At 52.6% G+C, this 57671-nt stretch carries 56 protein-coding genes and 1 pseudogene (1 of these 57 running past the window's edge); 40 read left to right on the forward strand and 17 right to left on the reverse strand.

Going from position 1 to position 57671, the window contains the following annotated elements; all coding sequences use genetic code 11:
* Positions 1-580: 580 nt before the first annotated feature.
* The 6 genes from EVJ20_RS00005 to ybaK all read right to left on the reverse strand — a co-directional run bounded on the left by EVJ20_RS00005 (position 581) and on the right by ybaK (position 5822).
* Entirely contained in the window at positions 581-2047 is a 1467-nt protein-coding gene (locus tag EVJ20_RS00005) for a phytoene desaturase family protein (protein WP_131459106.1), read from the reverse strand.
* 24 nt (positions 2048-2071) lie between these two features.
* Positions 2072-3139, reverse strand: a complete 1068-nt coding sequence (locus tag EVJ20_RS00010; RefSeq protein WP_131466133.1) for a glycosyltransferase — start codon at positions 3137-3139, stop codon at positions 2072-2074.
* Positions 3136-3834, reverse strand: coding sequence for a lysophospholipid acyltransferase family protein (locus EVJ20_RS00015; protein WP_131466131.1), 699 nt, complete (start codon positions 3832-3834; stop codon positions 3136-3138). Before EVJ20_RS00015 ends, EVJ20_RS00010 begins: the two co-directional genes overlap by 4 nt.
* Positions 3800-4549 carry a carotenoid biosynthesis protein gene (locus tag EVJ20_RS00020; RefSeq protein ID WP_131466129.1) on the reverse strand — a complete coding sequence of 250 codons (750 nt, stop codon included), beginning with the start codon at positions 4547-4549 and terminating at the stop codon, positions 3800-3802. The genes EVJ20_RS00015 and EVJ20_RS00020 overlap by 35 nt, the downstream gene beginning before the upstream one ends.
* A 90-nt stretch (positions 4550-4639) precedes the next feature.
* Complete coding sequence (pssA, locus tag EVJ20_RS00025) at positions 4640-5338, reverse strand: CDP-diacylglycerol--serine O-phosphatidyltransferase (RefSeq protein WP_016508135.1); 699 nt, start codon at positions 5336-5338, stop codon at positions 4640-4642.
* A gap of 19 nt (positions 5339-5357) precedes the next feature.
* Positions 5358-5822: a Cys-tRNA(Pro) deacylase gene (gene ybaK, locus EVJ20_RS00030; RefSeq protein WP_131459102.1), complete on the reverse strand. Its 465-nt coding sequence runs from the start codon at positions 5820-5822 to the stop codon at positions 5358-5360.
* Between the two features lie 155 nt (positions 5823-5977).
* On the opposite strand from ybaK, the gene EVJ20_RS00035 reads away from it, so the two are divergent.
* Positions 5978-6715 carry an enoyl-CoA hydratase/isomerase family protein gene (locus EVJ20_RS00035; RefSeq protein ID WP_131506752.1) on the forward strand — a complete coding sequence of 246 codons (738 nt, stop codon included), beginning with the start codon at positions 5978-5980 and terminating at the stop codon, positions 6713-6715.
* A gap of 35 nt (positions 6716-6750) precedes the next feature.
* Here the strand turns inward: EVJ20_RS00035 and EVJ20_RS00040 are convergent, their stop codons facing one another.
* Together EVJ20_RS00040 and EVJ20_RS00045 are read right to left on the reverse strand one after the other, a co-directional pair.
* Positions 6751-8109: an MATE family efflux transporter gene (locus EVJ20_RS00040; protein ID WP_131506754.1), complete on the reverse strand. Its 1359-nt coding sequence runs from the start codon at positions 8107-8109 to the stop codon at positions 6751-6753.
* Positions 8110-8267: 158 nt separating this feature from the next.
* Positions 8268-10052, reverse strand: a complete 1785-nt coding sequence (locus EVJ20_RS00045) for a glycoside hydrolase family 13 protein (RefSeq protein ID WP_070327832.1) — start codon at positions 10050-10052, stop codon at positions 8268-8270.
* A gap of 373 nt (positions 10053-10425) precedes the next feature.
* Here EVJ20_RS00045 and EVJ20_RS00050 point away from each other — a divergent pair, with 373 nt between their 5' ends.
* From EVJ20_RS00050 to EVJ20_RS00105, 12 genes and pseudogenes are all read left to right on the forward strand, one after another.
* Positions 10426-11691: an extracellular solute-binding protein gene (locus tag EVJ20_RS00050; RefSeq protein WP_084813065.1), complete on the forward strand. Its 1266-nt coding sequence runs from the start codon at positions 10426-10428 to the stop codon at positions 11689-11691.
* Between the two features lie 105 nt (positions 11692-11796).
* On the forward strand, positions 11797-13149 hold the full coding sequence (locus EVJ20_RS00055) for a carbohydrate ABC transporter permease (protein WP_131506756.1): 1353 nt from the start codon (positions 11797-11799) through the stop codon (positions 13147-13149).
* A 1-nt stretch (position 13150) separates the two neighbouring features.
* Positions 13151-13984: a sugar ABC transporter permease gene (locus EVJ20_RS00060; protein WP_071399256.1), complete on the forward strand. Its 834-nt coding sequence runs from the start codon at positions 13151-13153 to the stop codon at positions 13982-13984.
* 22 nt (positions 13985-14006) lie between these two features.
* On the forward strand, positions 14007-15518 hold the full coding sequence (locus tag EVJ20_RS00065; protein WP_131506759.1) for an alpha-amylase family glycosyl hydrolase: 1512 nt from the start codon (positions 14007-14009) through the stop codon (positions 15516-15518).
* Between the two features lie 49 nt (positions 15519-15567).
* The gene (locus EVJ20_RS00070; RefSeq protein ID WP_070327828.1) at positions 15568-16611 is read left to right on the forward strand and encodes a LacI family DNA-binding transcriptional regulator; all 1044 of its coding nucleotides are present in this window, start codon (positions 15568-15570) and stop codon (positions 16609-16611) included.
* Between the two features lie 234 nt (positions 16612-16845).
* Entirely contained in the window at positions 16846-17823 is a 978-nt protein-coding gene (locus EVJ20_RS00075) for a YsnF/AvaK domain-containing protein (RefSeq protein ID WP_131441571.1), read from the forward strand.
* 89 nt (positions 17824-17912) lie between these two features.
* The gene (locus tag EVJ20_RS00080) at positions 17913-18722 is read left to right on the forward strand and encodes a YsnF/AvaK domain-containing protein (RefSeq protein ID WP_161568078.1); all 810 of its coding nucleotides are present in this window, start codon (positions 17913-17915) and stop codon (positions 18720-18722) included.
* Positions 18722-19129 carry a general stress protein gene (locus EVJ20_RS00085; RefSeq protein ID WP_236636137.1) on the forward strand — a complete coding sequence of 136 codons (408 nt, stop codon included), beginning with the start codon at positions 18722-18724 and terminating at the stop codon, positions 19127-19129. The genes EVJ20_RS00080 and EVJ20_RS00085 overlap by 1 nt, the downstream gene beginning before the upstream one ends.
* Positions 19130-19354: 225 nt before the next feature.
* Positions 19355-21652, forward strand: coding sequence for a glycoside hydrolase family 65 protein (locus tag EVJ20_RS00090; RefSeq protein ID WP_131506761.1), 2298 nt, complete (start codon positions 19355-19357; stop codon positions 21650-21652).
* A gap of 145 nt (positions 21653-21797) precedes the next feature.
* Positions 21798-22646: a YitT family protein gene (locus EVJ20_RS00095; protein WP_070327823.1), complete on the forward strand. Its 849-nt coding sequence runs from the start codon at positions 21798-21800 to the stop codon at positions 22644-22646.
* Positions 22647-22720: 74 nt separating this feature from the next.
* Positions 22721-22990: pseudogene (locus tag EVJ20_RS00100) on the forward strand (permease); the annotation flags it as partial.
* 208 nt (positions 22991-23198) lie between these two features.
* Positions 23199-24281 carry an RNA-guided endonuclease TnpB family protein gene (locus EVJ20_RS00105; protein ID WP_131506763.1) on the forward strand — a complete coding sequence of 361 codons (1083 nt, stop codon included), beginning with the start codon at positions 23199-23201 and terminating at the stop codon, positions 24279-24281.
* A gap of 190 nt (positions 24282-24471) precedes the next feature.
* Here the strand turns inward: EVJ20_RS00105 and EVJ20_RS00110 are convergent, their stop codons facing one another.
* Entirely contained in the window at positions 24472-25284 is an 813-nt protein-coding gene (locus tag EVJ20_RS00110) for a Cof-type HAD-IIB family hydrolase (RefSeq protein ID WP_070327821.1), read from the reverse strand.
* Positions 25285-25448: 164 nt separating this feature from the next.
* Between EVJ20_RS00110 and EVJ20_RS00115 the strand changes: the two genes are divergently transcribed.
* From EVJ20_RS00115 to nfsA, 14 genes are all read left to right on the forward strand, one after another.
* Positions 25449-25643, forward strand: a complete 195-nt coding sequence (locus EVJ20_RS00115; RefSeq protein WP_131506765.1) for a YjzD family protein — start codon at positions 25449-25451, stop codon at positions 25641-25643.
* A gap of 68 nt (positions 25644-25711) precedes the next feature.
* Positions 25712-26131, forward strand: coding sequence for a thioredoxin family protein (locus EVJ20_RS00120; protein WP_071399264.1), 420 nt, complete (start codon positions 25712-25714; stop codon positions 26129-26131).
* Positions 26128-26913: a phosphatidylserine decarboxylase gene (locus EVJ20_RS00125; RefSeq protein WP_131506767.1), complete on the forward strand. Its 786-nt coding sequence runs from the start codon at positions 26128-26130 to the stop codon at positions 26911-26913. The genes EVJ20_RS00120 and EVJ20_RS00125 overlap by 4 nt, the downstream gene beginning before the upstream one ends.
* A 139-nt stretch (positions 26914-27052) precedes the next feature.
* Positions 27053-27679, forward strand: a complete 627-nt coding sequence (locus EVJ20_RS00130; RefSeq protein ID WP_070327818.1) for a YqeG family HAD IIIA-type phosphatase — start codon at positions 27053-27055, stop codon at positions 27677-27679.
* Positions 27680-27812: 133 nt separating this feature from the next.
* Entirely contained in the window at positions 27813-28925 is a 1113-nt protein-coding gene (yqeH, locus tag EVJ20_RS00135) for a ribosome biogenesis GTPase YqeH (protein WP_016508207.1), read from the forward strand.
* Entirely contained in the window at positions 28922-29707 is a 786-nt protein-coding gene (gene aroE / locus EVJ20_RS00140; protein WP_071399265.1) for a shikimate dehydrogenase, read from the forward strand. Before yqeH ends, aroE begins: the two co-directional genes overlap by 4 nt.
* Positions 29708-29712: 5 nt before the next feature.
* Positions 29713-30009 (forward strand): ribosome assembly RNA-binding protein YhbY, encoded by a 297-nt coding sequence (gene yhbY / locus EVJ20_RS00145; RefSeq protein ID WP_016508126.1) that lies wholly within the window; start codon positions 29713-29715, stop codon positions 30007-30009.
* Positions 30006-30575, forward strand: a complete 570-nt coding sequence (locus EVJ20_RS00150; RefSeq protein ID WP_070327816.1) for a nicotinate-nucleotide adenylyltransferase — start codon at positions 30006-30008, stop codon at positions 30573-30575. The genes yhbY and EVJ20_RS00150 overlap by 4 nt, the downstream gene beginning before the upstream one ends.
* Complete coding sequence (yqeK, locus tag EVJ20_RS00155) at positions 30565-31122, forward strand: bis(5'-nucleosyl)-tetraphosphatase (symmetrical) YqeK (RefSeq protein ID WP_070327815.1); 558 nt, start codon at positions 30565-30567, stop codon at positions 31120-31122. Before EVJ20_RS00150 ends, yqeK begins: the two co-directional genes overlap by 11 nt.
* Before the next feature lie 10 nt (positions 31123-31132).
* The gene (gene rsfS / locus EVJ20_RS00160; RefSeq protein WP_070327814.1) at positions 31133-31480 is read left to right on the forward strand and encodes a ribosome silencing factor; all 348 of its coding nucleotides are present in this window, start codon (positions 31133-31135) and stop codon (positions 31478-31480) included.
* Positions 31480-32205, forward strand: a complete 726-nt coding sequence (locus EVJ20_RS00165; RefSeq protein ID WP_131489947.1) for a class I SAM-dependent DNA methyltransferase — start codon at positions 31480-31482, stop codon at positions 32203-32205. Before rsfS ends, EVJ20_RS00165 begins: the two co-directional genes overlap by 1 nt.
* Before the next feature lie 124 nt (positions 32206-32329).
* Positions 32330-32917, forward strand: coding sequence for a hypothetical protein (locus tag EVJ20_RS00170; protein ID WP_131441066.1), 588 nt, complete (start codon positions 32330-32332; stop codon positions 32915-32917).
* Positions 32918-33030: 113 nt separating this feature from the next.
* Positions 33031-34500, forward strand: a complete 1470-nt coding sequence (locus EVJ20_RS00175; RefSeq protein WP_070327810.1) for a catalase — start codon at positions 33031-33033, stop codon at positions 34498-34500.
* Positions 34501-34643: 143 nt separating this feature from the next.
* Positions 34644-35393, forward strand: a complete 750-nt coding sequence (nfsA, locus tag EVJ20_RS00180; RefSeq protein ID WP_071399271.1) for an oxygen-insensitive NADPH nitroreductase — start codon at positions 34644-34646, stop codon at positions 35391-35393.
* Positions 35394-35473: 80 nt separating this feature from the next.
* On the opposite strand, the gene EVJ20_RS00185 is transcribed toward nfsA, so the two are convergent.
* The 3 genes from EVJ20_RS00185 to EVJ20_RS00195 form a co-directional block, all read right to left on the reverse strand.
* Positions 35474-36598 carry a TlpA family protein disulfide reductase gene (locus EVJ20_RS00185; RefSeq protein ID WP_131506769.1) on the reverse strand — a complete coding sequence of 375 codons (1125 nt, stop codon included), beginning with the start codon at positions 36596-36598 and terminating at the stop codon, positions 35474-35476.
* A 63-nt stretch (positions 36599-36661) separates the two neighbouring features.
* The gene (locus tag EVJ20_RS00190; RefSeq protein WP_131506771.1) at positions 36662-38062 is read right to left on the reverse strand and encodes an MBL fold metallo-hydrolase; all 1401 of its coding nucleotides are present in this window, start codon (positions 38060-38062) and stop codon (positions 36662-36664) included.
* A gap of 67 nt (positions 38063-38129) precedes the next feature.
* Positions 38130-38426, reverse strand: coding sequence for a rhodanese-like domain-containing protein (locus tag EVJ20_RS00195; RefSeq protein ID WP_131506773.1), 297 nt, complete (start codon positions 38424-38426; stop codon positions 38130-38132).
* Positions 38427-38540: 114 nt separating this feature from the next.
* Here EVJ20_RS00195 and EVJ20_RS00200 point away from each other — a divergent pair, with 114 nt between their 5' ends.
* From EVJ20_RS00200 to EVJ20_RS00230, 7 genes are all read left to right on the forward strand, one after another.
* On the forward strand, positions 38541-38912 hold the full coding sequence (locus tag EVJ20_RS00200) for a rhodanese-like domain-containing protein (RefSeq protein WP_131465595.1): 372 nt from the start codon (positions 38541-38543) through the stop codon (positions 38910-38912).
* Between the two features lie 41 nt (positions 38913-38953).
* The gene (locus EVJ20_RS00205; RefSeq protein WP_016508199.1) at positions 38954-39733 is read left to right on the forward strand and encodes a sulfite exporter TauE/SafE family protein; all 780 of its coding nucleotides are present in this window, start codon (positions 38954-38956) and stop codon (positions 39731-39733) included.
* Between the two features lie 206 nt (positions 39734-39939).
* Positions 39940-41847: an LTA synthase family protein gene (locus tag EVJ20_RS00210; RefSeq protein ID WP_131506775.1), complete on the forward strand. Its 1908-nt coding sequence runs from the start codon at positions 39940-39942 to the stop codon at positions 41845-41847.
* A gap of 400 nt (positions 41848-42247) precedes the next feature.
* On the forward strand, positions 42248-43729 hold the full coding sequence (locus EVJ20_RS00215; RefSeq protein WP_131506777.1) for a SulP family inorganic anion transporter: 1482 nt from the start codon (positions 42248-42250) through the stop codon (positions 43727-43729).
* 15 nt (positions 43730-43744) lie between these two features.
* Positions 43745-44158, forward strand: a complete 414-nt coding sequence (locus EVJ20_RS00220) for a universal stress protein (RefSeq protein ID WP_070327803.1) — start codon at positions 43745-43747, stop codon at positions 44156-44158.
* A gap of 57 nt (positions 44159-44215) precedes the next feature.
* Positions 44216-44830 carry a class I SAM-dependent methyltransferase gene (locus EVJ20_RS00225; RefSeq protein ID WP_070327802.1) on the forward strand — a complete coding sequence of 205 codons (615 nt, stop codon included), beginning with the start codon at positions 44216-44218 and terminating at the stop codon, positions 44828-44830.
* A 58-nt stretch (positions 44831-44888) separates the two neighbouring features.
* The gene (locus EVJ20_RS00230) at positions 44889-46139 is read left to right on the forward strand and encodes an MFS transporter (protein ID WP_131506779.1); all 1251 of its coding nucleotides are present in this window, start codon (positions 44889-44891) and stop codon (positions 46137-46139) included.
* Here the strand turns inward: EVJ20_RS00230 and EVJ20_RS00235 are convergent.
* From EVJ20_RS00235 to EVJ20_RS00250, 4 genes are all read right to left on the reverse strand, one after another.
* Positions 46136-47086: an arsenic resistance protein gene (locus EVJ20_RS00235; RefSeq protein ID WP_236636138.1), complete on the reverse strand. Its 951-nt coding sequence runs from the start codon at positions 47084-47086 to the stop codon at positions 46136-46138. The two genes, EVJ20_RS00230 and EVJ20_RS00235, sit on opposite strands and share 4 nt — an antisense overlap.
* Before the next feature lie 56 nt (positions 47087-47142).
* Positions 47143-47337 carry a hypothetical protein gene (locus EVJ20_RS00240; RefSeq protein ID WP_236633421.1) on the reverse strand — a complete coding sequence of 65 codons (195 nt, stop codon included), beginning with the start codon at positions 47335-47337 and terminating at the stop codon, positions 47143-47145.
* Between the two features lie 124 nt (positions 47338-47461).
* Entirely contained in the window at positions 47462-48199 is a 738-nt protein-coding gene (locus tag EVJ20_RS00245; protein ID WP_070327797.1) for an ABC transporter permease subunit, read from the reverse strand.
* Positions 48177-49109, reverse strand: coding sequence for an ABC transporter ATP-binding protein (locus EVJ20_RS00250; protein WP_131465585.1), 933 nt, complete (start codon positions 49107-49109; stop codon positions 48177-48179). The genes EVJ20_RS00245 and EVJ20_RS00250 overlap by 23 nt, the downstream gene beginning before the upstream one ends.
* Positions 49110-49443: 334 nt before the next feature.
* Here EVJ20_RS00250 and EVJ20_RS00255 point away from each other — a divergent pair, with 334 nt between their 5' ends.
* The gene (locus EVJ20_RS00255) at positions 49444-52290 is read left to right on the forward strand and encodes a 2-oxoglutarate dehydrogenase E1 component (protein ID WP_070327795.1); all 2847 of its coding nucleotides are present in this window, start codon (positions 49444-49446) and stop codon (positions 52288-52290) included.
* A gap of 18 nt (positions 52291-52308) precedes the next feature.
* Entirely contained in the window at positions 52309-53580 is a 1272-nt protein-coding gene (gene odhB, locus EVJ20_RS00260; protein ID WP_131465583.1) for a 2-oxoglutarate dehydrogenase complex dihydrolipoyllysine-residue succinyltransferase, read from the forward strand.
* Positions 53581-53616: 36 nt separating this feature from the next.
* Here the strand turns inward: odhB and EVJ20_RS00265 are convergent, their stop codons facing one another.
* Positions 53617-55212 (reverse strand): diguanylate cyclase domain-containing protein, encoded by a 1596-nt coding sequence (locus tag EVJ20_RS00265; protein WP_131504828.1) that lies wholly within the window; start codon positions 55210-55212, stop codon positions 53617-53619.
* Between the two features lie 153 nt (positions 55213-55365).
* On the opposite strand from EVJ20_RS00265, the gene EVJ20_RS00270 reads away from it, so the two are divergent.
* The 4 genes from EVJ20_RS00270 to EVJ20_RS00285 form a co-directional block, all read left to right on the forward strand.
* A complete protein-coding gene (locus tag EVJ20_RS00270; protein WP_131465579.1) occupies positions 55366-56037 on the forward strand; it encodes a DsbA family protein in 672 nt (223 codons plus the stop codon).
* Positions 56034-56453, forward strand: a complete 420-nt coding sequence (locus tag EVJ20_RS00275; RefSeq protein ID WP_131506781.1) for a disulfide oxidoreductase — start codon at positions 56034-56036, stop codon at positions 56451-56453. Before EVJ20_RS00270 ends, EVJ20_RS00275 begins: the two co-directional genes overlap by 4 nt.
* Positions 56454-56466: 13 nt before the next feature.
* On the forward strand, positions 56467-57045 hold the full coding sequence (locus EVJ20_RS00280) for an SCO family protein (RefSeq protein WP_442899269.1): 579 nt from the start codon (positions 56467-56469) through the stop codon (positions 57043-57045).
* Between the two features lie 90 nt (positions 57046-57135).
* Positions 57136-57671, forward strand: the beginning of a protein-coding gene (locus EVJ20_RS00285) for an MBL fold metallo-hydrolase (protein WP_236633728.1). Its footprint extends 559 nt past the window's final position; the window shows 536 of its 1095 coding nt (coding positions 1-536); the start codon lies at positions 57136-57138; the stop codon falls past the right edge of the window.

Consider the following 57671-nt stretch of genomic DNA (forward strand, 5'->3'; position numbering starts at 1 on the left):
TCTTCCAGCATACGTAGTGCACTCAGTTTTTGTTCAATCGAATGCCGACTTCTCGCCATAAAAAAACACTCCCCAATAGATAAACAGATTTGTTATTTCATCTGTCTACCTATTGGGGAGCATATCAGAGCAATCGGGTCTCTTGCTGAACATACTCGAGCCTGTAGACACCGTCTGCAGGCTTTTAGGATACAAAAAAACCACTTTTGGCGGGGGACCAAAAGTGGCGTAAGCGTTATGTGATCCGTTCATCGGGGAAACGAACGAATCGGACGTGATGAACCCTAAAGATGTGCCTCGTTTCATGGGGAATGAAACGATGGGGCATCTTCGCTGAAGTAGGATGCTTGATGGACTAAGGGGGAACATCAGATGCATGCTATTCCAGCAACGGGAAACGAGTGGGGAAACTCGCTCATCACTTTTTTCTCGGGTGTGACAAGTTCAAAACGCGATTGGCTCGGGGAAGCCATTCGATCGCTACAGGTGTAACAAACGTTACAATACTGCTTGAACTCGATATGATGTTATCACGTCTGTGACTTGTCGACAAGTGTCGAATCCTCTGTTCACAAAATGTTCAAATTGTCAGAGGTATGTCCTCCAACATCGAACGAGCAGCGAACTGTCCTGAAAGCGTCACCATTGGGCTGCCGCCTCCAGGGTGGGTCGATCCACCCGCAAACCAGATGTTCGAGACGTCTTCCGAGCGCGAGGCCGGACGGAAAAACGCACCTTTTTTCGAGTTTGCTGACGTTCCGTACAACGAGCCGTAATACGCATAAAAATCACGCGTCAAGTCAAGCGGGGTCACGCGGCGGTGGAACAAGACGTCAGCGTCGTCCCAATCGACGCCGAATGTGCGCAGCCGTCGGCGGATCAAATGTTCATACGTCTCGGCATCGATGTCGGTCAAGTGGGCCGGAGCGTTGACGAGGATGAACAGATTGTCACCGGCCTCACCCATGGACGGGTCGGTGTAGGCCGAGTTCGAGATGTAGATCGTCGGTTCGTCGGCGTAGCGCTCTTCGTCGAACAAGGCACGGAACTCAGCCTCGTAATCGTCCGAGAAGTAGACGTTATGATGGGCGAGATTTAGACGTTTGTTCAGTCCGACCATCATGACGAAAGCAGAGACGGATGGCTCGACCGTATCCCGGGTCGGTACAGGGAACGAGGGACGATGGACCGCATCGACGAGCCGAGGATATTGGGTCAACAGCTCCCCGTTCAAAAGGACGGCATCACAAGACATGACTTCTTCATGGTCGATGACGACAGCATGCGCCTTACCGTTCATGACTTCAATCTTTGTGACTTCATGGCCGAGTCGGAACTCGACACCGAGCTCGCTCGCGCGTTTGGCGAAACCTTTGGCAATCGTCCAGTTCCCACCTTTGGCAAAATAGACGCCATCGTTCAACTCGAGATGTGAGATCAAGGCGAACGTGCCGGGTGTGACGTAAGGGCTGCTGCCGATATACGTCGCGTAACGGTCGAGTGCTTGGATGATGCGCGGATCTTTAAAATATTTTTTATGGAGCGCGTGCAAACTCTTAAGCGGATGGACCTTCATCATATCAGCCCAAAGACCTGTGTCGATTTTTGTGTCCATTCGAGTGAAGAAACGATTGTTGGCAATCTCAAATAGCTTTTCAGCCTCGTCCAAATACGCCGCCAATTGATTTTTGTCGGCTTTGTCACCGGTCAAGCGCCGGACTTCAGCTTCCATCTGTTCCCGTTCGGAGTGGAACGTGAACGTCGACCCGTCGGAGAAGTGATTGACCGTATGCGAGTCGAGTTTGACGAGTTCAAAATAATCCTCTGGGTTGGCCCCGCTGTTCCGGATGACGGAACGGAACACGTCCGGCATCGTGATCGTGTTTGGCCCGAAGTCGAAGCGGTGACCGTCCGTGATGATTGGCATGAGCTTACCACCGACGTGTTCATTTTTTTCGATGACGGTCACATCGTACCCGCGAGCCGCTAGTGTGACGGCGGCGCTCAGGCCTCCGAGACCGGCCCCGATAATAGCGATTTGTTTCATTGCAATGCGCCTCCTAACAATTTTCTAATGATACATCCGGCCTTTCCAAGTGATCGGCTTTCGTCTCCATTTTCGGACGACCGCGTTCGTGAGTAGGACGAGGTAGGCAACCAGACTGAACGGATGGAGCCAAAAATGGCGTCCGCCCGACTTCAAGTCGATTGCTAGCCGTGCGAACAAAACGAACAGGCTCGCTCCGAGCGATATCCAGTCTGGTCGGATGAGCAGGAAGATGAACGCCGATAACTGGACGCCGTAGTAAAGGGAAAAATAAAGGGCGATGCCCACTGCTTCATTCATTCCCTTGAATACGTTTTTTGAAAACCCGTTCCAGACTTCCTCGTTCGTCGCATACATATCGCACGTGATATAAGGCGAGACATTGACGAGCGACGTCACTTTTTTACGGCGCTTAAATTCGCGGCATAAATCGATATCATCAATCAGGGAGTCGTGGATCGAGGCGTGACCGCCGACTTCCTCATAACTAGTCCGTTCGACCAAGACGTTCATCCCGTTCGCGGCGGCGAAGGCGGGATGTCTCACTTTTCGCCAAAACAGCGGCAAGTGCTGGGCGATCAAGACGTGTTGCATCGGAATGAGCAGTTTACCGAGCCACGTCGGCGTCGGAAAGCGGGGGAAGCCGGATAAAAAGACGGCGCCTTCCCGGACGAGCGTTCCGTGCATGCGGCCGACGAAGCTCGGATCGATGGTCACATCGGCATCGAGAAACAATAAGTAAGGCTCACGGGTCTGCGTCGCCAATTGATGACAGGCGTGTACTTTTCCGGACCAACCGTCGGTGAGCGGCACACCGCGCAAGATCGTGAACCGGTCGTCCGAGGCGATTTCCCGCACGAGCGCGTCATACGTCCCGTCCTCAGAGCGATCCTCATATAAGTAGACGTGGCAGCCGGCGGTGAGGGCCGGCTTTAAACTGTTGATCAATTTTGGGACGTTCCGCTCTTCGTTGCGGAGCGGAATGCAAATCGCGGTCGGCGGCACCGGGATCGGGGCCGTGAGCGGACGAAGAAATGCCAAGTTGACTAACGTGAAGAGAAACATGAGTCCAGTGAGCACGAATAGGATCATCGTTGTCTCCTCCCGATGTTGAGCAAGTGCTCCGTCCAGTCGGCGAGCCCGCGTCGTGGCGGAAACAACGACATGTACCGGTCCGACTGGGCGATCACATCGGCGCGCGTGTCGTCATAGAGCTGTTCGAGCGCTGTGGCGAGCTCTTGCTTTTGCTCCCGGCGTGTCGTCGAGACGACGGTATGGGTCCGGAACCGGACGTAGACGACCGGGGACGCATGCGACGCGAACGCGTAGTAGATGGCACAAAGCCGGACCTCGGGTTTTGCGAGTAGCATCGTCGCACCGGCCCCGATCTCAAGCGGCCGGTGCTCTTGCGGGTATTCGCGGCCTTGCGGGAACACCCACACCGATTTCCCGACGGACAAAAGCTGATTGGCATAGTTGAGAGAAGCGCGAATGTCGGATAACTTCCCTTTTTTGATGGAAAAGGCGCCTAAGTGACGGAAGAACGGAAAGCGTCGCAATCCGTCCTCATCCATCAGGACGTGAACGTCGTGCCGTAAATAATACTCGTTCAACATGAGCAAGATAAGTCCGTCCCACCAAGAGCTGTGTGTGCTTAAAAAGAGGCCCGGCGTCGGAACGTCATCAGCCCGAACGTTGATCGTGTGAAAGAACGGTCGGATCTGGCGTTCTTTGACGAACGTTGAAAAGATGTTACTGAACCATTTCTTTTTGTTCGCTTCGATCATGACGCAACCTCCGTTCCAAATAGATGACGCTTGCCGTTACAATACTTAGCACACCGATCCCATAAAGACCGGCGTTGACCGCGGTGACGCCGAACAAGGCGTGAAGCATGACGAACAAGTAGCGTCCGTGCATAAGTAAAGTCGGCTCTGCTTCGACTTCGAAGCGGTCGAGTAACCATGAGAAGATGAGCGACAGTCCGAACCATCCGACGAAGTTTTGCGTCGGGATGTCATAATAGAGACCATCATTGGCCCATTCCCAGTAGCCTTTCACGTTGGCTGCGACCGGATCGATCGCCATGTCTAACCAGACCGCCAAAAATGGGACGAGCCAGAGCGTCCGTCGCTTGAACGCGAACAGGCGGGCGACAGCGAAACTTGCGCCGATGACGGCGAGCCAGGCCGCGCCAATCGTGACGGGTACGCCGAACACGGTCGGACCGAACGCTTCGGCATAAATGTACTCGCTGAAAGGGAACCCGGTTTTGACACCGAGCGTCTCGACAGCGATCGAGCCGAAAAAGATGAACGGCACGATGAAACGTGCGTGACGGACCCCGTCGGCAATGACCCACCCTCCGATGAGGCCGGCGAGCCATAAGAAGACCGGGTTCGCCCATTCGAGCCAACTCGGCAGTAAATCAAAGCCGACGAGAACAACGCCGACGACGTACCAGACTAAAAATAATTTCCAAATCCATGGATACACTTTCATCAAATCACCTCACCTTCTATTCTAAAGAGGTTTTTGACATCCGTCTAATGAATGCATGCACAAAAAAAGAGCCCCTGCTAGAGGGACTCATCAATTCGCCATGCGCTTCCGTTTTTTCACAAATGAGAAAGCGATGAACAAGATGTAGAACGGGATGGCGATGAACCAAAATGTCGGCCATTCTTTCCACCGGGCGAACGTCATATACGTCAAATAGACGAGACTGAACGTGATGATGAACGAGTGACGCGGCAACGGCACGTCTTTAAAACTCGGAATACGAACCCGGCTCACCATGAGCAAGGCGAGACCGGTAAAGAAGATCGGGGTGAGCAGTTCGTTGACGCGGTCGCCAAACGTCGTCACGACGGCGAGCAATCCACCGGCTGCCGTGATCGGGACACCTGAGAAATAGCTGGCCGTGACGTTCGTCGCCGACAAGTTGAACCGGGCTAGGCGATAGGCGCCGAAGAGCGGGAATAGGGCGGCGAAGAAGAGCCCGTAGTTTCCGTAATCGATAAAGAACGTATAGTAAGCGAGCAGCGCCGGGGCGACGCCGAACGTGACGACGTCAGCGAGCGAATCAAGCTCTTTTCCGAAGTCACCGTCTACCCCGAGCATACGGGCGAGACGGCCGTCGAGGCTGTCGAGCATCATCGCGATGATGATCAGGAGTGTCGCATTCGAGAAATCGCCCCGCGCGGCGTAGACGATGGCGAGGACGCCACAAAATAAGTTACCGAATGTAAATGAGTTAGGAACCCACGATCGGATTCGTTCTTTCCACATAGTATTGCCTCCATCTTTGTCATTGAGTGAACCAGCGGCCGTCCGTGAAGCGGATCAAGTCGTCCGGTGTTAATTCGATTTGATAGCCACGTTTTCCAGCCGAGATGATGATCTTGTCTTTTTGTTTCGCGCTGTCATGCAAGAAGACAGGGAAGCGCTTTTTCGCTCCGATCGGCGAGACGCCGCCGCGGATATAGCCGGTCAGCGCTTCAAGCTCTTTCATCGGGACGGGCGACGCTTTCTTCGCCCCCCACGCTTTAGCGGCTGCCTTTAAATCAATATCTAAATCTCCTGAGATGAGGAAGAAGGCGTACTTCCGTTGCTCGTTCTCGAGGCAAATCGTCTTATACAGTTGGTCGAGCGGCTTATCGAGTGATGCGGCGACATGTTTTGCGGAGACATCGGACTCATCCACTACATAAGAATGATAAGTGAACGGGATGTTCCGTTGTTTTAATTGTCTTGCGGCATTCGTCAGTTGCACCAGTCCCACCCTTTCGTTGAACGACTCCTCTAAGAATAGCAAATAGTGGTAGCGTCGGGCAATCGAACTTGAAAAGTTTTGGTGTCAGGAAGGAAACAGAATGACCGATAGAGAAATGAACAGTGATTCATTTTTTTTAAAAGGGGGATTATTTCATGGAAACAATTCAAGTGGAACGGCACAACGGGGTAGGCTGGCTCAAATGGAACCGTCCGGAAAAATTGAACGCGCTGAACGAGACGTTGTTACGCGAAGCGAGACAGGCGCTCGGACAACTTGAAGCCGACGAATCGGTCCGGGTCATCGTGCTGATCGGGGAAGGGCGCGCCTTCTCGTCCGGTCAAGACTTGACGATCGAGAGTGACGCCGATTATGGCACGTATTTAGAGGACGTCTACCATCCGCTCGTCCGGGCACTCTCGGATTGCCAGAAGCCAATCATTGCCGGCATCCACGGTGTCGTCGCTGGGGCAGGACTCAGTCTGGCGCTTGCGGCCGACGTTCGCCTCGTCGCCCGTTCGACGAAGTTCAGCTCAGCGTTCATCAAGATCGGCCTCGTCGCCGACGCCGGTGGGCCATATCATTTGCGTCGTTTGATGCGCCAAGACGTCGCGCTCGATTGGATGTGGAGCGGCAGCACGATCGACGCCGAAAGGGCTGAGGCGTTCGGTCTCGTCACTGAACTCATCGAGGATGAGGCGTATCTTGCCCGTCTCACGGCCTACGCCGAGACGCTCGCGGCAAAATCACCGACGGCCGTACAAGGGATGAAGGCACTCCTTCGCGAGTCATCGTTTGAAGACGGGCTCGCGCAAGAGGTCCACTGGCAACGGGAATGCGGCAAGACCGAGGTTCATCAACGGGCGATGCAAGCATTTTTAAGTAAAAAATAAGGGAAGCGGTCGTGTTGACCGCTTCCCTTATTCGTTCAAGAGGATGGTTTGGCTTCGAACTGGAAGCCTTTTTGTTGCCACTTGCCGTACTTCCACCGTCGGAAAGCGAAGAAGCCGCGGAACCACTCGTCGAGCGAGAACGCAAGCCAAATCCCGAGCACACCGAGTCCGAAATGAATCCCGAACAAGTAACTGAAGACGACGGCGACGCCCCACATCGAGGCGATCCCAATCATGACCGGGAAGCGGACGTCTCCGACCGACTTGAGTGACCCCATCAGAACGATGTTCATGGCGCGACCCGGCTCAAGAATGAGCGTCGCCCATAGGATCGGGATACCGACGGCGATGATGTCCGGGTTCGACGTGAACAAGCCGAGCAAGGATTTCCCGAACACGGCGAGGCCGAGTGAGGCGACGAGCGAAGAGAACATGGCGATCTTCAACGTCCGGACTGCCCGAGTATACGCCTCCTTGAACCGCTTCCCGCCGACGTCGCGGGCAATCAATAGCTGTGTCCCTTGGGCGATGGCGACCGTGAACAAAAATGCGAGCATCGATAAGTTCATCACGTAAACGCGAGCGGCGAGCGAGGCGTCACCCATCGTCGCGATGAAGCCGGTGATGACAATTTGTGAAAACTGGTACGACAAGTTCTCTCCTGCCGAAGGAACACCGATTTGTAAGAGTGCTTGAATATCATCGCGTTTTGGACGGATCAACTCTTTGATCGGGAAACGCATCATGAGGCGGCGTTTGACAATCCAAAACAACAGCACCATGGCCGAAAAACGAGCGATGACGATGGCCCAGGCAACACCGGCGACGCCTGTCACCGGGAGGCCGAACCAGCCGGTCACGGCGAGCATGGCTCCTGCTGCCGTGATGATATCGATCAAAAGCGTCGCGAGCATGGCGTGTTTCGTCATGCCATGGCTACGCAACACCGCGCTGAGCGCCATGATGAGCGCTTCGGTGAAGAGCGATAAGCCGACGATTTGCAAGAACAACAAGCCGTAGTCGAACAGCTCATCCGACAGACCAAACAAGCGAAGGAACGTCTCGCCGAACAAGAAGACGACGACGACCATGATGACGCCGAGCCACATGTTCAAGCTGACGGCGGAGCGGGCGAAGTCCCGACTCTTCTTCATTCGACCGGCACCGATCGCTTGACCGATCAAGATCGTCGCACCGACCGAGGTGACGCTGAAGACGATCAAGAAGACGTTCAACAGTTGGTTGGCGACGCCGACCGCGGAAGCGGCGGCATCGGAATATTGGGCGAGCATGAGCGTGGCGATGATCCCGGTCCCCATGTGGAGCGCGAGCTCGATGAAGATCGGCCACGAGATTTTAAATAGGCTGAGCTGTTCGGTGTCTTTGGTTGGCATGAATGTTCCCCTTTTGTTCAAAAATTCTTTATATGAAATATTTATCTTTTAAAAATTACAATGGTCATGTTACTCCTTTTGAAATGAAAAAGAAAGGGGGTTTACTAAATTATTTCCAACAAAAATAACCACCCAAGCAAATGGGTGGTCAAACGCCGTCATTTTAGTTTCAGAATGGAAGTGCCATACGGTGCAAGTTCGATTTCAAGTGAGTCTACGTCCCGGTCGTTCAGTAAATCGTGGGCACCACCTGTATGCCAGAGCGGGTTGAGCGTAGACACCGTATCTGAGTTATTGAAGTAAATCAAATACGTCTCGTCTTTCGAACTCCGTTCGACGATGAGGGCGTTGTCTTCATCGTCGACGAGGTTGAACCGGTACGATCCGCCGTTCGCGAGCACCGGGTGATCTTTGCGGAGCTGAATCAATTTCTGGACGAAGCGGAACAAGTTACGGTCTTCCTCGGCCTCGTCCCACGGCATGCAGCGGCGGCAGCCCGGATCTTGCTCGCCTTCGAGCCCGATCTCATCACCATAGTAAATACATGGGCTACCCGTATACGTGAGCATCGAAGTCATGAGGAGTTTGAACTTCCCTTTATGCCCTTTTGCCCGAGTGAGGGCTCGTGGGGTGTCATGAGAGTCGATCAAGTTGAACGTCACTTCGTTCACGTTCATCGTGTTCATCATTTCGACGCGCGTCAACTCGTCCCGGAACTGTGACGCCGTCGTCCGATCGAGCGCGAAGTAGTTTAAGCTCGCGTTCGTGAACGGATAGTTCATGACCGCATCGAACTGGTCGCCTTGAAGCCACGGTTGGGCATCGTGCCAAATCTCACCGAGGATGTACGCTTCGGGGTTCGCTTCTTTTACAGTGCGACGGAAGTCACGCCAGAACGCGTGGTCGACCTCGTTCGCGACGTCTAAGCGCCAACCATCGATGCCGAACTCTTCGACCCAATAACGGGCCACATCTAATAGATAAGCTTTCAACGCCGGGTGTTCGGTGTTGATCTTCGGCATGTTCTTCTCGAAAGCGAACGTATCGTAGTTCGGCTTCGGTGCCGTCTCGATTGGGAAGTCGCGGAGATAGAACCAGTCCCGATACTCTGAATGAGGCCCGTTCTCGACGACGTCTAAGAACCAAGGATGGTTGTAGCCGACGTGATTGAATACCGCATCGAGCATGACTTTGATCCCGTTCTCATGAAGCAAGTCGACCAATTGTTTGAACTGCTCTTTCGTCCCGAACTGCGGGTCGATTTCCATATAATCGAGCGTGTCGTATTTATGGTTCGTCGTCGCTTTGAAGATCGGGCAGAAGTAAATGCCGGTGATCCCGAGTTCGACGATGTGGTCCATATGATCAATGATGCCTTGGAAGTCGCCACCGAAGAAGTTTGTGATCGTTGGCTCGGTGCTGTTCCAGGCGAGCGTCCCTTCAGGATCGAGTGACGCGTCTCCGTTCGCGAACCGGTCAGGGAAGATTTGATACCAGACCGTGTCCTTGACCCATGACGGGGCGTGGAAAATGTCGATCGGGTTGATGAACGGGACACAGAAGTAATAACCCGTATCGTCGAGCGGTTTATCTTCGAACCAGCCTTTTTCCGTATAGACGGCCGTCTCGTTGCCGTCATGGAGCCGGAACCCGTAACGGAGGCGACGGAACGGCGGCTTGATCGCGATGAACCAGTAGTCGTACTGGTCGTCGTGGCCGATTTGTTCCATTGGTGTCTCGAACGTGCGCCAGTAGCTCGGTTTGTCCGGGTCAAAGTTCCACATCGCCGGGTCTTCTGAATGCCAGTCGTATGGGTCGTTCCAAATTAAGTCAACAGATTGGATATCATTTCTTTTCGTATGAAACCGAATATGGATCGTTTCCCGGTCGTACTTATAAACGAAAGGGGACATGGCGCGATGATAAATAGCTTCTTTGATCAAGTGAAATCGTTCCTTTCTCGATTGGAGTTGTAACCATTTTACACTGTCTATTCCGAAAAGAAATGACAGTTGCGAAAACGTTTGCTCAAGCAAAGGGTAATAAAGCGTTTACATTTTGTCAATCACTGTTCACGACAATTATTGAACAATTGAACACATAAAAGTTGAAAAAGAGATAAATGGGATACCTACGAGAAAAAATCGAAAAAAAAAGTCTTGTAAAACGCTTACACAACTGTATAATAAAAATTGAGGTGAGGATGCAAACGTTTTCACTGAATGACTGATTTCGTAGCGGAGTTGATTAAAATCAGTCGTTCAGTACGTGTGCGCAAATCTGACCATACTAATTTCCTTGGGGAGGTTTTTCATCATGAAGATGAAAAAAATGGTAGCAGGACTTTCAACAGCAGTATTAGCATTCGGTGCACTTGCTGCATGTGGTGGCGGTACGGATAACGGTTCTACTAACGAAGGCGGTTCTACTAGCGAGAACAAGCCAGAAAAAATCGTAATTTGGGAAGATATTGAAAAGTCGGAAACGACGAAAGAAGTTGCGAAAGCGTTTGAAGAAGAACACGGCGTCGCAGTAGAAGTCGTCGAAGTTCAAATGACGGACCAAAAAGACAAGTTGGCGCTTGACGGCCCAGCTGGTAAAGGTCCAGATATCGTTCTCGTACCGCATGACCAAATCGGCACGATCGCTGACCAAGGTCACTTGGCACCGCTCGCTGACGAAGGTGCGCTCGAAGCGTTCACAGATGCTTCGAAATCGGCTGTCATGTTCGACGGACAAGCTTACGGCTATCCTAAATCAGTTGAAACACCAGTCCTCATGTACAACAAGGATTTGGTTTCAGAAGCTCCTGCGTCAATGGACGACCTTTACAAGTTGTCTACAGATCTTAAAGATAAAGGCGAGTACGGCTTCCTCGGTCTTTGGGATAACTTCTACTTCGCTCACGGTGTAGTTGCTGGCTTCGGCGGTTACGTCTTCAAAGAAGACGGCGGCGCGCTCGACCCAACCGACATCGGCTTGAACAACGAAGGCGCAGTCGAAGGATTCGACTACATCGGCAAATGGTACCAAGAAGGCCTCTTCCCTAAAGGATTGATCGGCGAGTCTGGTGGCCAAGCGATGGACCAACTCTTCACTGAGAAGAAAGCACACACAGTTATGAACGGACCTTGGGCTGTTGCTGGTTACGAAGATGCTGGCGTCAACCTCGGAGCGGCGGCGATGCCAACACTTCCGAACGGTGAGCCAATCAAGACGTTCATGGGTGTGAAAACATATGCACTCTCTGCTTACACTGAGAACCAAGAGTGGGCTGAAATGTTCCTCGCAGAACTTACAAATGAAGAGAACGCATTGAAAATGTTTGAAGCATACAACGAGATCCCACCGGTAGCAGCACTCGAGACGAATGAGACAATCACGGCGAACGAAGTTGCGAAAGCGGTATTCGATCAAGCGACAAATGCAATCCCAATGCCTAACATTCCTGAAATGGGACAAGTTTGGGAGCCAATGGCACAAGCGCTTCAGCTCGTAGCGACTGGCAAGCAAGATGCACAAAAATCAGCTGACGATGCTGTTAAAGTCATCGAGCAACAAATCCAAGCAAACAACCAATAAGGATGTGAAATGACGGGGTACGCCACATGGCGTTCCCCATCATTTTCTGAAATTGAGCAAACGCTTGCTCGATTGATTTGCTCAAATTGAAAGGAGAAATTGAGGATGGCTTCAATTCCGAACCCAAAAACACCGGAACAACGACCGGACAAACCGACCAATCATGCTCGGAACGCCGCATTACTCTCGATCATTCCGGGAGCAGGGCAGTTCTATAACAACCAACGTGCGAAGGCGATCGCGTTCTTTATCGTCATCATGTCTTATTTTGCAGTAAACTACGATCTGTTTTTCAAAGGGGCGGGCGCCGGACCTGGTGACCGTGGTGGCCTTTGGGGATTGATCACGCTTGGCGAAGTAGCAGGACCTCGTAACGACCACTCCATCTTCTTGATGGTAGAAGGTATTGTCGCAATAATCTTACTGTTCTTCGGTATCGCGTTCTACATTTGGAACATTCGTGACGCTTACCGAGTCGGTCGCATTCGTGATCAGCACCTAAACGTGCCAACGTTCCAAGTGCAACTTCGCAACTTGCGCGACCATGGATTCCCATACTTGATGTTGATCCCGTCGCTTATCTTGCTCGTCTTCACAGTCGTGTTGCCGCTGATCTTTACGTTCTTGATCGCGTTCACGAACTATCGTTACAACAATGCGCCACCGGCAAAACTCGTCGAGTGGATCGGGTTCGAAAACTTTACGCGCATCTTTGAAATCGACATTTGGCGCGACACGTTCGTCGGCGTTCTTGGTTGGACGCTCGTCTGGACGGTCGCTTCAACGGTCGGTGTCATCGCGATCGGGATTTTCCTTGCCGTTCTGTTGAACCAAGAAGGACTTCGGTTCCGTCGCTTGTTCCGTTCAATCTTGATCTTGTCATGGGCCGTACCAGCGTTCATCACGATCTTGATTTTCCGCTCGATGTTCAATGAGTCGTTCGGTGTGTTCAATACGACAATCCTGCCGGCCTTCGGTCTCGATCCGATTAACTGGATGACCGACCCGACAGCGACACGTAGTGCGCTCATCTTGATTCAATGGTGGCTCGGTTTCCCGTTCATCATGACGCTCATGACCGGTGTCTTGCAGTCGATCCCGGGTGACTTGTATGAAGCTGCGACGATTGACGGCGCGAACATCTTTGATAAGTTCCGTCTGATCACATTGCCGATGCTCTTGTTCGCAACAGCACCGATTCTCATCACGCAGTTCACGTTCAACTTTAACAACTTTAACATCATCTATCTCTTCAACGGTGGTGGGCCGGCTGTCCCAGGACAAACTGCCGGTGGTACCGACATCTTGATTTCATGGATTTACAAATTGTCGCTCGGGGCCAACCCGCAATACGGACTTGCGGCTGCGATCACGCTCATCTTGTCATTCTTCATCATGACACTAGCCGTCATCCAGTTCCGTCGGACAAAATCTTTCAAAGACGAGGATATGGTCTGATATGAAAAAACAAAAACGAATCAATTTGGCGTTCTCTTATGTCATCTTGACGCTTGCGTCGATCATTATTCTCTATCCGATGCTTTGGGTAGTAGGAACGTCATTTAACCCGGGTCGTACGATCACGTCAACGATCATCCCATCAAACCCAACGCTCATTCACTATAAAAACTTGTTTGATCTAACAATTTCGGATTATAGTCTATGGTATGTGAACACATTGAAGATCGCTTTCATCACGATGGCGCTCGCTGTAATTTTAGTTACGATTACTGGTTATGTGTTCTCGCGTTACCGTTTCGTCGGACGGAAGAACTCGCTCATCTTGTTCCTCGTCTTGCAGATGGTCCCGCAATTCGTTGCCATCATCGCGATTTTTGTGTTACTCAACATGCTCGGCCTTCTTGATACGCATACAGCGCTGATCTTGCTGTACGCCGGTGGGGCGATTCCGATGAACACGTACCTGGCGAAAGGTTACTTCGATACGATTCCGAAGGAGCTCGATGAGGCTGCTCGGATGGATGGTGCCGGTCACCTCCGTATCTTCTGGCAAATCATTTTGCCGCTCGCGAAGCCAATTGTCGCAACGATCGCCTTGTTCAACTTCATGGGCCCGTTCAACGACTTCATCTTGGCATCGCTCGTCCTGCGTACTCCTGAGAAGCAGACGCTAGCGGTTGGACTTTACAATATGATCTCGCGACAATTCGACAACAACTTTACGTTGTTCGCGGCAGGAGCCGTCCTTTCGGCCCTCCCGATCGTCCTCTTGTTCTTCATATTCCAACGTTACTTCGTCTCCGGTCTCACTGCGGGTGGTACGAAAGGTTAATACTCAAAAAGGGGGAAGCGATATGAGGCGAGGCGTCGTGCTCGTTCTCCTGTCGCTTCTTTTGTTTCCTACAATCGTCGGAGCGAAAGAAGCAGCAACATGGGAACAAGAACGCATGTACTTTATTATGGTCGACCGGTTCGTTGACGGGAATCCTGACAACAACGACCAAGTCGACAAGAATGATCCAAAAGCGTTTCACGGAGGCGACATTCAAGGTGTAATCGAGAAGCTCGACTACATCGAGTCGCTCGGATTTACGTCGATTTGGTTGACGCCGGTGTTTCAGAACATGCCGGACGGGTACCACGGCTACTGGATCAAAGATTTTTATGACATCGATCCCCAGTTTGGGACGAAAGAAGATTTGCAAGAACTCGTCGATGAGGCGCATAAGCGCGATATGAAAGTCATTCTTGACTTCGTCGTCAACCATGTCGGTCCGAAACATCCGTGGGTCGAGGAACGACCGGACTGGTTCCATGACGAGTTGCCGATCGTGCTTTGGCAAGACCAAGAGCAAGTCGAGACGCACTGGTTGTTCGACTTGCCGGACTTTAAAACGGAAGACCCTGAAGTGAAAGATTATTTGATCGACGCCGCTACTTATTGGATTGAGGAGACCGGCATCGATGGCTATCGACTCGATACGGTCCGCCACGTCGACAAACCGTTTTGGAAAGATTTTGTCGAAGCGGTGCGGGCGGTCGACCCTGACTTTTACTTGTTGGCCGAAGTGTTCGACCCGAATCCACAATACGTCGCTGAGTACGACGATTTAGGATTTAACAGCGTCACAAACTTTACGTTCTATGATCGCGTCTCGAAGACGATGACGCAAAAGCACGCCAACGTCGACGAAATCGATGTGGCGGCAAGCTACGCTGAGACGTTTTTCAACGATCCGAACCAAATGGCGACGTTCCTAGACAACCATGATGTCGAGCGGTTCATGCACGTCGCTGGACTTGGTGGAGCCGAGTCGGCAGAACGGCGACTTCGCCTAGCACTGTTCACGCTCTATGCGTCGCCTGGTATGCCGATTTTATTCCAAGGGACAGAAAACGCGCAAACCGGTGGGGCCGATCCGGCCAACCGGGTGATGACGGATTTCCCAGGGAATGAAGAGTTACATGAATACGTCGCGACGATGAACCGGATGCGGGAAGACTATCCCGTCTTCGCCACTGGAGAGCAACGAATGATTGCCTCGAAAGACGGCATGGCCGTGTTCGAGCGTCGCGACGGCGATGAGGTCGCCTTGTACGCCATCAATATGAACGATGAGGATACAGAGATTGAATTCGAGGTAAGCGAAGTCGGTGAAAATCAACGGCTCCGCGGTCTCTTGTTCTCACAACTTGTCACGGAAAAACGTGGCACGTTCACCATCAAGCTCGCTGGCGAAAGCGCCAACGCCTATGTCGTCGAAGAATCGGAAGTGAACATGTGGACGATTGGTCTGCTCGTCGTCGCGATTCCGCTGTTCTTGACGGGTCTGGTCATGTGGAAGCGCCGCAAGAGCGTGAGCTGAATACCCTGTCGCAGGGAACAATGAATTAACGGAAGCAAGGGGGAGCACCATGCAAATCACGATCAAAGATGTCGCCAAGCACGCCAACGTCGCACCGTCGACAGTGTCCCGCGTCATCGCCAACAGTCCGCGAATTAGCCAGAAAACGAAAGAACGTGTTCGTAGTTCGATGGAAGAACTCGGGTACCATCCGAACATCCATGCAAGAAGTCTCGCCAACCGCTCGACACAATCGATTGGTCTTGTCATGCCGAGCGCGGCGACGAAAATACTCCAAAATCCGTTCTTCCCGGAAGTGTTGCGCGGAATCAGTACGAAAGCCCATCAAAACGGTTATTCGTTGTACATGACGACTGGTGTGACCGAAGAAGAAGTGCTATCGGGTGTCATCGAGATGGTCCAAGGTCGCCGGGTCGACGGTGTCATCGTCCTGTATTCACGCGAAGACGATAAAGTCGTCCAATATTTGCGCCAGACGAAGTTCCCGTTCGTCGTCGTCGGGAAGCCGTTCGGGGACGCCTCGTCGATCACGTACGTCGATACGGACAACTACTTGGCTGGCCGTGAAGTGACGAAGCACTTGTACAACCTCGGCCACCGCCGCATCGCCTTCATCGGCGGATCGGATAAATTGGCCGTCACGCAAGACCGTCGCAACGGGTACGCGACGGCGCTTATGGAAGCCGGGATCCCGGTACGGGAAGACTACATCGCCCGTGCCGAGTTCATGACGAAAGGCGGCGCTAAAGCGGTCCGGGAGTTGCTTCACGTCGATGAGCCACCGACGGCTGTCGTCGTCAGTGATGATATGATGGCGCTCGGTGTCATCAGCACGCTCAGTGAAATGGGTCTAAAAATCCCTGAAGACGTCGCTGTCGTAAGTTTCAACAACGTTTATATCGCTGAGCATTCGAATCCGCCGCTCACGTCAGTCGAGATCAACATCTTCGGTCTCGGTTTCGAGGCGACGAACTGCCTGATCGAACAAATCGGCGATAGTGCACCACCGTATGGGAAACGTGTCATCGTCCCGCACTATCTAGTCGTCCGCCAGTCTTGTGGTCAAAAAAAGAATAGCCATGCGGCTGAATGAGTTGAAACCTTCCGTTTTCGTGCGGAAGGTTTTTTTGTGCGGATTCCGATGCATATAAAGGAAGAACGTTCAATCCGACAAAAGTCCTGGCGTTACAAACAGATTACAGTTGTGCGAGAAGCGGTTGAAAACAAAGTCCGAGGGAACACTTATACTACCGGCAGAACAGCAAATCACAATAGAGCAGCCCGGCCAATAACCAAAAAATATAGAATTTGAAAGGGAGATACAATCATGGATAACAAACGTTACGTAGGGACTTACTATCAAGAAGCAGAGCTTGTTTCGAAAATTGATGAACTTCGCGCGGCGGGACACCGCGAGGACGACCTGTACGTTGTTGTAAAAGATAAATCGAACCTTTCGATGGTTCGTGGCGAAACGGATGCAGAAGTAAAAGAAACGAAAGCATCGTGGCTCGATCGCTTCTTTGGAGTCGCAGACGGCGGCGATGAAGTGCGCCATACGTTTGATAAACTCGGCTTCTCAGAAGAAGAGACGGCACGCCACCATCAAGATATCGAAAACGGCGGCTTCGTCCTATTATTAGATACAGACGACGGCGTCTTGGACAACGGTCGCAACGACACGTTCGAAGGCGGTCGCACGTCAGCCGGCTATGGTTCTGAAGGGAACGAGGCTGGAAACATGACGGCACGTGACCCGCTAACAGCGGCAGGAACAGGTGTCGGGGCAGCCGGCACTGGGCTTGACGCGACGGGAACGAATCATGATTCGACGCGTCACCATGACATGGACGAGGACATTCGCAACCGCACCGATTTGACGGACGAGCAAAAACTTCAACTACACGAAGAGCGTCTCCAAATCAATAAAGAACGCGTTCAGACCGGTGAAGTCCGAGTCGAAAAAGAAGTCGTTGAGCACGAAGAACGGGTCGACGTCGAAGTCGAGCGTGACGAAGTGTACGTCGAACGACGTCAAGTCGACGGAGACCGTGAAACGACGGGACATTCGTTCGATGCGACGACAGACCGCGACGAGATTCGTGTGCCAGTCACAGAAGAGCGCGTCGACGTCACGAAGAAAGACGTCGTGGCCGAAGAAATCGTCGTCGGCACAGACAAAGTGAAAGATACAGAGACGGTACGCGAGACGCTTCGTAAAGAAGAAGCCCATATCGAAGGCGAAAACAGTCATCGGAAACATGACGCTGACCATACGCGCCGTGATGAGCGCGACCGGATCTAATTGGATGACCAAGCACCTCGACAAGGATGGCTCTCTCTGAGGGACCATCCTTTTTTTCGCCAATCCATCTTACAGGAGGAACGAATGTTATGAAACATGCCATCATCTCTGAAGTATTTGACCAGCCCGAGGTGTTGCTCAAGCGGACGGTCGATTTGAAGCAAGAAGGATATAAAGAAGAAGACATGTATGTCTTCGTCAAACGAACTGAGACGGCTGACGCCATCCGACGCCATTCAAAACTATACGTACTCGTCGCGGATGAGCCGGATACGGTGGCGTCTCTCGTCACGTCAAGCGAACGGCCGATTGAGCGCTGGCTCGGCAGTATGCGGTTGACGCGCGAGCAGCGGGAACGATTCGTGGGTGAAGTCGAGCGAGGGCGGTTGTTCCTTTATGTCGACGCGGATCAAAACGAGGAGATGGCGGACATTAAACGATTGCCGCGCGCCTCTTCCAAGGAGCACGAAGAACAGACGCTTGAACTGCACGAGGAGCGACTCGCGGTTGAAAAAGAAACGGTGCAGACAGGGGAACTCGTCATCGACAAGCATGTAACAGAGACCGAACAGACGATTGAAGTACCTGTTCGGAGGGAACACTTACATGTAGAGCGCCATGCTGGTTCTGAAGATGTGATTGAAGACTACGACTTCGACAAACCCGGCATCCGGACAATTGACGAAGGGGACCAGCTACGTATCCAAGTCATCGAAGAGCGCGCCTTCATCGTCAAGCGTCCGGTCGTAGTCGAAGAGATCATCGTCCGCAAGCAAGTGGATGAAGATACGAAGACGGTCACCGAGACGCTCCGTAAAGAAGAAATCGATATTAGGCAAGTGGGACAAGGCAAGATCACGATCGAGGACAATCCAACATCTAGAAAGGATGATAAATGATGAGTAACAAACGATTTGTTGATACGTACAAAGACGAGGCGGCACTCGTCTCAAAGATTGATCAACTGAGCCAAGACGGGTACGACGAGAAAGACCTTTACGTCGTCACGAGAGATAAGGACAACGTGTCGCTCGTCAAACGGAACACTGACGCGAAAATCGAGGAAGCGAACGCTTCTTGGATGCAGAAGTTCGCGGGCGTCGCCGAAGGAGAGCAGGAAGTGAAACGGGCGCTCCTCGATCTCGGTTTGGCTGATGACGACGTCAACAAAGCGTACGGGGACATTATGGACGGTGGGTATGCCCTCATTCTCGATGAGCCCGATACCGGATTCAATGATGGCGACAACCCGGCCTTTGAAGGTCATGAAGCGAACGCCGCCTTCGGTCGCGATTCAGACGTGTGATATAGACATACCTACTTTGGCCCAATGCGCCAGAGTAGGTTTTTTTTTCGTTCCAAAAGTGACGAAAAAAAGAAAGAAAAACTTTTATGCAAACGATTGCATTCTCGGTGTAGTCGTGTAAAATGAGAGGTGAGATTAAAATACAGCGCTTTCATAGACAAGCGGTTGCACGATTTGGTTGTCTACTGACAAGTAGCCTTGTAGAGAAAAAGGAGTGGCAGACAGATGAAACGATTGTTTGCAGTCGACGAATGGAAAGTAACGGAAGAAGGGCTTCACCCGAACGAGAACCGTCTCGCAGAATCGATCACCTCGCTCGGTAACGGGCACATGGGGATGCGCGGGAACTTTGAAGAAGATTATTCAAATGATACGCACCAAGGATTTTACGTGGCGGGCGTCTACTATCCCGACAAAACGCGTGTCGGTTGGTGGAAGAACGGATATCCGGAATACTTCGCCAAAGTATTGAACGCGACGAACGTGGCCGGCCTGCGTGTCGCCATCAACGGGACGCCTGTCGACTTGGCGAAGTGGGAAGTCAAAGGCTTCACACGCGAACTCGATATGCAGCGCGGTGTCCTCACGCGGACGTTCACGCTCGTGAACGGATCCGAGGAGACGAACGTCGAAGTCGTCCGCTTCTTCTCGATCGTCGACAAAGAGATTTTGGCGATTCGCTACAACGTCACGCCGGTGAACTATGAAGCGAAAATCGAATTCACTCCTTATCTAGACGGGGACGTCGTCAACGAAGACTCGAACTACGATGAGAAATTCTGGTTGCCGGTCGAACACGGCGTCGAAGAACGGTTCGGTTTCGTCACGACAAAAACGAAGAAACTTGATTGGCACGTCACGGCGTCGATGATTGCTGACGTCGAAGGTGCACGCTGTGAAGTGCTCGATGCGACCGACCTCTACGTCGCTAACCGTTTCACGGTCAAAGCGGCAGCGGGTGAGACGGCAACGGCGTACAAGTACGTCTCGGTCGTCACGAACCGTGACCATGAAATTGACAATTTGCAAGGAGTCGGCATGCAGCGCGTCGAAGCCGCGTTCGAGAAAGGGTTCGAGACGCTCTTGGCGGAACAGACGGAAGCTTGGCTCGCCCGTTGGGAAAACGCGGACGTCCGCATCGACGGCGACGCGGAAGCGCAACAAGGCATCCGTTTCAACATCTTCAACATGTATCAAACGTATACGGGTGAAGACTCACGTCTCAACATCGGACCGAAAGGGTTCACGGGCGAGAAGTACGGTGGCGCCACGTATTGGGACACGGAAGCGTATTGCCTCCACTTCTACTTGGCGACGACGAAGCCGGAAGTGTCGTGGAATTTGCTCAAATATCGTCATAATCAATTGCCGCAAGCGAAAGAGAACTCGGTCAAAAACGTCGGGATGAAGGGCGCCTTGTATCCGATGGTGACGATGAACGGGGAAGAGTGCCACAACGAGTGGGAGATCACCCATGAAGAGATTCACCGGAACGGTGCGATCGCCCATGCGATCTTTAACTACACGAACTTCACGGGCGACAAGTCGTACCTAGGTCAATACGGACTTGAAGTATTGGTCGAGATCTCGCGTTACTGGGCTAGCCGCGTCAACTTTGTACCACATAAAGACGTGTACATGATCCTAGGCGTCACAGGTCCGAACGAATACGACAACAACGTCAACAACAACTGGTACACGAACTTGATCGCCGCTTGGACGCTCGAGTACACGCAAGAAGTGTACAACTACTTGAAAGAAGCAGAACCGGCACGACTCGACGAGTTGACAGCAACGCTCAACTTGACGGATGCGGAACTCGCGAAGTGGGCTGATATCCAAACGAAGATGTACTATCCGAAAGACGACCTCGTCCCGGACGTGTTTATGCAGCAAGACGGGTTCATGGATAAAGAACAGATCTTAGTGAAAGACCTCGATCCGAAACACTTGCCACTTAATCAAAATTGGTCGTGGGACCGCATCCTCCGCTCGAACTTTATCAAGCAGGCGGACGTGCTCCAAGGCCTGTACACGTTCAGCGACCGCTTCACGCTCGAGCAAAAACGTGCGAACTTCGACTTCTATGAGCCGCGCACGGTGCATGAGTCGAGCTTGTCGCCTTGTGTCTACTCGATCGTGGCAGCTGAAGTCGGATATGAAGACAAAGCGGTCGAGCTGTACCAACGCTCAGCCCGACTCGACCTTGATAACTACAACAACGATACAGAAGACGGTCTTCACATCACATCGATGGTCGGTTCGTGGATGGCAATCGTCCACGGCTTCGCAGGAATGCGCGCCCTCGAGACCGAACTCACGTTCAGCCCGATGATCCCGAAAGATTGGGACGGTTACTCGTTCAACGTGCTCTGGCGCGGCCATCACTTGACGGTCACATCGACGCGTGAACAAGTGACGATCAAACAGACAAATGGAACGGACGTTACGATTCGTGTGTACGGAAACGCGGTAACGGTTCCAGCGAATGATTCAGTGACAATCGAGACAGTGAAAGCGTAACCAAACGTATCAGGTCAACAAGTCGGCTTCGGCCGGCTTGTTTTTTTGTGATACAGGTGGGCACATCGCAGTATTTTTGTTGTAGGCATGGCTTTGAATGTATGTTATCTTGATGCTTAGCTAATTTTGAAAGGGGAGACAGAACTTGACGGAATCCGTTAAAGAACACGCGCGCATCGGGATCGTTTCGATCATCGGGGGAGTGTTCGTCGCATTATCCATGACATTATTCTTAATCCCGGCGGGGGTTTACTCGACTGGGTTTACGGGCTTGGCCCAAATTTTCACGACCTTATTTGCCGGTACGCCGTTTGAGCTCGGTGAAGGCATTTGGTTCTTCATCTTGAACGTACCGCTCTTGATCGTCAGTTATTTTATGCTCGGAAAGAACATGATGATCCATACGTTGATCAGCGTCGCCTCGGTCACCTTGTTCATTCGCGTGCTTCCGCAAACACCTCTCCTCTCGGACGATCCGCTGTTGAACGCCGTATTCGGCGGGGTATTGCTCGCCATCGGGTCAGGCATCACGATTCGGTTCGGTGCCTCGACCGGAGGGTTTGATATCGTCGCCCTCATCCTAGCGAAGTTCACGAACAACTCGGTCGGCGTCTACTTGTTCCTCATGAACATGATGATCGCGCTTGGGGCCGGTGCTTTGTTCGGATGGCCGACGGCGCTGTATACGATCGTCTTCTTGTACGTGACGTCGAAAGTCATCGATGAGATTTACACGAATACGCAGCGGCAGACGCTCTTCATCGTCACGAATCATCCGGACGAAGTGACGCAAGAGTTGCACCAACACGTGTTCCGCGGCATCACACTCATGCCGGCGATCGGTACGTATTCGAAAGTCGAGAAAGCGACGCTCATGATGGTCGCCCAACGCCACGAAGTCCGTGAGATCACACGTATCTGCAAAGATGCCGATTCACACGTCTTTATTAACGTCGTTCCGACTGAAGACGTTGAAGGGGCGTTCCGACGCTAAACAAAACCCCGCTGAACACTCAGCGGGGTTTATTATATAGGGGAGCAACAAACTAGATTACGGAGATGATTATTATCGCCACCGCTGATCGAGCAGTCGTGATGTGGAAGGACTATGTAGAGCTTAAGGAGCATGAAATCACCATTGCGGATACGGAAGCGGGTGCAATCGCATATATCTGCAAGAAAAATGACGTCGAATGTATCATTATCAAAGGAATCTCTGACTTTCCGACAGATGAGGGACATTATGATCCAGTTGCTTCGAATGCTGAACAAATCAATGTGTATTTAGCAAACACACCGAAAGTCATGGTCAAGATTTTTGACGAATATTTAACATAATTAAGCGAGAATTCTCCCACCTCTAAGCGTCTGGGGCGAAGCCCAGCGTAGGTGGGAGATGAATCGCCCGTACATAAACCTCTTGGCCACCCCTGTGACAGATATGACGAACATAAGTTCGTGATTCCGTCAGATTTCCCTTCCCCCGTCGCGGGTATCGGATGAGGAAGGCGTTCATCACGATCATCGGCCGAGAGGAGGGGGAGACATGCTGAAGGGCTACAAATACAGGCTCCACCCGACGTCGGAACAGGCCGATTTCCTGGTCAGGACGATCGGCTGTGCCCGGTTCATCTACAACAAGCTGCTCGAGGACCGCATCGCCATCCACGAGGAGGCGAAGGCTGGGACCGGCCCGAAGCGAAAACTGCCGACACCGGCCTCGTACAAGCCCCTGTTCCCGTTCCTGTGTGAGGCGGACAGCCTCGCGCTCGCGAACGCGAAGCTTCACCTCGACGCGGCGTTCGCGAAGTTCTTCGCCGGGACGGCCGGCTTTCCGGTGTTCAAGTCGAGACGGAAATCGCGCGCCTCCTACACGACGAACAACCAGCACGGCACGATCCGCATCGAGGGGGACCGGGTCCGGCTCCCGAAGGTCGGGTTCATCCGGTTCACACAGCACCGAATCTTCGACGGGGCCATCCGGTCGGCGACCGTGTCGATGACGAAGACGGGCAAATTCTTCGTGTCGCTCCTCGTCGAGCAGGCCGACGAGCCCTGGGTCCCGGCCGAGCACAAAATCGGGATCGACCTCGGCCTCGGGCACTTCGCCGTCATGACGAACGACGCGCTCGTGACGGAGAAGGTCCCGAACCCGCGCAAGGCCGAGGAACGGCTGAGACGGGCGCAGCGCTCGCTCTCCCGCAAGAAGCCCGGCAGCCGGAACCGCGAGAAGGCGCGTCTCGTCCTCGCGAAGAAACATGAGAAGGTACGGAACCGCCGGCACGACTTCCTCCACAAGCTGTCTAGACGCATCGTCGACGAGAACCAAGTCGTCGTCGTCGAGACGCTGAAGCCGAGGGAGATGATGCGGGTCCGCCGCCTGGCAAAATCGATCGGGGACGCCGGATGGGGCGAGTTCGTCCGCCAGCTGGAATATAAGGCGAGATTCTATGGACGGACACTCATCAAGGCCGACCCGTGGTTCGCCTCGACCCAGGTCTGTTCGGCCTGCGGCGAAAACGGCGGCAAGAAGGACCTGCACGTCCGCGAGTGGACATGCGCCGCTTGCGGCACACACCACGACCGCGACGTCAACGCGAGCCTCAACCTGTTGCGCCTCGCGGACTGAAACACCCCAGGGCAGGGACTGCCCGACGAGCTTGGTCCACAACCGTGGCTGGTCAAAGCACGGTCTTCCCAAGAAGCTCCCACTTCAAGTTGCGAAGCAAACAAGTGGTGAGTAGTTCACTGCGCTTTATTTAACTAGGTGCAGTGATCGAACACAAAAAGCACCGACTGTGGATCAGTCGGTGCTTTGGTTATGACTTGATTCCAAATTTCTCTTCGAGGTAGATGGCAATCCCGTCATCCATGTTCGAAGCGGTCACTTCGTTGGCGACGACTTTGAGCTGGCTGATGGCGTTGCCCATCGCGACGCCCGTGCCGACGTAGTCGAGCATTTCGAGGTCGTTCTCTTCATCGCCGAAAGCGATGATGTTCTCACGGCTAATGTTCAAGTGCTTCGATACTTCGCGAAGGCCGAGCGCCTTCGATGTATTTTGGCTCATGACTTCGATCATATGCTCGGGCATGCGCCATTGACGGTTCAAGACGGCTTCAGCGTGCACTTTGTTCAAGCTGGCCCGGACGTTGTCGACGTGTTCTTTCGTCGCGTGGATCAAAAGCGACGTCGGCTCGTCTTGCAAGTGCTTGAGCAAGTCACCAGACGTGACGCTGAGTGCCCGTTCGGCGTAAGGACCGTAAAATTCTTGCGGATCTTTATGGAAATAGACGTGGTCGGTCACTTCGACGACGATGTTGTGTGCTTTCGTCTCCGATACTTCTTCGATGATGTCGTGTGCTGTTTTAAGTGGGATCGGACGGTGTGTGACCGCGTAGGACGTATCTTTCGGGTGATGGACGAGCGCTCCGTTGAAATTGATCAAAGGCGTCGTCAAGCCGAGTTGTTCATAATACATGATCGAGTGGCGATGGGGCCGTCCTGTTGCGATCATGACTTCATGGCCGGCATCACGAGCCGCTTGAAGAGCGCGGATGTTCCGTTCGCTGATCGTCTTGTCATCTCGTAACAACGTACCGTCTAAATCGACTGCGATTAAATAACGTGACATAAGTCATCCTCTTTTCTACATTGTGTACTATTTCTCTGACCGTACCATATTTCACGTTTCGACGGAAAGAATATACAATCGAGGTCGCATATTGTACGGCAACAATGATATACTATTGCCGTATGGAATTTTATGAATCATCTGTGAGATGGAGGGGACTTTCGATGCGTTACTTAGTCACAGTGTTCTGGGCGATCTTGCTTTCGAATACAGCAGTCTTTATCATTTCAGCTGTCGATGGCGTGACGTTCAATGCGGTGCTCGCAACAGCCTTTGGCGTGGTCATCACAATCTTTATCGCGCTCTTGGATACACTTAACCAAGACATGGGAATCAACGACGTCGCCCAAGAAAAGTAAGACGTCCACAACCAAACTGGCTCATATCCGAGTCAGTTCTTTTTATACACATTTAGGAGGGATCGACCATGAAAAACAGTGCCAAACGCGCCAACTTCATTACGTTCGCCATCATCGGTGCCATCATCGTGATCGGGATCGCGCTCTTATTCTTCTTGAATAATGCGAATGAAGAGACCGGCGTCAACGCCGTGTCAGCGAACGAGCTCGAACAGAAAATTGACGAAGAAGAAGAGGTCGTCGTCTATTTCTGGCAGACGGGTTGCGAATATTGTGAGCAAGTCAAACCGTATGTCGAACCACTCATCGAAGAGTATGACGCGGTCTCAATCAACTTGGCCGATCATGACGTCTGGACGACTTATGGCATTAACGGAACACCAACGATGATTCGTTTTAAAGACGGTCAAGAAACGGGTCGTGTCGAAGGGGCCGTCTCGGAACAACAATACGAAACGTTCTTTAAAAACGAGGAGGCCGCACAGTGATCAAAAGCCGCTTGTATCAGACGTTGTTTGAATTGAATGCGACACCGTTCATCGCCAAGCGGCTCCGTCAGTTCGCCGAGTCGAAGGCGAGCCGCGCGTTCATCCCGTCGTTCGCAAAAACGTATCAAATCGATATCGCTGAAGCGGCAGAGCCAATAGCCGCCTATCCGAGTCTGCACGCCTTTTTCACGCGCCACTTGAAAGACGGGGCGCGCCCGATCGATGCAAACACGGACACGGTCGTATCACCGTGCGACGGACAACTGTCGATCGTGTCCGCCATAACAGACGAGAGTCGGTTTGAAGTGAAGGGGCAGTCGTATACGCTCGCCGAGATGCTCGGTTCACAGTCAGAGGCGAGACGGTATGCCGGCGGGACGGTTTGCGTGCTCTACTTGAGCCCGCGTGACTACCACCGTGTCCATGTCCCGCTCACGGGCCGAGTGCTCAGCCATTACGAGCTCGGCGACCGTTCGGCGCCGGTGAATGAACTCGGTTTGACGGAGACGGTCCGCCCGTTGTCACGTAACTATCGCCGTGTCACACGCTTTGAGAGCGTGGCCGGACGTTACGAGCACATCATGGTCGGCGCTTTGAACGTCAATACAATCGAATGGACCCATGACGGCGAACGTGTCGATAAAGGGGCCGAGGTCGGTTACTTCTCGTTCGGCTCGACCGTCATCCTCTGTTTTGAGAAAGATCGTGTCGTCATCGACCCGGCGAAAATTGGTCCGGTCCGGCTCGGTGAAGTCATCGGTTCGATTCAATCGAACGCTTGACTGGTAAGTGAATAGACAACAATTTTCTGGCCGGTCAAACGAGACACTAGTCGTTTGGCCGGTTTTCGTATAACATAGAAGGGATATCAATACTTGTATAAGCTGTTGAATCGCTTTAGCTAATTGGAGGAATACAAACGTGTTTAATCGACTTTATCCGAAACAGTTCGTCGCGTCAGTATTTGACATCGACCTTGAAGACTTGAAAGACCGTGGTGTCCGCGTCATTTTGACGGACCTTGATAATACACTCGTGGCCTGGGACGTCCCGCACGCACCTGAGCTTCTTTTGCTATGGCTCGAGAAAGTGAAATCACATGGACTCGATGTCATCGTCGTCTCGAATAATAACGAGAACCGCGTGCGCACGTTTACGGAACCGCTCGGTCTTCATTATGTGGCGCGTGCGAAAAAACCGTTGCCGTCTGGGTTCAAGCAAGCACTTGCCAAGTACGGCTATTCAACCAAAGAAGCGATTTTCTTAGGCGATCAAATCTTCACCGACGTGCTCGGCGCCAATATGGCAGGCATTCACGTCGTTCACGTGCAGCCTGTCGTCAAGACGGACGGTCTCGTCACGAAGTTCAATCGCATGCTGGAGAAAGTCGTATTCGCGCATATGAAGCGTCGCGGGAAGTACGTGTTGATCACGAAAAAAGTGGAGGAAATCGCAGTCGATGCGAAGCGGGCCAAAGTGGCCGTCGCTGAAAAGATCGGCGAGGCGATGCACTCACGTTCAGAAGATTCACATAAAAAAGATAAATAAGGGCCTCGAACGCATAGGAAGAAGGAGGCTGTCTTGTACGGCGCGTAAGACGTCGGAATTAACGCTTCAGGAGTAGCGGCGAGGCGCTACGAAGAATGAAGAAGAGGAAACTTAAAGGACAGCACATACGAATATGGAAGAAACGAAACGTTATTGCGCCGGTTGCGGCGTTCTCATTCAAACAGAAGACCCGACAGCAGTCGGTTATGCACCAAAATCGGCACTGGATCGCGAGATCGTCATTTGCCAACGCTGCTTCAAATTGAAGCATTACAACCAGATCCAAGACGTCGAATTGACGGACGATGACTTCTTGCGCATCTTGAACGGGATCAGCGCCAAAGAAGCGCTCGTCATCAAAATCGTCGATATTTTTGATTTCAACGGAAGCTGGCTCCCGGGACTTCAACGTTCGGTCGGATCGAACGATGTCTTGTTAGTCGGGAACAAAGTCGATCTACTGCCGAAGTCGGTCAACCCGAACCGTATGGCGAACTGGATGAAGACCGAGGCGAAAGAACTTGGCTTGACGCCGGTCGATGTCCATTTGATCAGCGCTAAAAAAGGTCACGGCATCGACGAACTAGCAGAGAAGATCGAGTACTATCGCAAAGGGAAAGACGTCTACGTCGTCGGTTGTACGAATGTCGGGAAATCGACACTCATCAACCAAATCATCAAGCGCTTCGGTGCTGAAGATGAAGCGATTATCACCGTCAGTCATTTCCCGGGAACGACGCTCGACTTGATCGACGTCCCGCTCGACGATGATGCGAACCTGTACGATACGCCAGGGATCATCAACCGCCATCAAATGGCGCATTACGTCGACGCGCGCGATTTGAAGACGATCACACCTAAAAAAGAGATCAAGCCGCACGTGTTCCAATTGAACCCGCAGCAAACACTCTTCTTTGGTGGTCTGGCTCGTCTCGATTATCTGGAAGGCAATAAACGTTCATTCGTCGTCTACATGTCGAACGAGTTGAAGACACACCGGACGAAGCTCGACAAAGCAGATGAGCTTTATGAAAACCATATCGGCAAAATGCTTAACCCGCCGAACGAGAAGACGTTGCAATTGTTGCCGCCGCTCGTGCGTCATGAATTTAGTCTCCGTGACGGCGTCAAGACGGATATCGTCTTTAGCGGACTCGGTTGGGTCGCCATCCACGGAAAAGGTGGACGGATTGCCGCTTGGGCACCAAAAGGAGTCGTCGTCACATTACGCGAGGCGCTCGTATGAGACTGGCCGTCATCGGTCACCCAATCGCTCATTCGCTCTCTCCCTCCCTGCACGAGCAGTGGCTGAGAGCGTCTGGGCTTTTCGGGCGGTATGACGCGCTCGACGTTACAGCGGACGAGCTCGCCCCGTTGTTTCAGGCGATGCGGGACGGGGACTATGACGGGTTCAACGTCACGATCCCGTACAAGGAAGCGGTCATCCCGTTGTTAGACGACTTGGAGGACTCAGCCAAGTCGGCCGGTGCCGTCAACACCGTCTATAAGCGGGACGGACGTTTGATCGGCGCGAACACGGACGGCGTCGGTCTTGTGACCGCACTCGACCCGTACACCGACTGGTCTGGTCGTGTGCTCGTCATCGGGGCGGGTGGAGCGGCCCGCGGGATCATCAGCGCGTTGCCGACCCGAAACGTCACGGTCACGAACCGGACGATCGACCGGGCCGAGCGTCTCGCGAAGACGTTCGGCATCGAGTCACAACCGCTCGGTGATGTCGACGTCGCCCGCTACGACGTCATCATCCAAACGACATCGGTCGGCATGGATGGAGTACAATCCCCGCTTCCGTTAAATGGATTACGACAAAACACCGTCATTTGTGATATCATATATCGTCCACTCGTCACACCGTTTTTAAGCGACGCCACAATCCGAGGCGGTAAAACCGTGAACGGGACTGCCATGTTCGTCGGGCAGGGAGCGTTGGCGTTCGAACGCTGGACAGGTGTGAAACCGGATCAAATTGTCGGAATGAAGTTAATTGAAAGCTTATTGGAGGAATAAAAATAATGTTATCAGGTAAACAAAAGCGATTTTTACGCGCCGAGGCACACAACCTCTCGGCCATCTACCAAGTCGGAAAAAACGGCGTCAGTGAAGCGATGTGCAAAGACATCGGCGATGCGCTCGAAAAGCGTGAACTGTTAAAAGTCCAAGTTCTTCAAAACTGTCTCGACACGCCGAAAGACGTGGCTGGAGAGTTGGCTGAAGGAACGAAGGCAGAAGTCGTTCAAGTCATTGGGAAAGTCATCGTCTTGTACAAACAGGCGAAAGAGAAAGAGAATCGCCAAATCAAGCTTCCATGAGTCGCATCGGGCTGATGGGGGGCACGTTCGACCCGCCTCATCTCGGTCATCTGTTGATCGCCGAGCAGGCGAGAGAACAACTCGAGCTCGACGAGGTCTGGTTCTTACCGGCAGCGATCCCGCCCCATAAGGCCGGGTTCAGCCGGGCGGACGACCGGATCGAGATGACGCGGCGGGCCATCTCCGGTCACCCGGATTTTAAGCTCAACTTGATCGAGTTCGAACGAGCTGAACCGTCATACACGGTCGAGACGATGAAACGGTTGCGGGAACAGTATCCAGCTGACACGTTCTTCTTCTTGATCGGGGCCGATTCACTCGACGCGCTCGAGAAGTGGCACGACTATGAGACGCTGACTACGCTCGTCACGTTCGGTGCGGTCGCCCGGCCCGGGAGCCGCTACCGAATCCCGAGCCGAGCTGACGTCCGTACGATCGACATGCCGCAGCTTGAGATCTCGTCGACCGACATTCGGGAACGTGCGAAACGGAACAAGTCGATCACGTATCTCGTCCCATGTGAAGTCGAAACTTATATCAAGGAGCACGATTTGTATGACGTATGAACAGGCACAGGCATTGATTGAACGAACGTTGCCTGAGAAACGGTACATCCATACGCTCGGTGTCGTCGAGACGGCAGAACGTCTCGCCCGAACGTACGGAGAAGACGTAGACCAGGCCCGGCTCGCGGCAATGTTGCACGATTATGCGAAGTACCATGACCGTGACGAGATGCGTCAAATCGTCTTAGACGAGCATCTCGACCCGTTGTTGCTCGAGTTTGATGACGAACTGCTTCATGCGCCGGTCGGAGCGGTCTTGTTAGACCGCGCCTACGACCTCGACGCTGAAGTCATATCGGCCATCAAAAACCACACGACCGGCGAACCCGGCATGTCGCGCCTCGATCAAATTTTATTTGTCGCGGATGCGATTGAACCGAATCGTCGGTATCCCGGTGTCGACGTGTTGCGCGATTTGGCAGACGTTTCACTTGAAGCGGCCGTCGTCGCGACACTGCGCCATACGATTAACTATTTATTGAAGAAGTCGGTGCGGATTTTCCCGCAGACGATTACGACATATAACTATTATTTGAACACACCTTAGGAGGGTCTATATGACTGTAAAAGAAGAACTTGAATTGATTGTAAAAGCTGTTGACGATAAACGTGGGGAAGACATCGTCGTCCTCGACATGGAAGGTATCTCACCGATCGCCGATTATTTCGTCATTTGCCACGGTAACTCTGAGAAGCAAGTCGAAGCGATCGCACGTGAAATCAAAGACGTGGCGGGCGAGAATGATTTGCCGCTTAAAAAATTCGAAGGCATGGACTCGGCACGTTGGGTGCTCGCTGACCTCGAAAACGTCGTCGTCCACATCTTCCACCGTGACGACCGTGACTACTACAACCTCGAAAAATTATGGGCTGACGCGCCGCACGTCGACGTGGAAGTCGGCTAATGACGTACGAAGGGTTCGCCTACGTATACGATGAGTTGATGAAAGATGCCCCGTACGCGGATTGGGTCGCGTTCGTGCGGCGCCACGTCGCGGACGGTGCATCGCTTGCCGACGTCGGATGCGGGACGGGCTCAGCGACGATTCGGCTGGCCGAGCATTACGACACGATCGGTCTCGACTTATCTGAGTCAATGCTCGAAGTCGCCCAAGAGAAAGCGCTTGAAGCGGGCGTCACGCTGCCGCTCTGGCAACAAGACATGCGTGAGCTCGAACTGCCGGCTCCGGTCGATGCCGTGACGATCCTTTGTGACTCGCTTTGCTACCTTGCAGACGAGGCCGACGTCGTCGACACGTTCGAGGCGGTATATGAGCAACTGAAGCCGGGCGGGACGTTCATCTTTGACGTCCATTCACCGAACAAGATGGAGACGCTCTTCAACCAGAAGACGTACGCGTCGAACGGGGAAGACTGTTCTTACATCTGGTTCGCTGACCCGGGCGAGAAGCCGCTCTCGGTCATCCACGATTTGACGTTTTTCGTCGCGCTCGAGGATGGCACGTACGAACGCGTCGAAGAGACGCACGAGCAGCGGACGTATGAGCCAGGGCAGTATATGCAATGGCTCATCGGTGCCGGCTTCCACGTGAAATCGGTCACGGCCGACTTCACGGATCAAGCTCCGGGCCGAAACGCCGAACGAATTTTCTTCGTCGCCCAGAAATAAACGAGACCCCATCGCGAGAAGCGATGGGGTCTTTGTCATATGGAAAAATGTATGTACTTGTTCGATGAGACGCGGAAATGGGAATAAGTCCGTAGAGACATTTTACAGAAAGAAGGCACGTATCATGAAGCTGACACGAGGACGACTGTTAGAATTCGGATTCGTCTTGTTCATGGGGATTATTCTCATCACGTCCATCATTCAAGGAGCGTGGTTTAACGCGAGTGTCGCCGGGGCGGGGATCGTCTCGGGACTGATTCCGTTCATGTTGGAGAAAATATTTAAAACCGAGTTCGATGCCAAGATGAAAATCGCCTATATTATTTTCCTGTTCGCCTCGCAATATTTGGGTTCGATCGTCGGATTATACAGCAATGGATGGTGGGACACGTTTTTGCACGTGTTGAGCGGGATATTTTTGGCGTTTCTTGGTTTTGACTTCTTTAGTCGTCTCGATGAAGACACACGGCTCGAGATGCCGAAGCGCTTTCTCTTCGTTTACATCGTCGTCTTCTCGATGGCGGGCGCGGCGTTATGGGAGATGTATGAGTTCACGTCAGACATTGTGTTGCAGACGACGATGCAAGGGAACGGGAACGATGACACGATGGTTGATATAATTGCCGGATCGCTCGGAGGGATCATCGCTGCCTTATTGGTGACAGAAATCCATCGGAAAGAGCAGATTAAAAAGAAGAATGGAACCACCTAAAAATAATAGCGCTTACAAAACGCTCGAGACGTCTCGAGCGTTTTATTTGTAATAATTATTATCTTTTAATATTATTAATTTAGTAATAATGATTATTAAGAGGAGGCAACAATATGGATCAACATCGTCATCTAACTACTAACCAAGGCGTCCCAATCGGGGACAACGCCAACTCCATCACAGCCGGCCGCCGCGGCCCAACGCTTCTCGAAGATTATCAGCTAATTGAGAAACTCGCCCACTTTGACCGTGAGCGCGTGCCGGAGCGGGTCGTTCATGCCCGTGGTGCCGGAGCACACGGTGTCTTCAAAGTTAAAAATAGCATGAAACGATATACGAAAGCCAAATTCTTGCAAGAAGTTGGCCAAGAAACACCAATTTTTGCCCGCTTCTCGACGGTCATCCACGGTCTCGGTTCACCGGAGACGCTTCGTGACCCGCGTGGATTCTCAGTCAAGTTCTACACCGAAGAAGGGAACTATGACTTCGTCGGAAACAACTTGCCGGTCTTCTTCATCCGTGATGCGATCAAGTTCCCAGACGTGATCCACTCGCTCAAACCGGACCCACGGACGAACCTTCAAGACCCGGACCGTTTCTTCGACTTCATGTCGCTCACACCGGAATCGACGAGCATGCTCGTTCACTTGTTCAGTGATGAAGGCATCCCGGCGTCGTACCGTCACATGCGCGGTTCATCGGTCCATTCGTTCAAATGGGTAAACGAATTTGGGAACACGGTGTACATAAAGCTCCGTTGGGTTCCGAAGCAAGGCATCAAAAACTTATCGATGGACGAAGCGGCCAAAGTGCAAGCGGAAGACTTCAACCATGCGACGCGCGACTTGTTCAACTCAATCGAAGAAGGCGACTTCCCGGAGTGGGACCTTTACGTCCAAATCCTCGACCCGGCCGACATGGACAACTTCGACTTCGACCCGCTTGATGCGACGAAAGACTGGTTCGAAGACGTCATCCCGTACCAACTCGTCGGTACGATGACGCTCAATAAAAACGTCGACAACTACTTTGCGGAGACGGAATCGGTCGGTTTCAACCCGGGTGTGCTCGTCCCTGGTATTCAACCATCTGAAGACAAGATGCTCCAAGGTCGCTTGTTCTCGTACTCGGATACGCAACGCTACCGGATTGGGGCGAACTATCTCCAACTCCCGATCAACTGCCCGTTCGCGCAAGTAGCGAACAACCAACGTGACGGCGCGATGCCGTTCAAACAACAGACGAGCCCGGTCAACTACGAGCCGAACCGTTATGAGGACACACCGAAACCGGATGCGGCTTATATCGAAACCGAGCAACCGATTTCAGGAGTAACGGGTCGTCAGAAAATCGAGAAGACGAACGACTTCGGGCAAGCGGGTGAAGTGTACCGCCGCTACTCGCAAGACGAGAAAGATGGTCTCGTACGTAACTTGGTCGCCCACATTAAAGAAGTCCGTCATGAGAAGACGGTCCTTCTCTTGATCTGCAACTTCTATCGTGCTGACCGTGACCTCGGGGAACGCCTCTCGAAAGAATTGAACGTCGATATCACGCCGTTCTTGAGTCAAGTGACGGAATAAATCATCAGCAACAGAGATACCTAACCGTATCTCTGTTTTTTTGTTTACCGTGGATACTCTACGAAGTGCAAACGTGAGTGAAAGCCTCCAAAATTGTCGGGAGTCTTCCCGTATGCCAAGATAAGAAAAAAGGGGGAAGCTGCATGAATCAAATCATCGAAACATTACTGAACCACCGCTCCGTCCGCTCGTTCACGGACGAGACGCTGACCGACGAACAGATCCGTCTCATCGTTGAGAGTGCTCAGCGCGCTTCGACGTCGAGCTTCATCCAGGCGTATTCGATAATCGGCGTGACCGACCCGGAGAAGAAGGCGCGCCTCGCCGAGATTGCCGGCAATCAGCAGTACGTCGTCGACAACGGTCATTTCTTCGTCTTTTGTGCTGACCTTTACCGGCACGAACTGATCGGGCAACTGCAAGAAGCCGCCGTCAACCCGACGCTCGAGACCGATGAGAAACTGCTCGTTGCCGTCATCGACGCCACGCTCGCGTCACAGAACGCCGTCGTCGCCGCCGAATCGATGGGGTTGGGCATTTGTTACATAGGCGGGGTCCGCAACGATATGTCGGCGGTCAAAGAGTTGCTCGGTTTGCCGGAGCGGGTGTTGCCGCTGTTCGGGCTCGCGGTCGGTGTCCCGGCGCACGTCGAGGATCAAAAACCGCGGCTCCCGCTCGAGCATATCTATCATGAGAACACGTACGACGCTGATCCGATTCAACTGAAGCAAGAGCTCACAGCTTACGACCAGACGATTCACGACTACTATGCGGCACGTGGATCGAACCAACGCAGCGATACATGGACCGGACAGATGGGACGGATGTTGTCGAAGCCGACTCGGCTCGATGTGAAAGACTTCTTGAAGACGCAAGGCTATTTGAAGCAATGAAAAAACCGCCGGCTTGAACTACCCCATTAAAAGTTGGATTTTCATGTCCAACTTTTTTGGTTCAGTTCAACTGGCGGTTTTTAGTTGGTTTTGGTATCGAGCCACGCTTTATCGATCGCACCGAACTGTTTGGCGACGATGACACCATTTTCATCGAGCACATACGTCGTCGGCATCGCTTGGATCCGGTAGGCGTTCCCGACGGCACCGTCCTCATCGTAGACGACTTGGAACGCGTCTTCATAAGGCGCGACGAACGACCGCGCCTCGTCGACGTCACGTTCACTCGTCGTCGTGTTGACGGCAACGATCGTCACATCATCTTGCTCGCGGGCAAACTTGGCCATGTCTGGCATCTCGGCCCGGCACGGCGGGCACCAAGACGCCCAAAAGTTGACGACGACACGCTCTCCACGTAAGTCTTCTAAGTTAAGCGTCGTCCCGTCCGTTCGTTTCAATTCAAAATTAGGCGGAACTTGACCGATGTTCAGTCCTGCCGCTTGAGACGAGTCGGCAACGAGCGTGGGTGTCTCGTCCGGTAAGCTCGCGTTGATGATCGCGAGCGCGACGAGGACACCGAGACCGGATTGGACGATGCGGCGTGACGGTTTGGCGACGTACCCGGCGAGTCCGACTAAAGCTGCGAACGGGATGAGCCACAGTAGATTCACCGTTGAGGTCGCATACGTGCTCACGAGCCAGATAGCAAACGCACCGACCGTCGTCCATAGCAAGGCACCGACCGATGGCGAGCGCATCCAGCGCCACGTCACAACGATTAAGCCTGCGATGAGTAGGGCAGTGTACAGATGGAGCGGTTGAGCGGTCGCGATAAACGGGAGCGTTCCGTACTTCGGCACGACGATCGTCACACCGAACCATAAAAGTAGGGCTGAAAATAGCCAATAGCCCCGAAGCCCGGGAGCAAGCCGGAAGACGAAAAATCCGATCGTTGCAATGGCGACGAGGATCGACCAGATACCGCCCGTCGCGTACAGCGATAGCGCCAAACTACCGGTCGAGGCGAGGCCGATGATGATGGCGCTCAGTTTCCAGGCGAGAAACCCGGCGAACCACGTCCCGAGGACGGCGTCGCGGTCTTTTTCCGTTAAGCCGATTTTTTTGAAGCCGATATAGAGACCGAGCAGACTGACCATGAAGACGAGCAGGTCGAGTCGGACGTTCAGTGGACCGATTGTAATCACGATATCCCTCCTAGAGAAAAAGCGCCCAAACGAGTGGGCGCTTTCTTTATTTTTAGTATAGCATTAGCCGATTTGTTCTGCGTTGAGGACGGTCTTCATCGCGGCATAGCCACCAAGGATGTTTTGAATATCCTTGTAGCCGAGCGATTGAAGGACGCTCGCGGCCATACGTGAACGGACGCCTGACGCACAGTGGACGGCGATCGTCTTATCTGTCGGCAGACCATCATGGTCACGCATGAGTTTACCGAGCAAGATGCGCTCTGCGTTATCATAGTGGCTCGCAGTCCATTCTGTCGCGTTGCGGACATCGAGGACGAACACGTCGTTCTTCTCAGCTGATTCAATCGCTTGTTCAGCCGTCACGTCCGTGTACGTTTCCGTCAACAGTTCTTGACCGAGCTCTTCGATAGGGACGATGAAGCGGAGGCGGTCAAGACCGATCGATTGAAGGTCTGTCTGCACTTCTTCGACGTCTTCCGCACTCGCGATGAGCGTGATGTCTTTGTCGAAGTTCACGAGCCAGCCGGCCCATGAGACGAATTTCGTATTGTAAGGGATGTTGATCGTCCCAGGGATGTGGCCTTGGGCGAAATCTTCGCCTCTACGTGTGTCGACAACTTGTGTCGCTTCGACGAGTGTGTCGAGACGGTCCGTGCCGACGACTTCCGGACGAGCGATCTCGTTCGTCACTTGGATGCCTTCTTTGTTCACTTTTTTCATCATCGCGAAGTAGTTCGGCGGTTCTGGTTGGTCTGTCGTCAACTCTTTGATGAATGCGTCTTTGTCCGTCATTTGGAGCGCCCAGTTCGTCGCTTTCTCATAACCGACCGTTGACGTTGGGATCGCGCCAAGCGCTTTCCCGCAAGCGCTGCCGGCACCATGGCCAGGCCAGACTTGAACGAAGTCAGGGAGAGCCTTGAACTTGTTAAGCGAGTGGAACATTTGCTCGGCACCGATGGCCGTCGTTCCTTTCACGCCGGCCGCTTCTTCGAGCAGGTCAGGGCGTCCGATATCGCCGACGAAGACGAAGTCGCCTGTGAAAATACCCATCGGTTGCGTTTGGTTGCGGTCATAGAGCAAGAACGAGATGTGTTCCGGTGTGTGGCCTGGTGTGTGCATGACTTCGAGCGTGACGTTACCGACTTTGAACGTGTCGCCGTCTTTGACGAGTTTCGAGTCGATGTCTTTCGCGAACGCATATTTCCATGACGCGTCACCTTCATCTGACAAGTAGGCTGTCGAGCCAGTGCGTTTCGCAAGTTCGAGCGAACCTGAGACGAAGTCGGCGTGGATGTGTGTCTCAGCCGTCGCGACGATCGTCATGCCTTCTTTTTCAGCTTCTTGCAAGTACGGTGTGATGTTGCGAGCCGGGTCGATGACAACCGCTTCGCCGGTCATTTGGCAACCGACCATGTAAGATGCCTGTGCTAATTTTTGATCATAGAAATAACGTAATAACATATGATATACCCCCTAGAATAGTTGACTGTAAACGTTAGTTGTTGTGCTGCTTTATATTAAGAAGTGATTAAACCGTTTCGCCTGTCCAGCTCAGCATGCCGCCGTCGACGTTGATGACGTCAAAGCCGAGTGAGTCGAGGTAAGCTGACGCGTTCATGCTGCGTCCGCCTGCCGCACAGATGACATGAATCGGTTTCGTGCGGTCGAGCTCATCGACTTTCGCACTGAAGTCAGACAACGGTACGTTTTTCGCTTGTTTGATGTGTCCGCCTGCAAATTCATCCGTTTCACGAACGTCGATCAAGTTAAGCGTTTCATCCGTGCTTAGCAATGTTTCTAATTCAGTCGTCGTAATCGTCTTCATGTGGTATTAATCCCCTTTTCTAATCAAGTTAAGTTTAAAGTGAGTAACTTTCGTTGTTTTTAATATACCCCCTAAGGTATACTCAATGCAAGGAAAAGAATTGGAGGTCAAAAATTGCGTAAATTAACGATCATCTTATCGATTTTAGTGATTGTGACTGTCGGAATCGTAGTTTTCACTTCGAAAGAGGATGGAATCACCCAAATCGACGTCGAAACACTACAAAACAGATTGGAAAACGAAGAAATAACCTTGTTGGACGTCCGTGAACTAGATGAATACGAGGGGGGGCATATCGAAGGAGCGGTGAACGCACCACTTTCTTCATTAAATGAAACCGAATTACCTTATGCGAAAGATGAACCGATCTATATCATTTGCCGCAGTGGCAATCGAAGCGCCCAGGCGGCCGAGTTGTTGCAGGATCGAGGTTATACGGAAATTTATGACGTCTCAGGCGGTATGATCGCTTGGGAACAGAAATAAAACTTACTTATCTAATAGGGTAGGAAACTGGAGGAGCTAGTATGGAGTTAGAGTTTATCATCACAATCTTTTTGATCGGCTTTATCGGATCATTCATCTCAGGGATGGTCGGGATCGGCGGGTCAATCATCAAATATCCGATGTTGTTGTACATTCCGCCGCTTCTTGGCTTCGCGGCGTTCAGCGCGCACGAAGTATCTGGGATCAGCGCGATTCAAGTGTTCTTCGCGACGATCGGTGGGATTTATGCGTATCGTAAAGGCGGCTATTTGAATAAACAACTCATCCTGTATATGGGTGTCGCCGTCTTGATTGGAAGTTTCATCGGGGGCTACGGCTCGACGCTGTTGTCGGAGAACTTGATCAACGTCGTCTATGCGGTCCTCGCGACGATTGCGACGATCATGATGTTCTTGCCGAAAGCGAACGTCGAAGACTTGCCGCTCGACCAAGTCACGTTCAATAAACTGATCGCGGCCAGTTCGGCGTTTATCGTCGGGATCGCAGCCGGGATCGTCGGAGCGGCCGGAGCGTTCATCTTGATGCCAATCATGCTCGTCGTGCTCCGTATCCCGACGAAGATGGCGATCGCGAGTTCGCTTGCGATCACGTTCATCTCATCGATCGGGTCGACAGCAGGTAAGATCATCACCGACCAAATCGTCTGGGAACCGGCCTTCGTCATGATTATCGCGAGTTTGATTGCGGCACCGATCGGGGCGAACATCGGGAAAAACATGAAGACAAAGTCGCTCCAGATGATTTTGGCGTTGCTCATTTTAGCGAGTACGGTCAAGATCTGGATGGACATCATCGGCTAAATGAATCGTGTTTCAAAGGCTATCGAGTTCACTCGATAGCCTTTTTTAGATGAAGATTGCAATAAAATTGTTAAGTTTATGTAGCATTGTAAACGTCAAAAAGTTGAATTAAGTTCAAAAGAACGTTAAAATACTCTTTATACGTCTGTACGTTTGTTAGTCGACGCACTAACTTACCATATGAAAATGACCTAAGGAGTGTTTGAATGAATCACACGAATCAATCGAAAGGGAAATTAGAGCGGTTCCGTCACGCAGCAAGCGACTCGTTCCGGACGCATCGCCTGTTTTGGATGTTTACGATCCTGTTATGGACGAAGTCACTGATTGCGTATCAGTTCTTCTTTAACATGCCACCTGAGAACGCGGTCCAAGCGTTCATTCTGTTCATCAACCCGTTAAGTTTCACGTTGTTCTTGTTTGCCTTTAGTTTCTTCTTCGGAGGCAATAAACGGAAGTGGGCGCTATACGGTCTTTACACGGTGTCCTCGCTCATCTTGTTTGCGGATACGACCTACTACCGTGAGTTCACGGACTTCTTGACTGTGCCGTTATTGTTCCAATCGTCGAACCTAGAGACGTTATCGTCGTCATTCCTGTCGTTGCTTGAATGGAAAGACTTGCTTCTGTTAGGAGATCTCGTCGTGCTTCCGTTCTTGCTCTGGAAACTAAAAGAAACAGGCAAAGCGTCACAACGCCGCGTGTTGCTCACGTTCGGTGCAGCTGCCGCCGTGTTCGGCTTTAACCTTGTCCTCGCAGAGACGGAGCGCCCAGAACTGTTGACGCGTTCGTTCGACCGTGAACTGCTTGTTAAAAACTTAGGGACGTTCAACTTCCACGTCTATGACGCGATGCTTCAAACGAAGACATCGGCGCAAAAAGCGCTCGCGGACGGTTCTGAACTCGATGAAGTCGAGAACTACACGCGTCAGAACTATGCGGCGCCGGACCCGGACATGTTCGGGAAGTATAAAGGCAAGAACGTCATCGCCATCTCGCTCGAATCGACACAGAGCTTTACGCACAATATGAAAGCTTCGAACGGCGAGTACATCACGCCGAACTTGAACAAGTTGATCGACGAGTCTCACTTCTGGCCGAACTATTACCATACGACCGGTCAAGGGAAGACGTCGGACTCTGAGTTCGCGCTCGACAACTCGCTGTACGGATTGTCGCGTGGCGGCGTCTACTTCACGAACGCCGACAACGAATATGATGCGCTTCCTGGTGTCATCAAAGAAGACAACTACTATTCGGCGGTGTTCCACGCCAACAACAAATCGTTCTGGAACCGCGACCAGATGTATCAAAACATCGGAGTCGATGAGTTCTTTGATGAGAAGAGCTACGATTTAGGCGACCCGGCCAACATGACGGAATGGGGTCTCCTCGACGATGAGTTCTTCTTACAGTCGGTACCGATGCTTGAAGAACTGCCGGAACCTTACTTCGCGAAGTTCATCACGCTGACGAACCATTTCCCGTTCACGATGCCGAGTGCGGACCATGAACTCGTTCCGAAATTCGAGACGAACTCGACAACGCTCAATAACTTCCCGCAAGCGCTCGCATATCAAGACTATGCCCTCGGGTTGTTCATTGATGAGTTGAAAAAGAACGGGACATGGGACGATACGATCTTCGTCGTTTACGGTGACCATAACGGCATCTCGACGAACCATAACGCTGCCATGGCCGATTTGCTCGGAAAAGACGAGTTGACGCCATATGATGTGGCAAAACTTCAGTCAGTCCCGTTCGCGATTCACTTGCCTGGTCAAGACAAAGGTGAAGTCCACGAGACGGTCGGGAGCCACGTCGATATGAACCCGACGATTCAGCATTTGCTCGGGTTCGATACGTCTGATCAAATCGGGTTCGGGAACGACTTGTTCGCGCCCGAGCGCAACGATCGCGCCATCTTCCGTGACGGTACAATCGTGACAAGCGACTATTTGTTCACCCAGTCAACGTGTTATGACGCCGAGACAGGAGAAGTCGTCGATGACGCGAAAGTATGTACGCCACTTGAAGACGAGGCGAACAAAGTACTTGAGATGAACGATAAGATCATCTATTCGGACTTGCTCCGCTTTAAAGAAAATAACTAAACACGCGAGAGAAAAGATTTTAAAAATCTTTTCTCTCTTTTTTGTTGTCTGAAAAATAAATCGGCGGCAAAATCGAATCGACTATGGTGAAAATCTGGGTATGTGAGGTAAGCGGTTACATGGTTGGTGTAAAGGGGGATACGAAGTCGGAGCAGCGAGGGGACGTGACGAGAGAGAACGAAGTGTGTCGTTATATCCTTATAAAAATGAACGAATCCGCATGCGGACATCTAGGAAAAAGTTGAGGCTCATCGGTTGTCATCGTGCTCATTCTCGGGTAACATCTGAGTTGTTGTGAAGTTATGAACGAACTGTGAATACGGCTTCTATAATTTGATTAAGTTGATTTCTGTGAGAGTCAGAAATCAATTTAAAAATTTTTATAGAGAGGTGTGTTCATTTGGAAAAATTGAATACGGTAAAACAAGAATGGCTCGGGAATCCCCGTGCTGAAGTGATGGCAGGGATCGTTGTGGCCCTTGCACTCATTCCGGAGGCAATCGCCTTCTCACTGATCGCTGGATTAAATCCGATGGTAGGACTATATGCGTCCTTTATCATCGCGATGGTCATTTCGATTACAGGAGGACGCCCCGCGATGATTTCGGCCGCGACGGGCGCGATGGTACTCCTTGTCGTCGATCTCGTAAAAGATTATGGACTTCAGTACTTGCTCGCTGCAGGGATACTAGCTGGTATTATCCAGATCGTGCTTGGTTTTCTTGGTATAGCTCGTTTAATGAAGTTCATCCCGCGTGCGGTTATGGTCGGCTTCGTTAACGCCCTTGCCATTTTGATCTTCCAAGCCCAGCTTCCGCAATTTGGAGGCGAGACGTGGATCATGTGGGCCATCGTTGCAGCATCGCTTGCGATCATCCTTGTTTTCCCGCGCATCACGTCAGCAATCCCGGCGCCGCTTGTCGCCATCGTGGCGATGACGTTGCTCGTGTTCTTTATGGGACTTGAGACGAAAACGATCGGAGATATGGGGACGATCACGGCAACGCTGCCGATGTTCCTTTTGCCGGACCTCCCGCTCACACTCGAGACACTTATGATCATCTTGCCTTATTCGTTCTCGCTCGCCTTTGTCGGTTTGATTGAGTCGCTATTGACGGCTCAAATCGTCGATGACATGACGGGTACAGATTCGAATAAGAACCGTGAATCAAAAGGTCAAGGGATCGCCAACATCATCGCTGGTTTCTTCGGTGCGATGCCAGGATGTGCGATGATCGGACAATCGGTCATCAACGTCTCGTCTGGAGCACGGGGTCGCTTGTCGACGTTCTCGGCAGGACTTGCGCTCCTCATCATGATCATGACGATGAGTAACATTTTAATGCTGATTCCAGTCGGGGCACTCGTCGGTGTCATGTTCTTCGTTGCCTATGCGACGTTCGACTGGGGCTCACTCAAAACGCTCAAGACAGGTCAAAAGACCGATTCGCTCGTCATGGTCACGACGGTACTCGCGACCGTGCTCACGCACGACTTGTCGATCGGTGTCATCACCGGAATCGTGACGGCCGCCGTCATCTTCGCCGCGAAAATTTCGCGTGTTGAGCTGAAGCGCCACCAAGACGGACACCGTGCACATTATGAAGTGAACGGACAGCTGTTCTTCGCGTCTACGTCTGACTTTGTCAACCAGTTCGATGTCGAAGCAGATGTCGAAGCAGACGTGAAACAAGTCAGTATCGACTTCGCCAACACCCATCTTTGGGACGATTCGGCCATCGGGGCCATCGATAAGGTCGTCTTCAAATATCGGACGGTTGGAATCGAACCAAAACTGTTAAACTTAAACAAAGATTCAGAGAAGCTGTTGAACACGCTGGCGCTCCATCTTCGTCAACAAGATGCGAACGTCGGCCACTAAAAGGGGGAACTTACAATGAGTAAAATCTTTCTAGCGATTGATGGTTCAGATCATTCGATGCGTGCCACCCAAAAAGCGGTCGAACTCGCCAAAGTGACATCATCTTCAATCGATGTCGTCCATGTCGTGTCACCGAAAGAATCAAAAGAAAGCGCCCTTCAATCGACGGGTAAAATCGATCTTGAAGTGAGACGGAAACAACGTCTTCAAGTGTTTTTCGATGCGATCACCGAAGCGGGCGTTTCGTACGAGTATATCGAACTCCGCGGCGAACCTGACGTTGAACTCGTCAACTACGCCAACCATGAACCGTATGAATTCGTGGTCGTCGGCTCGCGCGGCCTCAATACGTTCCAAGAGTTCGTATTGGGCAGTGTCAGCCACAAGCTTGCTAAACGTTCGTTGTCACCTGTGATCATCGTTCGTTAACAGACAGCGCCACGAGACTTTCGTGGCGCTTTTGCTGTATAGAAAAAGGAGGAGCTTATGACATTGAATTATACGGGAGAACGGGTCATCCCAGATCAAATGGACCCGCTGAACGGTATGTTACTTGAACATATTGCCCGTTATCATTTTTCATTGTTGTACATGGACGGGCGCGTGCTCGACTTTGCGAGCGGTGTCGGATATGGCAGTCAGTTGATTGCGAAAAATTTGAAGGGGCAAGTCGATGAGGTCGTCGCCCTCGATTTATCAGAAGAGACGACACGTTATGCACGAGGCCGATATTATCATCCGAACGTGACCTATGTCGTCGGGGATGTGCTCGATCGAACCTTACCCGAACAACTCGGCACGTTCGACTGTATCGTCAGTTTTGAGACAATCGAGCATGTGGACGATTTTGAAAGGTTCATGGCGAACGTTTGGGAGTTGCTTAAACCGGGTGGTACGCTCGTCTTGTCGACGCCGTTCGGTCAAGGAGTCGGTAAACCGACGAACGAGCCGTTTCACGTCCATCAATTTACAGAACAAGAGTTTACAGCGTTGTTCGATCGGTTCGCCTCGACCGAGTTCTATTACCAACGGGGCGTGCTCGTCGAACCGAAACGACCTGAGCGTCATTATCCAATCGGGATCGCTGTCGCTACAAAATAATAATTGAAAAGGCGATGGAAGTAAAAATCGTCTTACATAACAGAGGAAAAGGAGCAAGATGATGCGAAGACTTCGAAAACCATCCTACTACGGATGGTATATGGTCATGATCGCGGGCCTCGGTGTATTTTTCTCGGGTCCCGGTCAGACGTACTTTATCTCAGTTTTTATCGACCAATACATAACCGATTTTGGCTGGTCGCGCTCTGAAGTATCGAGCGTTTATTCGGCCGCGACGCTCGCCTCGGCAGCCTGTTTATTTTTCGTCGGTCGATTGATCGACCGCTTTGGGCAACGGGCGATGATGGTCATCGCCTCGATATTGCTGGCGGTCGCTTGTCTGTTCAACAGTTACGTCACGAACTTGACGATGCTCTTCTTCGGCATCTGGATGCTCCGCCTGTTCGGGCAAGGGTCGATGACGCTCATCCCGAACACGCTCGTCCCGCAGTGGTTCATCACGAAGCGTGGCCAGGCGCTCAGCTATATGGCAATCGGAGGGTTCTTGAGCTCGGCCGTCTTTCCGCCGCTCAACGTCTGGCTCGTCGGTTTGATCGGTTGGCAAACGACGTGGCAAGTGTGGGGACTGCTCGTGCTCGTCTTGTTCACACCGCTCGCTTATCGTTTCGTCCGCAACCGCCCAGAAGACATCGGACTTTTGCCGGACGGAGGGACGAATCCTCATCCGAGCAATAAATCGACGACGACACCGATTCATATCGACGTCGATTTCACGTTCCAAGAAGCGCTCAAGACACGTGCTTTTTGGCTGATCTTGTCGTGCATCGGCATCCCGGCGCTCGTCAACACAGCGATCACGTTCCACTTGATCTCAATTTTTGAAGAGCAGAGCCTACCACCGGTGACGGCCGCGATCGTTTTGAGCTTGATGGCGATCCTCGGCTTCCCGGTGACGTTCGTCGCGGGACGGATCATCGATGTCGTGAAAATCAATTATGTATTGATCGGTATTTTTGTGACCGAGATCATCTTTATGATCATCCTGCAATATACGTCGACGTTCTCAATCGCGATGCTGTTCGGGGTGATCTGGGGCATCAGCAATGGCTTTGAGCGCATCGCTTTAAACTATGTTTGGCCGTACTACTTCGGTCGGGCCGCGCTCGGCAGCATCAGCGGCCTGGCGACGTCGGTCATGGTACTTGGCTCGGCGGTGGGACCGTTGCCGTTCGGGATCGCCTACGACTTGTTCGGCAACTACGAGTCGATCATTTGGTATTCGCTCGTCTTCCCGGTCATCGGCATCCTCGCCGCCTCATTCGCCGTCAAACCGACGCTCGTGCGCTAACCGAGTCGACGTTCGGCTCGGTTTAGTCGCCGGATCACGAAGGAAGCGGCGACGAGCACCGGCAATTCAATCAACGGCCCGATGACCAAGACGAGGGCAATGAGCGGCTCGTTCGGGAATGCGGTCGTCGCGATGGCGAGCGCGATCGGTGAATTCCGCGCGAGCGTCGTCATTTGTAGACTTGTCACGGCCGCGTCTTCACGCAACAGTTTCTTGCCGACACGGCGGCTTATGACAAAATTGACGATGAAAAATAACAGCAACGGTGCAATTAACAATCCGAGGATCGAGACGTGCTCGATCAAGAGCCGCCCTTGTGAGGCAAAGATCGACATGACGGCGAGACTTAACAAGATGATCGGCCATAAGCTGACGCGCGCGAGCCGCCGAAACTGGTTCGACTTGGCGAGAAAGTACCTCAGTCCAATCGCTGAGCCGAGCGGGATCGCTAAAACGGCTAGACTATGTAGGAACACCGAAACTGAGATCACGCTCGACGTCCCTGTCAAAACATAAAGATAGACCGGTAACAGCGCGAGTTGAAGTATAAGGTTGAGCGGCAAGATGCTGAGCGAGGCGACGACGTCGCCTTTCGCGAGACCGGTGAAGACGATATACCAATCGGTGCATGGCGTGACCATGAGCATGATGAACCCGATCCAAAGCGCCGGGTGGTCGGACAAGAAGACGCTCGCGAGTGCAAATGCGAAGACGGGTGTCCAGACGAAGTTGAGGACGAGACTCGTGATCGTGAACGTGCGGTTTGAAAACGAATGCCGGATTTGGGCGAACGGGATTTGAATGAACGTAAAGAATAGCATCGCCATAAGCAATGGAACGATCGCACCGTCCGCGATTCGACGCAGCGTCTCGATCGTCCCGAACGCGAGACCAGTCAAAACAGATAGAAGTATGAATATGGGGTATAATTTCTCGAATCGACTCAAAGGGCCACCTCTTTTCCATTAGCAAAAACGTACCACAAAAAAACCCGATGAACGAGTCATCGAGTGATGAAATAGTATAGCAGTCCGAGCGCCACGAATGAGACCGGGAATAGGACGATATACGTCCAAGACACGAGCGACCAGCTTTTCTTTTGGCTATAGTCTGATTTGTCTTTTCCGAGACCGACCATGATCGTGAAGACGAGGGCGATCAAGCAGACGACTAGCGATAATCCGATTGTGAGATACATCATACCACTTCCTTTAACGTTTCTATACCTAGAATACCGTATCATCAAACAAAAAAACCTCTGAAATGTTGGGATTGTGTGTCCGACAGTCAGAGGTTTTGTCACGTTCATAGAGAGAGGCAGGTTATTCCGCGAACGTCTTGCTGCGGAACATGAACGCCGTGATGATATAGAAGGCGATGATGTGGATCAACACGTAAAACGCTGAGAACCAAATCGTCACGTCCATCGTCTCCATGAAGCCTGGGCTTTGGTAATAGATAGACAAGTCCGTGTGCAAAAAGACGATCCATTTAGCAATGGCCGGCTTCCATGCGATGAGGAGGCCGCCGATCATCGTCGAGACGAAGTTCGCGAGTACGGTAAAACCGATGACGACACCGACCGATTTGAAGACGACCGAGAACATGAGCGTCAAGAAGATGACGAACACGCCGCTCGACACGCTGAGTAGGACGTTACGGAACTGCTCGAACGTCAAGTTCCCGTCAAGCGTCAAAGCGAAGCCGTACGTCACGGCGAGGATGAACACGAACTGGGCGAGCATGATCAGGATTGCGGCAACGAGTTTCGACAGCAAGATCCGGTCACGGGAGTACGGACTCATGAGCAAGTGTTTCAACGTGTCGAACTTCAGTTCATTCCCGATCATCTCAGCGGTGAACACGATCGTGAAGATGCCGAGGAATGTCATCGCGGCCATCGTGGCATAGTTGACGAACGTTGTCGCATCTCCCGACTCGTTTCCACTCGTGACGATGACGTACGTTAAAATGATAATCCCGGTATACATGCCGAGGGCGATCAGCGGCTTGATCGTGCGCCGCCATTTCATAAACTCATTGGCTAGTAATGAACGCATTGTTCGTTCCTCCTTCTTTCTTCGTCACTTTGAGGAATTGATCCTCGAGCGTCTCGTACTTCATCCCGATTTGGAAGACGTTGATGTCTTGATTGATGAGTCGTTTCAATAGAACCGGGATATCCGTCTCAGGGCGGGGGACGAGGAACGTCTCAGCCGATTGCTGAACGATTTTCACATCGTCAAACAGCATGGCGGCCGCGTCGAGCGCCTCGTTCATTTGCTCGCGTGATACTTTACATAGAATGACGCCTTCTTCACGCGTCGTCCCGTCTTGGACCGATTTGATTTGACCGTGGTCGATGATTGCGAACCGGTCCGTGATCAGTTCCATCTCACTAAGTAAGTGGCTCGAGATCAAGATGGCGATGCCGCGGTGCTCGGCGAGGTGCCGTAAGTAGTTGCGCAGGTCGGCGATGCCGGCCGGGTCGAGCCCGTTCGTCGGCTCATCGAGAATGAGCACTTTCGGATTGTGGAGGAGCGCACGGGCGATCCCGAGCCGCTGCTTCATTCCGAGCGAGTACTGTTTGACTTTCATGTCGAGCTTCGATTCGAGCCCGACGAGTGCCCCAAGGGCGTTCAAGTCGACTTTTTTCAAATTGGGGATCAAATTCTTGGCGTGGATCAAGTTTTCTCGACCAGTCAAGTAAGGGTAGAACGCCGGGTTTTCGACGATGGCACCGATGCGACTGAGCGCCTCTTGGCGGTCGGTTGATACGTCGAACCCGTCGACGGTAACGGAGCCGTGCGTTGCCGGCATTAGACCGGTGATGATACGGATCGTCGTCGTCTTTCCGGCACCGTTCGGACCGAGGAAGCCGAAGATTTCGCCGGGCGTGACTTCGAAGCTGACGTTGGTCAGAACGTTCGTCTGGCCCAGTTTTTTGTGGACATTTTGGACGGATAACATGTTGTCACCTTGCTTTCGTTGAGATTTATTTCCAAGCTTGCTAACATTGTATACGACAAGACTGAAAGAAGGTTTCACCTTTTTTTGAAACAATTGAATCAAACGACAACTTTCACAATTAGTCGATAAGTAAAACTTATTGAATTAGTATGGACGAATTGTGAATTTGAAAGGGTCTTTCGACCTGGAAAGGTGTAGTATGAAGAAGAGAGTAAGAGGCAAGATTTGGCTCTTTTCACGGCCTGAATCAGATGGATGAACTGATTCGTGCGGCCTTAAAAAATGAAAGCGTTCACACATCGGGCGCATAGGAACGGACAGGGGGATTTATTCAATGGGAGAGTCGTCGAACGGTCGCGAGCAATCGCAAACATTTTATGGTCCAAACTTAGGCTACATCGTTGAATTGTACGAGCAATATTTGGAAGACAGAGAATCGGTCGATGCGGAGACGCGTCGTTACTTTGATGAGAACGGTTCACCCGAACAAGCGGTACCGGTCGCACCGGTCGCTTCATTTGATTTGGAGAAAATCGTGGCGGCGACTCGGCTCGTCAACGATATCCGGGCGCTCGGTCATAAAGCGGCTGATATTTATCCGCTCAAGGACCATCCGCGTGAGCACGGGTTGTTTGTGTTCGACCGTTACGGGTTGAACGAGTCAGACCTCGAGCAGATCCCGGCACACTTGCTGTCAGAAGACGTACCGAAGCCCGGCGCGAACGCACTTGAACTCGTCCGTCATTTACTCGACGTCTATACAGGGACGGTAGCCATCGAGTTGCGCCACTTGGATGATATGGAAGAGAAGCGCTGGATTCGCCGCCGCATCGAGCAAGGCGCATTGAAAGCCGCGTACTCGAAAGAAGAGAAGCTTGAGTTGTTCGAGCGTTTAGCCGAGACGGAACTGTTCGAATCGTTCCTTCATAAGACGTACGTCGGACAAAAACGTTTCTCGATCGAAGGACTCGACAGCATGGTCCCGCTCCTTGACGCGATGGTCGGACGGCTCATCTCGAGCGGTTCGGAACACATCAACATCGGGATGGCACACCGTGGACGTTTGAACGTCCTCGCCCATGTGCTCGGTAAACCGTACGAAATGATCTTTGCCGAGTTCCAGCACGCACCGAATAAAGAACTCATTCCGTCAGAAGGTTCGATCGGCATCAACTTCGGCTGGTCGGGCGACGTGAAATACCATCTTGGACTCGATCGCCGCGTGTTAGATGAGAAGAAAGAAGTCCGCTTGAACCTCGCCAACAACCCGAGCCACCTTGAATTCGTCGGCTCGATTGTCGAAGGTTACACGCGTGCCGCGCAAGACGACCGCTCTGCAAAAGGGATGCCGGTCCAACACGATGACAAGGCTGCTTCGATCTTGATCCACGGGGACGCCGCGTTCCCAGGCCAAGGCATCGTCGCCGAGACGCTCAACATGACGAACTTGACGGGCTACCGGACAGGCGGCACAGTTCACGTCATCGCCAACAATACGATCGGCTTCACGACCGACCCGAGCGACTCGCGCTCGACACGTTATGCGAGCGATATCGCCAAAGGCTACGAGATCCCGGTCTTTCACGTCAACGCCGACGACCCGGAAGCGTGTGTCGCCGTCGCGAAATTGTGCAGCGAATACCGTGCCAAGTTCCATAAAGACATCCTTGTCGACTTGGTCGGCTACCGCCGCTATGGACACAACGAGATGGATGAGCCGATGAACACGAACCCGGTTCTATACAAAGCCATCAAAGAACATCAATCGGTCCGTCACGTCTATGCCGATCTTCTCGAAGCAGAAGGCGTCATGACGAAAGAAGACAAAGCGACGATCGAACAATCGATTGAAGATCGCTTGAAGTCAGCGCGCGACCTCGTCCCGGCTGAGGAAGAAGATGCGGACATCGTCTTGCCGGAAGCAGTCTATAAAGGATTCCCTTACGTCGATACGGCAGTCGAACGCGACTTGTTGCAACAGTTGAACGATGAGCTGCTCGTCTGGCCTGAAGGGTTCGGCTTGTTCCATAAGCTTCAAAAAGTACTCGACCGTCGTCGTGACGCGTTCGGGGACAATGGGAAGATCGACTGGGGCCATGCCGAGACGCTCGCCTACGCCTCGATCATCTCGGACGGGACACCGATCCGTTTGAGCGGTCAAGATTCAGAGCGCGGGACGTTCGCGCAACGTAACATCATGTTGAACGACGTCGAGACCGGCAAGAAATTCTCGCCACTCCACGAGTTGTCGACGGCGAAAGCCTCGTTCACGGTGCACAACAGCCCGCTCTCGGAAGGCTCGGTGCTCGGCTTTGAATACGGCTATAACGTGTTCGCACAAGATACGCTCGTGTTGTGGGAAGCGCAGTACGGTGACTTTGCCAACTCGGCCCAAGTCATGTTCGACCAGTTCATCTCGGCTGGTCGTGCGAAATGGGGTCAAAAATCGGGTCTCGTCATGCTATTGCCGCACGGTTACGAAGGACAAGGTCCGGAGCACTCGAGCGCGCGGATGGAACGTTATTTGACGCTCGCCGGTGAAAAGAACTGGACGGTCGCTAATTTGTCGACGGCTGCCCAATACTTCCACATCTTGCGTCGTCAGGCGAAGATGCTTGGTACTGAGCAAATCCGACCGATGATCATCATGACACCGAAGAGCCTGCTTCGTCATCCACTTGCAGCCTCAACGGTCGAAGAGTTGTCAGATGGCAGCTTCTGCCCGATCGTCGAACAAACAGGTCTTGGCGAACAGCCGGACAAAGTCGAACGCCTCGTCTTCTGTTCAGGGAAGATGGCGATCGATCTGCAAGAAGCGACGATGAAATCAGAGGAGTCACTCGACTTCCTCCACATCATCCGCGTCGAAGAAATCTATCCGTTCCCGGTCCGTGAGATTCGCGACGTCATTAGTCGCTACCCGAACGCCAAAGAGATCGTCTGGGTACAAGAAGAACCGAAAAACATGGGAGCTTGGACATACATCGAGCCGCGTCTTGAAGCGGTGACATCGAACCGTCTGAACGTCCGTTACATCGGGCGCCGTCGCCGGTCAAGCCCGGCTGAAGGAAATCCGACAGCACACAAACAAGAACAAGCACGCATCATCCGTGAAGCCTTATCCCGTGACGCCGTCTCAAGTGCGGCTGGAGCGAGCACATACCAAAAAGATCGTAAATAAGTTAAGGGGGAACTCATTGTGATCGAAATTAAAGTACCGGAATTAGCAGAGTCCATTACGGAAGGAACGGTCGCGTCTTGGCTCAAGCAGCCAGGCGACCATGTTGAAAAAGGGGAGGCCATCGTCGAGCTCGAGACAGACAAAGTCAACATCGAAGTGCCGTCCGATGAGTCGGGAACGTTAGAAGAACAACTCGCCGGGGAAGGCGACACGGTCCAAGTCGGTCAAGTCATCGCCCGCTTAAGTTCAGGTTCAGCCGGCGGCACGGCCGTCGCGACGAAGACGAAGACGGAAGCAGCGACAGAAGCTGCTCCGGCTCCAGCCGAGACGAAAACAGAAAAAGTCGGCGAAGCGAAAAAAGTCGAGCGTCGTGAAGAGCACGTAGCAAGCCCAGGTAAAGGCCCGATCGCTACACCGGCGGCACGCAAGCTCGCTCGTGAGCGCGGGATCGACCTCTCGGCCGTTCAGACGAACGACCCGATCGGCCGCATCAACGTCCATGACGTGTCGAACCACAACGCAACACCGACTCCAAAGCCAGAAGCACCGAAAGCACCGGCTGCGGCACCACAACCGGTCGCGAGCGGCAAAGACGAAGAGCGCATCAAGATGACGCGTCGTCGTCAAACGATCGCGAGCCGTCTCGTCGAAGTCCAACAGACGGCGGCGATGCTCACGACGTTCAACGAGATCGACATGACGGCGGTCATGGCGCTCCGGAAACGTCGCCAAGAGAAGTTCATTAAAGATAACGACGTCAAACTCGGCTTCATGTCGTTCTTCACGAAAGCGGCCGTCGCGGCTCTGAAACGGATGCCGTATTTGAACGCTGAGATTCAAGGCAACGAGATCGTCTTGAAGAAATATTACGACATCGGCATCGCCGTATCGGCACCGGACGGACTCGTCGTCCCGGTCGTCCGGGAAGCGGACCGTAAAAACTTTGGCGAGATCGAGAAGGATATCATCCATCTTGCCGACAAGGCGCGCAACAATAAGCTCGGGCTTAGCGACCTGACTGGCGGCACGTTCACGATCACGAACGGCGGCGTGTTCGGTTCACTCTTATCGACACCGATCTTGAACGGACCGCAAGTCGCTATCCTCGGAATGCACACGATCCAACTTCGTCCGATCGCGATCGACGCCGAGACGATTGAGAACCGTCCGATGATGTACGTGGCGCTCTCATACGACCACCGCATCGTCGACGGTCGTGAGGCCGTGACGTTCCTCAAACACATTAAAGATATGATTGAAGATCCAGAACAGTTGTTGTTCGAAGCGTAAAAAACAGGTCCATGTCGCAAGTGACATGGACCTTTCTTATGCAAGCAGCGTCTCATCGAGCGTGATCTGGTTCTTGCCGCTCGCTTTCGAGCGGTAGAGCGCCTGGTCGGCCCGTTCGATGGTGAGATGCGGCGGCGTGTTTGAATGCCAGAGCGCAGCGCCGATACTCACACCGACAGCAGCCGTCCCGCCGTCAAACGATACGGGTGCGGACAACGCGGCGATGGCATCTTCCCCGATCTGCTGGACGTCGCGGTCACTTCGGTTGTTTCGTTCGAACAGAAGGAAGAACTCATCTCCGCTCAATCGGACCGGGTATAGCCCTTCGAGAGGCAGTTGCTTCAGCCGGTCGGCGATCTCGACTAGCACTTCGTCGCCTGACGCGTGCCCGTACGTATCGTTGACTGCTTTAAAGCCGTCAAGGTCGATATAGAAGCAGATATAGTCGTTCGTTGTCAGTTGTGCGTCATTCAAGTACTGACGGAGCGCCGTCCGGTTGGCGAGACCGGTCAATACATCGTGGTTAGCGAGTGATTCGAAGCGGACCCGTTCGGTCTCTGAATTGGTCAGCGACGTGACGAGTGACTCAAGGGCGAACGCGAGCGACTCGATCTCATGGATGCCGGATTGATGCGGGAACGTCTTCGCTTTTCCTTGCTTCATGAGCGTCGCCGTCTCAGTGATTTTTTGCAGTGGCCGCGTCACGAACAAGGCGAGCAGCCAACCGAGCAGGGCGGTCACGATCGAGGCGACGAGACCGATCCATAAGATGTTGTTTTGCAGCGACGTGACGGGGGCGAACGCCACGTCGACCGGTTGCCGGACGACGACACTCCAGCCGAGACCGGCGTAGTCGTCGTACCCTTCTCCGATAGCGACACCGGTCAAGTATGACGTTCCATTTTCCCATGTCTCGACATGCCAACCGTCTTCGAGCGTCGTCGGGAGCGTTGTTCCGACGAGATGATCGGGACCGAGCAGCACGGTGTTGTCACGTCCACTGACGACGAACATGTCGGTATAGTCCGAGTGATGGTGCAACGTGCGGTTAAAGTGCTGGAGCACTTCTTCTCCCCATTCCCAGCTCAGGTGGGTCGCCAAGACGCCTTTAAATTCACCGTCGCGCACGATTGGGACGCTGATGTCGACGAATTGGAGAGGTTCTCCACTCGGATTGGGGAGTTTTTCAGCGAGGAGAACGGCCTCGTGGACGTCCCCGATGAACGGTTGTTGTTGCGCTTCCGAGAAGACCGGACGTTCGGCGATCGACATCCCTTCTAAAATCCCGTCCGTCGAGGCGGTGACAGTCCCCGATGCATCGGTCACCCCCATCCACGAGAAAGCAGGGATGTTCGTTTGGACCTCATCGAGAAGGGCCCGGCTTTCGCGCGGTTCGTTCAAGGCGTCGAGTCCTTGGAGCAATTGGACTTCCTGATAGCGCGACCACATATAAAAGTCGAGCTTATCGACGAGCTGGTGCGATGTCGTCGACAGACGTTCCCCGATCTCTTGTTCAAGCGACGCGGCTGAACGCTCGCTGATCGTATACGTTAAGGCGAGTGTTAGAATAAAGACGAGACTGGCAATGCTGAGTGCCAAGATTAACCCGAGGCGCATCGAGAACGATTTCATAAATAGTTCCTCCTACAATAAACATTCACTTTATTCATCGTCAAAATATGGACGACTTGAAGCAAAGTCGGTAATAAACAAGTCGATTTCGTGGAATCGGATAGCGCTTTCGCTATAATGAAAGACGAATCGATAAAAATAGAGGTGAGACGAATGAAACAAAATCAAGCATTGGTCGTCGGGACGCTCATCGCGGTCGCACTCATCGCGGTCGTGGTCGTTCTCTTGAACCGACCGGCCGAGCAGGCAGAGACGGCGGCGCCGGCTACGAGCGAGCACGTGCCGACAGACGGGCAACCGACGCTCGGGGAAGCGGACGCACCGGTCTCGGTCGTCGAGTTCGGGGACTACAAATGTCCGTCTTGTAAACAATGGGGCGAGACGATCTATCCGCAGCTAAAGGCGGACTACATCGATACGGGTGACGCGAGCTTCAGCTATATCAACGTCTTGTTCCACGGACAAGAGTCGATTTTGGCGTCACTCGCTTCAGAATCGGTCTATAAGCAAGACCCGGATGCGTTCTGGGACTTCCATAAGGCACTCTATGACGCGCAACCGGCGAGCCAGCAGCACGACGAGGCGTGGGTCACGGTCGAGCGATTGAAGCAGATCGCAGGCGAGACGACGTCGGTCGACATGGCGAAGTTCGAAGACGACTTGAGTGAAAACTCGAGCGTGCTCGAACAGGTGAGTCTAGATGACGGATTCGTCAAAGAATACGGGGTCCAGTTCACGCCGTCGATCATGATCAACGGCGTCATGCTAGAAGACCCGTTCGACTATGAGGCGATCGAACGATTGATTGAACAAGGGGCACCATGAAGCAGTCGTTCTTGAGCCGCTACGGCTTGTATCTCGCTTGGCTCGTCGCGCTCACGGCGACGCTCGGCAGTTTATACTTCAGTGAGATTCGCGAGTTCGTCCCGTGCGAACTGTGCTGGATCCAACGTATCTTCATGTATCCACTCGTCTTCGTGCTCGGTATGGCTGTATTCACGAACGATCGTCAAGTGAAGAAATATGTATTGCCGCTAGCAATCGGCGGCGGTATGATTTCACTTTACCATTATCTCGTGCAAAAAGTACCCGGGTTTGCCGACATCAAACCGTGTGTCGAAGGTGTGCCGTGTAACGTGCAGTACATCAACTGGTTCGGCTTCGTGACGATCCCGTTCCTCGCGCTCACGGCGTTCACACTCATCACGCTATTAATGCTCAACATAAAAACGGACAAGTAAGGGGATGGAACGTTTGAAAAAATGGATGCTGATCGGGCTAGTTAGTTTACTCATTGTGCTCGCCGCTTGCGGCAATGAGATTGAAGACCCGCTCAACTGGGAGATCGAATCGTTCGACTATATGAACCAGAACGAGGAGATGGTCAGTCTCGACGACTTGAAAGGGAAAGTGTGGATGGCCGACTTCGTGTTCACGAACTGTGAGACCGTCTGTCCGCCGATGACATACAACATGACGAAGCTAAATGAAGCGCTCGTCGAAGAAGGTGTCGAGGACGTCCAGTTCGTGTCGTTCAGCGTCGACCCGACCGTCGACACACCGGATAAGATTAAACAGTTCATGTCCGGGTACGACTTGGCAGAAGCCGACTGGCAGTTCTTGACCGGCTATTCGCAAGACGAGATCGAGGCGTTCGCGCAACAGAACTTCAAGGCGCTCGTCCGCAAGCCCGACGAAGGCACGCAAGTCGATCACGCGACATGGTTCTATCTCGTCGATCAAGACGGGAAAATCATCAAGGCGTACCAAGGGTTCCAAGACGTACCGATCGAGGATATCGTCAACGATATTAAAATTTTACAGAAATCTTGAGGGCGACGCGATGTCGTCCTTTTTTGCGTATTCAAAAACAGGGGAATCCGGCATGTTGCCGTATAATAAGCAATAGAGGAGAGGATATTTTTGAAAAAAACACTACTCGTTTCATTGATGGGTTTGGCTGCTGTGACGGGTACAGCACTCACACAATATAAGCCGCTCGGACGCAAGCCAAAAGCGCTCCAGTCGCCGAATCTTGTCAACGGCAAGTTCCGCAATCAGCTTGAGACACCGATGCGGTTTTCAAGCGATGATATGATCTCGATGTCGAAAGAATTTTTGCATCCGGACTCGCTCCGGAAGCCGAGCGTGCGGTTGCCGGTCGTCCCGATCGACTTCACCGAGACACTTGGCTCGAGCTTCACCCGCATCTATTGGCTCGGCCATTCAGCGATGCTCGTTCAAATGGACGGCAAGACGATGCTCGTCGATCCGATGTTCGGCCGGAGTCCGTCACCGCTCCCGTTCGCGAAGAATGAACGGTTCAGCGAGGACTTGCCGTTCGAGCTCGACGATTTGCCGTCAATCGACGTCGTCTTGCTGACGCATGACCATTACGACCATTTGGACTATGCGACGATTCAAGCGATCAAAGACAAAGTCGCCATGTTCATCGTCCC

Source organism: Exiguobacterium sp. SH0S1 (genome assembly GCF_004337165.1).
GTDB classification, from domain to species: Bacteria; Bacillota; Bacilli; order Exiguobacteriales; family Exiguobacteriaceae; genus Exiguobacterium; species Exiguobacterium aurantiacum_A.

Excerpts from the sequence above, each read along its gene's own strand:
- EVJ20_RS00240 (WP_236633421.1), bottom strand. The coding sequence starts at position 47,337 with ATGTATCTCACAATCGGATTATCGCTAGTCGTCTGCTTGATCGCCCTC.
- aroE (WP_071399265.1), top strand. The coding sequence starts at position 28,922 with ATGAGACTGGCCGTCATCGGTCACCCAATCGCTCATTCGCTCTCTCCC.
- EVJ20_RS00265 (WP_131504828.1), bottom strand. The coding sequence starts at position 55,212 with ATGAAATCGTTCTCGATGCGCCTCGGGTTAATCTTGGCACTCAGCATT.
- EVJ20_RS00255 (WP_070327795.1), top strand. The coding sequence starts at position 49,444 with ATGGGAGAGTCGTCGAACGGTCGCGAGCAATCGCAAACATTTTATGGT.
- EVJ20_RS00060 (WP_071399256.1), top strand. The coding sequence starts at position 13,151 with ATGAAAAAACAAAAACGAATCAATTTGGCGTTCTCTTATGTCATCTTG.
- EVJ20_RS00175 (WP_070327810.1), top strand. The coding sequence starts at position 33,031 with ATGGATCAACATCGTCATCTAACTACTAACCAAGGCGTCCCAATCGGG.
- EVJ20_RS00150 (WP_070327816.1), top strand. The coding sequence starts at position 30,006 with ATGAGTCGCATCGGGCTGATGGGGGGCACGTTCGACCCGCCTCATCTC.
- EVJ20_RS00220 (WP_070327803.1), top strand. The coding sequence starts at position 43,745 with ATGAGTAAAATCTTTCTAGCGATTGATGGTTCAGATCATTCGATGCGT.
- yqeK (WP_070327815.1), top strand. The coding sequence starts at position 30,565 with ATGACGTATGAACAGGCACAGGCATTGATTGAACGAACGTTGCCTGAG.
- EVJ20_RS00015 (WP_131466131.1), bottom strand. The coding sequence starts at position 3,834 with ATGATCGAAGCGAACAAAAAGAAATGGTTCAGTAACATCTTTTCAACG.
- EVJ20_RS00075 (WP_131441571.1), top strand. The coding sequence starts at position 16,846 with ATGGATAACAAACGTTACGTAGGGACTTACTATCAAGAAGCAGAGCTT.
- yhbY (WP_016508126.1), top strand. The coding sequence starts at position 29,713 with ATGTTATCAGGTAAACAAAAGCGATTTTTACGCGCCGAGGCACACAAC.
- rsfS (WP_070327814.1), top strand. The coding sequence starts at position 31,133 with ATGACTGTAAAAGAAGAACTTGAATTGATTGTAAAAGCTGTTGACGAT.
- EVJ20_RS00195 (WP_131506773.1), bottom strand. The coding sequence starts at position 38,426 with ATGAAGACGATTACGACGACTGAATTAGAAACATTGCTAAGCACGGAT.
- EVJ20_RS00090 (WP_131506761.1), top strand. The coding sequence starts at position 19,355 with ATGAAACGATTGTTTGCAGTCGACGAATGGAAAGTAACGGAAGAAGGG.
- EVJ20_RS00230 (WP_131506779.1), top strand. The coding sequence starts at position 44,889 with ATGATGCGAAGACTTCGAAAACCATCCTACTACGGATGGTATATGGTC.
- EVJ20_RS00055 (WP_131506756.1), top strand. The coding sequence starts at position 11,797 with ATGGCTTCAATTCCGAACCCAAAAACACCGGAACAACGACCGGACAAA.
- EVJ20_RS00275 (WP_131506781.1), top strand. The coding sequence starts at position 56,034 with ATGAAGCAGTCGTTCTTGAGCCGCTACGGCTTGTATCTCGCTTGGCTC.
- EVJ20_RS00010 (WP_131466133.1), bottom strand. The coding sequence starts at position 3,139 with ATGATCCTATTCGTGCTCACTGGACTCATGTTTCTCTTCACGTTAGTC.
- EVJ20_RS00165 (WP_131489947.1), top strand. The coding sequence starts at position 31,480 with ATGACGTACGAAGGGTTCGCCTACGTATACGATGAGTTGATGAAAGAT.
- EVJ20_RS00005 (WP_131459106.1), bottom strand. The coding sequence starts at position 2,047 with ATGAAACAAATCGCTATTATCGGGGCCGGTCTCGGAGGCCTGAGCGCC.
- EVJ20_RS00245 (WP_070327797.1), bottom strand. The coding sequence starts at position 48,199 with ATGCGTTCATTACTAGCCAATGAGTTTATGAAATGGCGGCGCACGATC.
- EVJ20_RS00190 (WP_131506771.1), bottom strand. The coding sequence starts at position 38,062 with ATGTTATTACGTTATTTCTATGATCAAAAATTAGCACAGGCATCTTAC.
- EVJ20_RS00020 (WP_131466129.1), bottom strand. The coding sequence starts at position 4,549 with ATGAAAGTGTATCCATGGATTTGGAAATTATTTTTAGTCTGGTACGTC.
- EVJ20_RS00210 (WP_131506775.1), top strand. The coding sequence starts at position 39,940 with ATGAATCACACGAATCAATCGAAAGGGAAATTAGAGCGGTTCCGTCAC.
- pssA (WP_016508135.1), bottom strand. The coding sequence starts at position 5,338 with ATGTGGAAAGAACGAATCCGATCGTGGGTTCCTAACTCATTTACATTC.
- EVJ20_RS00040 (WP_131506754.1), bottom strand. The coding sequence starts at position 8,109 with ATGCCAACCAAAGACACCGAACAGCTCAGCCTATTTAAAATCTCGTGG.
- EVJ20_RS00225 (WP_070327802.1), top strand. The coding sequence starts at position 44,216 with ATGACATTGAATTATACGGGAGAACGGGTCATCCCAGATCAAATGGAC.
- EVJ20_RS00105 (WP_131506763.1), top strand. The coding sequence starts at position 23,199 with ATGCTGAAGGGCTACAAATACAGGCTCCACCCGACGTCGGAACAGGCC.
- yqeH (WP_016508207.1), top strand. The coding sequence starts at position 27,813 with ATGGAAGAAACGAAACGTTATTGCGCCGGTTGCGGCGTTCTCATTCAA.
- EVJ20_RS00270 (WP_131465579.1), top strand. The coding sequence starts at position 55,366 with ATGAAACAAAATCAAGCATTGGTCGTCGGGACGCTCATCGCGGTCGCA.
- EVJ20_RS00110 (WP_070327821.1), bottom strand. The coding sequence starts at position 25,284 with ATGTCACGTTATTTAATCGCAGTCGATTTAGACGGTACGTTGTTACGA.
- EVJ20_RS00050 (WP_084813065.1), top strand. The coding sequence starts at position 10,426 with ATGAAGATGAAAAAAATGGTAGCAGGACTTTCAACAGCAGTATTAGCA.
- EVJ20_RS00070 (WP_070327828.1), top strand. The coding sequence starts at position 15,568 with ATGCAAATCACGATCAAAGATGTCGCCAAGCACGCCAACGTCGCACCG.
- EVJ20_RS00035 (WP_131506752.1), top strand. The coding sequence starts at position 5,978 with ATGGAAACAATTCAAGTGGAACGGCACAACGGGGTAGGCTGGCTCAAA.
- EVJ20_RS00065 (WP_131506759.1), top strand. The coding sequence starts at position 14,007 with ATGAGGCGAGGCGTCGTGCTCGTTCTCCTGTCGCTTCTTTTGTTTCCT.
- EVJ20_RS00115 (WP_131506765.1), top strand. The coding sequence starts at position 25,449 with ATGCGTTACTTAGTCACAGTGTTCTGGGCGATCTTGCTTTCGAATACA.
- EVJ20_RS00250 (WP_131465585.1), bottom strand. The coding sequence starts at position 49,109 with ATGTTATCCGTCCAAAATGTCCACAAAAAACTGGGCCAGACGAACGTT.
- EVJ20_RS00170 (WP_131441066.1), top strand. The coding sequence starts at position 32,330 with ATGAAGCTGACACGAGGACGACTGTTAGAATTCGGATTCGTCTTGTTC.
- EVJ20_RS00205 (WP_016508199.1), top strand. The coding sequence starts at position 38,954 with ATGGAGTTAGAGTTTATCATCACAATCTTTTTGATCGGCTTTATCGGA.
- EVJ20_RS00080 (WP_161568078.1), top strand. The coding sequence starts at position 17,913 with ATGAAACATGCCATCATCTCTGAAGTATTTGACCAGCCCGAGGTGTTG.
- EVJ20_RS00120 (WP_071399264.1), top strand. The coding sequence starts at position 25,712 with ATGAAAAACAGTGCCAAACGCGCCAACTTCATTACGTTCGCCATCATC.
- nfsA (WP_071399271.1), top strand. The coding sequence starts at position 34,644 with ATGAATCAAATCATCGAAACATTACTGAACCACCGCTCCGTCCGCTCG.
- EVJ20_RS00085 (WP_236636137.1), top strand. The coding sequence starts at position 18,722 with ATGAGTAACAAACGATTTGTTGATACGTACAAAGACGAGGCGGCACTC.